49 protein-coding genes and 1 tRNA gene (1 of these 50 only partly in view) are annotated in these 57,671 nt (G+C 71.0%); 29 read left to right on the forward strand and 21 right to left on the reverse strand.

From position 1 onward, the window contains the following. A protein-coding gene (locus ACFVTC_RS22200; RefSeq protein WP_390129544.1) for a M6 family metalloprotease domain-containing protein crosses the window boundary here: on the reverse strand, positions 1-628 show its 5' end (the start). 647 nt of this gene lie to the left of the window's left edge; the window shows 628 of its 1,275 coding nt (coding positions 1-628); it begins with the start codon at positions 626-628; the stop codon falls past the left edge of the window. 266 nt (positions 629-894) lie between these two features. Between ACFVTC_RS22200 and ACFVTC_RS22205 the strand changes: the two genes are divergently transcribed. Together ACFVTC_RS22205 and ACFVTC_RS22210 are read left to right on the forward strand one after the other, a co-directional pair. Continuing rightward, entirely contained in the window at positions 895-1,539 is a 645-nt protein-coding gene (locus ACFVTC_RS22205) for a TetR/AcrR family transcriptional regulator (protein WP_390129546.1), read from the forward strand. Between the two features lie 267 nt (positions 1,540-1,806). After that, on the forward strand, positions 1,807-3,348 hold the full coding sequence (locus ACFVTC_RS22210; protein WP_390129549.1) for an MFS transporter: 1,542 nt from the start codon (positions 1,807-1,809) through the stop codon (positions 3,346-3,348). A 168-nt stretch (positions 3,349-3,516) separates the two neighbouring features. On the opposite strand, the gene ACFVTC_RS22215 is transcribed toward ACFVTC_RS22210, so the two are convergent. Further along, positions 3,517-4,026 (reverse strand): MarR family winged helix-turn-helix transcriptional regulator, encoded by a 510-nt coding sequence (locus ACFVTC_RS22215; protein ID WP_390129552.1) that lies wholly within the window; start codon positions 4,024-4,026, stop codon positions 3,517-3,519. Between the two features lie 127 nt (positions 4,027-4,153). Here ACFVTC_RS22215 and ACFVTC_RS22220 point away from each other — a divergent pair, with 127 nt between their 5' ends. Beyond that, positions 4,154-4,966 carry a dioxygenase gene (locus ACFVTC_RS22220; protein ID WP_390129554.1) on the forward strand — a complete coding sequence of 271 codons (813 nt, stop codon included), beginning with the start codon at positions 4,154-4,156 and terminating at the stop codon, positions 4,964-4,966. Positions 4,967-4,973: 7 nt separating this feature from the next. Here the strand turns inward: ACFVTC_RS22220 and ACFVTC_RS22225 are convergent, their stop codons facing one another. Beyond that, entirely contained in the window at positions 4,974-5,528 is a 555-nt protein-coding gene (locus ACFVTC_RS22225; protein ID WP_390129557.1) for a GNAT family N-acetyltransferase, read from the reverse strand. Positions 5,529-5,737: 209 nt separating this feature from the next. On the opposite strand from ACFVTC_RS22225, the gene ACFVTC_RS22230 reads away from it, so the two are divergent. Beyond that, the gene (locus ACFVTC_RS22230) at positions 5,738-6,739 is read left to right on the forward strand and encodes an RNA polymerase sigma factor RpoD/SigA (protein WP_168528598.1); all 1,002 of its coding nucleotides are present in this window, start codon (positions 5,738-5,740) and stop codon (positions 6,737-6,739) included. A 668-nt stretch (positions 6,740-7,407) separates the two neighbouring features. On the opposite strand, the gene ACFVTC_RS22235 is transcribed toward ACFVTC_RS22230, so the two are convergent. Beyond that, a complete protein-coding gene (locus tag ACFVTC_RS22235) occupies positions 7,408-8,400 on the reverse strand; it encodes a helix-turn-helix transcriptional regulator (protein ID WP_390129559.1) in 993 nt (330 codons plus the stop codon). A gap of 62 nt (positions 8,401-8,462) precedes the next feature. On the opposite strand from ACFVTC_RS22235, the gene ACFVTC_RS22240 reads away from it, so the two are divergent. From ACFVTC_RS22240 to ACFVTC_RS22260, 5 genes are all read left to right on the forward strand, one after another. After that, positions 8,463-10,088: an MFS transporter gene (locus ACFVTC_RS22240; protein ID WP_390129561.1), complete on the forward strand. Its 1,626-nt coding sequence runs from the start codon at positions 8,463-8,465 to the stop codon at positions 10,086-10,088. Between the two features lie 296 nt (positions 10,089-10,384). After that, positions 10,385-11,146, forward strand: a complete 762-nt coding sequence (locus tag ACFVTC_RS22245; RefSeq protein ID WP_390129563.1) for a DeoR/GlpR family DNA-binding transcription regulator — start codon at positions 10,385-10,387, stop codon at positions 11,144-11,146. Next, positions 11,143-12,096, forward strand: coding sequence for a 1-phosphofructokinase (pfkB, locus tag ACFVTC_RS22250; RefSeq protein WP_390129565.1), 954 nt, complete (start codon positions 11,143-11,145; stop codon positions 12,094-12,096). The genes ACFVTC_RS22245 and pfkB overlap by 4 nt, the downstream gene beginning before the upstream one ends. A gap of 388 nt (positions 12,097-12,484) precedes the next feature. Further along, positions 12,485-14,581 (forward strand): fructose-specific PTS transporter subunit EIIC, encoded by a 2,097-nt coding sequence (locus tag ACFVTC_RS22255; RefSeq protein ID WP_390129567.1) that lies wholly within the window; start codon positions 12,485-12,487, stop codon positions 14,579-14,581. A gap of 136 nt (positions 14,582-14,717) precedes the next feature. Beyond that, positions 14,718-14,993, forward strand: coding sequence for a hypothetical protein (locus ACFVTC_RS22260; RefSeq protein ID WP_390129569.1), 276 nt, complete (start codon positions 14,718-14,720; stop codon positions 14,991-14,993). A gap of 61 nt (positions 14,994-15,054) precedes the next feature. Here the strand turns inward: ACFVTC_RS22260 and ACFVTC_RS22265 are convergent, their stop codons facing one another. From ACFVTC_RS22265 to ACFVTC_RS22280, 4 genes are all read right to left on the reverse strand, one after another. Continuing rightward, a complete protein-coding gene (locus ACFVTC_RS22265) occupies positions 15,055-15,813 on the reverse strand; it encodes a DUF6227 family protein (protein WP_390129570.1) in 759 nt (252 codons plus the stop codon). Positions 15,814-15,971: 158 nt separating this feature from the next. Further along, positions 15,972-17,198 (reverse strand): Ig-like domain-containing protein, encoded by a 1,227-nt coding sequence (locus tag ACFVTC_RS22270; protein ID WP_390129572.1) that lies wholly within the window; start codon positions 17,196-17,198, stop codon positions 15,972-15,974. Between the two features lie 526 nt (positions 17,199-17,724). Further along, positions 17,725-18,756 carry a P1 family peptidase gene (locus tag ACFVTC_RS22275; protein ID WP_390129575.1) on the reverse strand — a complete coding sequence of 344 codons (1,032 nt, stop codon included), beginning with the start codon at positions 18,754-18,756 and terminating at the stop codon, positions 17,725-17,727. A 100-nt stretch (positions 18,757-18,856) separates the two neighbouring features. Continuing rightward, on the reverse strand, positions 18,857-20,089 hold the full coding sequence (locus tag ACFVTC_RS22280; protein WP_390129577.1) for a low temperature requirement protein A: 1,233 nt from the start codon (positions 20,087-20,089) through the stop codon (positions 18,857-18,859). A gap of 103 nt (positions 20,090-20,192) precedes the next feature. Here ACFVTC_RS22280 and ACFVTC_RS22285 point away from each other — a divergent pair, with 103 nt between their 5' ends. Then, positions 20,193-20,423 carry a hypothetical protein gene (locus tag ACFVTC_RS22285; RefSeq protein WP_390129579.1) on the forward strand — a complete coding sequence of 77 codons (231 nt, stop codon included), beginning with the start codon at positions 20,193-20,195 and terminating at the stop codon, positions 20,421-20,423. 142 nt (positions 20,424-20,565) lie between these two features. On the opposite strand, the gene mscL is transcribed toward ACFVTC_RS22285, so the two are convergent. From mscL to ACFVTC_RS22315, 6 genes are all read right to left on the reverse strand, one after another. Then, positions 20,566-21,036 carry a large conductance mechanosensitive channel protein MscL gene (mscL, locus tag ACFVTC_RS22290; protein ID WP_390129581.1) on the reverse strand — a complete coding sequence of 157 codons (471 nt, stop codon included), beginning with the start codon at positions 21,034-21,036 and terminating at the stop codon, positions 20,566-20,568. Between the two features lie 126 nt (positions 21,037-21,162). Then, a complete protein-coding gene (locus ACFVTC_RS22295; protein WP_390129583.1) occupies positions 21,163-21,879 on the reverse strand; it encodes a hypothetical protein in 717 nt (238 codons plus the stop codon). Positions 21,880-22,109: 230 nt separating this feature from the next. Continuing rightward, positions 22,110-22,988 (reverse strand): S-methyl-5'-thioadenosine phosphorylase, encoded by an 879-nt coding sequence (locus ACFVTC_RS22300; RefSeq protein WP_390129585.1) that lies wholly within the window; start codon positions 22,986-22,988, stop codon positions 22,110-22,112. A gap of 90 nt (positions 22,989-23,078) precedes the next feature. Further along, positions 23,079-23,408 (reverse strand): FmdB family zinc ribbon protein, encoded by a 330-nt coding sequence (locus tag ACFVTC_RS22305; protein ID WP_390129586.1) that lies wholly within the window; start codon positions 23,406-23,408, stop codon positions 23,079-23,081. A gap of 68 nt (positions 23,409-23,476) precedes the next feature. After that, positions 23,477-24,739, reverse strand: coding sequence for an MFS transporter (locus ACFVTC_RS22310; protein ID WP_390129588.1), 1,263 nt, complete (start codon positions 24,737-24,739; stop codon positions 23,477-23,479). Positions 24,740-25,004: 265 nt separating this feature from the next. Then, positions 25,005-26,537, reverse strand: a complete 1,533-nt coding sequence (locus ACFVTC_RS22315) for a potassium/proton antiporter (RefSeq protein WP_390129589.1) — start codon at positions 26,535-26,537, stop codon at positions 25,005-25,007. 225 nt (positions 26,538-26,762) lie between these two features. Here ACFVTC_RS22315 and ACFVTC_RS22320 point away from each other — a divergent pair, with 225 nt between their 5' ends. After that, complete coding sequence (locus ACFVTC_RS22320; RefSeq protein ID WP_390129591.1) at positions 26,763-29,537, forward strand: penicillin acylase family protein; 2,775 nt, start codon at positions 26,763-26,765, stop codon at positions 29,535-29,537. 118 nt (positions 29,538-29,655) lie between these two features. On the opposite strand, the gene ACFVTC_RS22325 is transcribed toward ACFVTC_RS22320, so the two are convergent. Next, positions 29,656-30,231 carry a 5-formyltetrahydrofolate cyclo-ligase gene (locus tag ACFVTC_RS22325; protein ID WP_390129593.1) on the reverse strand — a complete coding sequence of 192 codons (576 nt, stop codon included), beginning with the start codon at positions 30,229-30,231 and terminating at the stop codon, positions 29,656-29,658. Between the two features lie 132 nt (positions 30,232-30,363). Here ACFVTC_RS22325 and galU point away from each other — a divergent pair, with 132 nt between their 5' ends. The 7 genes from galU to ACFVTC_RS22360 all read left to right on the forward strand — a co-directional run bounded on the left by galU (position 30,364) and on the right by ACFVTC_RS22360 (position 35,973). After that, complete coding sequence (gene galU, locus ACFVTC_RS22330; protein ID WP_168528581.1) at positions 30,364-31,275, forward strand: UTP--glucose-1-phosphate uridylyltransferase GalU; 912 nt, start codon at positions 30,364-30,366, stop codon at positions 31,273-31,275. Then, positions 31,272-32,597 (forward strand): gephyrin-like molybdotransferase Glp, encoded by a 1,326-nt coding sequence (gene glp, locus ACFVTC_RS22335; RefSeq protein ID WP_390129596.1) that lies wholly within the window; start codon positions 31,272-31,274, stop codon positions 32,595-32,597. The genes galU and glp overlap by 4 nt, the downstream gene beginning before the upstream one ends. Before the next feature lie 95 nt (positions 32,598-32,692). After that, the gene (gene moaC / locus ACFVTC_RS22340) at positions 32,693-33,172 is read left to right on the forward strand and encodes a cyclic pyranopterin monophosphate synthase MoaC (RefSeq protein ID WP_390129598.1); all 480 of its coding nucleotides are present in this window, start codon (positions 32,693-32,695) and stop codon (positions 33,170-33,172) included. Further along, complete coding sequence (locus ACFVTC_RS22345; RefSeq protein ID WP_390129600.1) at positions 33,169-33,681, forward strand: molybdenum cofactor biosynthesis protein B; 513 nt, start codon at positions 33,169-33,171, stop codon at positions 33,679-33,681. The genes moaC and ACFVTC_RS22345 overlap by 4 nt, the downstream gene beginning before the upstream one ends. 26 nt (positions 33,682-33,707) lie before the next feature. Beyond that, a complete protein-coding gene (locus tag ACFVTC_RS22350) occupies positions 33,708-34,316 on the forward strand; it encodes a GNAT family protein (protein WP_356274261.1) in 609 nt (202 codons plus the stop codon). Between the two features lie 231 nt (positions 34,317-34,547). Next, positions 34,548-35,795, forward strand: a complete 1,248-nt coding sequence (gene glpR, locus ACFVTC_RS22355; RefSeq protein ID WP_390129602.1) for a gephyrin-like molybdotransferase receptor GlpR — start codon at positions 34,548-34,550, stop codon at positions 35,793-35,795. Between the two features lie 104 nt (positions 35,796-35,899). Then, positions 35,900-35,973, forward strand: a tRNA-Ala gene (locus ACFVTC_RS22360). A 94-nt stretch (positions 35,974-36,067) separates the two neighbouring features. Here the strand turns inward: ACFVTC_RS22360 and ACFVTC_RS22365 are convergent. Next, positions 36,068-36,553: a GNAT family N-acetyltransferase gene (locus ACFVTC_RS22365; protein ID WP_390129603.1), complete on the reverse strand. Its 486-nt coding sequence runs from the start codon at positions 36,551-36,553 to the stop codon at positions 36,068-36,070. 58 nt (positions 36,554-36,611) lie between these two features. Here ACFVTC_RS22365 and ACFVTC_RS22370 point away from each other — a divergent pair, with 58 nt between their 5' ends. After that, positions 36,612-37,415 (forward strand): exodeoxyribonuclease III, encoded by an 804-nt coding sequence (locus ACFVTC_RS22370; protein ID WP_390129605.1) that lies wholly within the window; start codon positions 36,612-36,614, stop codon positions 37,413-37,415. A gap of 165 nt (positions 37,416-37,580) precedes the next feature. On the opposite strand, the gene ACFVTC_RS22375 is transcribed toward ACFVTC_RS22370, so the two are convergent. Further along, a complete protein-coding gene (locus ACFVTC_RS22375) occupies positions 37,581-38,210 on the reverse strand; it encodes a MerR family transcriptional regulator (RefSeq protein WP_390129801.1) in 630 nt (209 codons plus the stop codon). Between the two features lie 154 nt (positions 38,211-38,364). Here ACFVTC_RS22375 and ACFVTC_RS22380 point away from each other — a divergent pair, with 154 nt between their 5' ends. The 4 genes from ACFVTC_RS22380 (at position 38,365) to ACFVTC_RS22395 (ending at position 42,134) form a co-directional block, all read left to right on the forward strand. Next, a complete protein-coding gene (locus ACFVTC_RS22380; protein WP_390129607.1) occupies positions 38,365-39,891 on the forward strand; it encodes a flavin-containing monooxygenase in 1,527 nt (508 codons plus the stop codon). Then, positions 39,888-40,811, forward strand: a complete 924-nt coding sequence (locus ACFVTC_RS22385; RefSeq protein ID WP_390129610.1) for an alpha/beta fold hydrolase — start codon at positions 39,888-39,890, stop codon at positions 40,809-40,811. The genes ACFVTC_RS22380 and ACFVTC_RS22385 overlap by 4 nt, the downstream gene beginning before the upstream one ends. Then, positions 40,808-41,686 (forward strand): SDR family oxidoreductase, encoded by an 879-nt coding sequence (locus tag ACFVTC_RS22390; RefSeq protein ID WP_390129612.1) that lies wholly within the window; start codon positions 40,808-40,810, stop codon positions 41,684-41,686. The genes ACFVTC_RS22385 and ACFVTC_RS22390 overlap by 4 nt, the downstream gene beginning before the upstream one ends. Before the next feature lie 115 nt (positions 41,687-41,801). Then, on the forward strand, positions 41,802-42,134 hold the full coding sequence (locus tag ACFVTC_RS22395; RefSeq protein WP_329526620.1) for a hypothetical protein: 333 nt from the start codon (positions 41,802-41,804) through the stop codon (positions 42,132-42,134). Positions 42,135-42,201: 67 nt separating this feature from the next. Here the strand turns inward: ACFVTC_RS22395 and ACFVTC_RS22400 are convergent, their stop codons facing one another. Further along, positions 42,202-45,753, reverse strand: coding sequence for a S41 family peptidase (locus tag ACFVTC_RS22400; RefSeq protein WP_390129614.1), 3,552 nt, complete (start codon positions 45,751-45,753; stop codon positions 42,202-42,204). A 206-nt stretch (positions 45,754-45,959) separates the two neighbouring features. On the opposite strand from ACFVTC_RS22400, the gene ACFVTC_RS22405 reads away from it, so the two are divergent. Both ACFVTC_RS22405 and ACFVTC_RS22410 read left to right on the forward strand, forming a co-directional pair. Further along, entirely contained in the window at positions 45,960-46,547 is a 588-nt protein-coding gene (locus ACFVTC_RS22405) for a TetR/AcrR family transcriptional regulator (RefSeq protein WP_153290098.1), read from the forward strand. Between the two features lie 137 nt (positions 46,548-46,684). Further along, on the forward strand, positions 46,685-48,904 hold the full coding sequence (locus tag ACFVTC_RS22410; RefSeq protein ID WP_390129616.1) for an MMPL family transporter: 2,220 nt from the start codon (positions 46,685-46,687) through the stop codon (positions 48,902-48,904). Positions 48,905-48,938: 34 nt separating this feature from the next. Here the strand turns inward: ACFVTC_RS22410 and ACFVTC_RS22415 are convergent, their stop codons facing one another. Next, positions 48,939-49,295 (reverse strand): SsgA family sporulation/cell division regulator, encoded by a 357-nt coding sequence (locus ACFVTC_RS22415; RefSeq protein WP_390129618.1) that lies wholly within the window; start codon positions 49,293-49,295, stop codon positions 48,939-48,941. A gap of 315 nt (positions 49,296-49,610) precedes the next feature. Between ACFVTC_RS22415 and ACFVTC_RS22420 the strand changes: the two genes are divergently transcribed. The 4 genes from ACFVTC_RS22420 to ACFVTC_RS22435 all read left to right on the forward strand — a co-directional run bounded on the left by ACFVTC_RS22420 (position 49,611) and on the right by ACFVTC_RS22435 (position 53,748). After that, positions 49,611-50,660, forward strand: a complete 1,050-nt coding sequence (locus ACFVTC_RS22420; protein WP_390129620.1) for an energy-coupling factor ABC transporter permease — start codon at positions 49,611-49,613, stop codon at positions 50,658-50,660. A 1-nt stretch (position 50,661) separates the two neighbouring features. Continuing rightward, on the forward strand, positions 50,662-51,423 hold the full coding sequence (gene cbiQ, locus ACFVTC_RS22425; protein ID WP_390129622.1) for a cobalt ECF transporter T component CbiQ: 762 nt from the start codon (positions 50,662-50,664) through the stop codon (positions 51,421-51,423). After that, positions 51,411-52,190, forward strand: a complete 780-nt coding sequence (locus tag ACFVTC_RS22430) for an energy-coupling factor ABC transporter ATP-binding protein (RefSeq protein WP_390129624.1) — start codon at positions 51,411-51,413, stop codon at positions 52,188-52,190. Before cbiQ ends, ACFVTC_RS22430 begins: the two co-directional genes overlap by 13 nt. A 352-nt stretch (positions 52,191-52,542) precedes the next feature. Beyond that, a complete protein-coding gene (locus ACFVTC_RS22435; protein ID WP_390129626.1) occupies positions 52,543-53,748 on the forward strand; it encodes a serine hydrolase domain-containing protein in 1,206 nt (401 codons plus the stop codon). Between the two features lie 354 nt (positions 53,749-54,102). On the opposite strand, the gene ACFVTC_RS22440 is transcribed toward ACFVTC_RS22435, so the two are convergent. Both ACFVTC_RS22440 and ACFVTC_RS22445 read right to left on the reverse strand, forming a co-directional pair. After that, a complete protein-coding gene (locus ACFVTC_RS22440) occupies positions 54,103-55,773 on the reverse strand; it encodes a penicillin-binding transpeptidase domain-containing protein (RefSeq protein ID WP_390129628.1) in 1,671 nt (556 codons plus the stop codon). Between the two features lie 96 nt (positions 55,774-55,869). Continuing rightward, entirely contained in the window at positions 55,870-57,498 is a 1,629-nt protein-coding gene (locus ACFVTC_RS22445; RefSeq protein ID WP_390129630.1) for a penicillin-binding transpeptidase domain-containing protein, read from the reverse strand. Positions 57,499-57,671 lie beyond the last annotated feature (173 nt).

Raw genomic sequence — 57,671 nt, forward strand, 5'->3', positions numbered from 1 at the left:
CGACCGGGGCCTCGGCGTTGCCGGCGAAGGTGACGGACAGGACGGTGTCCAGGGCGGAGGGCCCGGCGTTCGGCGTCACCAGCACGTTCAGGAGGTCGTACGAGTGGAAGTCCACCTCGGGGTCGGCCGCGGCCACGATGTCCTGGACCAGGCCGCGGTACCCGGGGTCGAAGGGGGCGCCGCGTTCTATGCCGTACGCGCTGAAGGGCTTGGGCATGCGCAGCCAGTGGCGTATGGGGGTCTCGGGGCGGTAGTCGAGGCGGCCGTAGGAACTGGTGCGGAACCAGTTCTGGGTCTGCGGGAAGAACTCGCCCAGCCGGTCGAGTGCGCTGCCCTGACCGGGCGCGTCGGAGAAGTCGACCATCACCGTGAGGGCCCGGACCGTGCCGGTGGAGCGGGCGTATCCGGGCACGGTGGGTATCCCTTCCCCCATCTGCACGCCCTTCGGACCGCTGATCAAGCAGGGACCCAGCGCCGTCGAGCGGCCCAGTGCGATGGAGCCCGCCGCCGTGGAGCCCGCCGTGAGGTGCCCGGTGCCGGCGGAGGTGCTGACCGCCAGCGTGAGGAGGGTCACCGAGGCCAGGGCTGCCACGCGGCGCCGGCGTATCCGGTGGCTGGTCGGCTGCATGCAGGGGTCCTTCGCTCGCGGCAGCCGCCCGGTCACCGACTGCACCCTGTGCGATCACCCTGTGTCGATGGATGCGCGGGCGCTCGCTGGAGGAGCCCGATCGTGGGTTTCTCGCCGAGGAAGGTGTGACGCGGGTCACAGGAAATGGGCGGGATCGGGGAAATAACCGGGGATGGTTTCCCCGTTTGGCATAGGTGTCCGAGTGAAAACGGGGAGTGAATCCCCGGATCACACCAGAGCCTTCACCTACTTCCGAGGAGCACGCCGTGGAGACCGCCACCCCCGTGAAGCGTCGGATGCCCCGGCCCCGAGCCGATGCGCTGCGCAACCGGGAGCGGATCGTCGCCGCCGCGCGCGAGATGTTCGTCGAGTTCGGCCCCGAGGTGCCGTTCGACGAGATCGCCCGCCGCGCCGGTGTCGGCAACGCCACGGTGTACCGCAACTTCCCCGACCGCGACGCGCTCGCGCGGGAGGTCGTCTGCTCGGTCATGGACCGCACGTCGGAGTGGATCGAGGCGGCACTCGTCGAGGGCGGCGACGCCTTCGACGCGCTGAGCCGCTTCGTGCACTTCGCGGCGGACGAGCGGATCGGCGCCCTGTGTCCCATGCTCTCCGCGGCCTTCGGCCAGAACCATCCGGACCTGTACGCGGCACGCGAACGGACCGTGGACCTGATCGAAGCGCTGATGAGGCGTGCCCGCGAGGCGGGCCAGTTGCGCTCCGACGTGGAGTCCGGTGACCTGATGGTCGCCGTCAGCCAGCTCACCCGGCCGCTGCCCGGCACCGCGTGTCAGGGCATCGACCGGTTCGTACACCGTCATCTGCAGCTGTTCCTGGACGGTCTGCGGGCACCGGCCCGCTCCGTACTGCCCGGAGTGGCGGCCACCGTGGAGGGCCTGCGAACAGCCTGACCGATCAGTCCAGAGCGATGAGTCCGGCGCGCGGCGCCGGTCCATGGCCCGACAGCAAGCCCGTAGCCGTAGTCCCGACCCGTAACCCGTAGTCCATCACCCGTAATCCGCAGTCCGTACCTTGTGATCCGTGCACGGCTTCCGGACCGCGGGCGCCGGACGTCGGACTCCGGACCCCGGACTCCCCAAAGCCTTCGGCCGTCGACGAGGACGAGCCGTCTCTTTCCCTCACCTTTTTCACTGCGAAGTACCGGAGTGGGTATCCCCATGTCTTCATCAGCAACACCGACAGCGGCGGCGGAAGCGGCCGACGCGCATTCCAACCGCTGGAAGGCACTCGCCTTCATCGCGCTCGCCCAGCTGATGGTCGTCCTCGACGCGACCATCGTGAACATCGCGCTGCCCTCCGCCCAGCGCGACCTGGGGATATCGGACGGCAACCGGCAGTGGGTCATCACGGCCTACGCCCTCGCCTTCGGCGGTCTGCTCCTCTTCGGCGGCCGCATCGCCGACCTGTGGGGCCGCAAGCGCACCTTCGTCACCGGCCTGATCGGCTTCGCCGGCGCCTCCGCGCTCGGCGGCGCCGCACAGGGCGAGGCCCTGCTGCTCGGGGCCCGCGCCCTGCAGGGCGCGTTCGGCGCGCTGCTCGCGCCCGCCGCGCTCTCCCTGCTCGCCGTGATGTTCACGGACGCCAAGGAGCGCGCCAAGGCCTTCGGCATCTACGGCGCGATCGCCGGTGGCGGCGGCGCCGTGGGTCTGATCCTGGGCGGTTTCCTCACCGAGTACCTGAACTGGCGCTGGACGTTCTTCGTGAACATCCCGTTCGCGATCATCGCCGCCCTCGGCGCGTACTTCGTCATCCGTGAGCCGGCCGGTGGCCGCAACCGCTCGCCGCTCGACATCCCGGGCGTCGTCCTGTCCACCCTCGGTCTGGTCTCCCTCGTCTACGGCTTCACCCGCGCCGAGTCGGCCGGCTGGAGCGACTCCAGCACGATCGGCCTGTTCGTCGCCTCGGCGGTGCTGCTCGCCTCCTTCGTCCTCGTCGAGTCCCGGGTCAAGGCTCCGCTGCTGCCCCTGCGCGTGATCACCGAGCGCAACCGTGGCGGTGTCTACCTCTCCCTCGGCCTCGCGATCATCGCGATGTTCGGCCTGTTCCTCTTCCTGACCTACTACCTGCAGATCGTGAAGGGCTACTCGCCGGTCAAGACCGGCTTCGCCTTCCTGCCGATGATCGCGGGCATGATCACGGGCTCCACGCAGATCGGCGCCCGCCTGATGACGCGGGTTCCGCCGCGGCTGCTGATGGCCCCCGGCTTCCTGACCGCCGCGATCGGCATGCTGCTGCTGACCCAGATGGAGATCGGTTCCTCGTACGCCGGTCTGCTGCTCCCGGCCCAGCTGCTGCTCGGCCTCGGCATGGGTACGGCGTTCATGCCGGCCATGTCCCTGGCCACGTACGGTGTCCAGCCGCAGGACGCCGGTGTCGCCTCCGCGATGGTCAACACCTCGCAGCAGGTCGGCGGCGCGATCGGTACGGCGCTGCTGAACACGATCGCCGCCTCGGCGACCACCTCGTACATCGCTGACCACATCGGTGGTGCCGCCTCCAAGCCGCAGCAGCAGCTGGTCCAGCTGCAGGGCCTGGTGAACGGTTACACCAACGCGATCTGGTTCGCCGTCGGCATCCTGGTGCTCGCCTCCGCGATCGCCGTGACCCTCATCAACACCGGCCGTCCGGACATGTCGTCGACCGTCGGCGCCGGCGAGGGCAGCGAGGACGAGATCAAGGTGCCGGTGATCGCCCACTGATCACCCGTGGCGCCGGTACTTCGCGTACGGGCGCGGGGTGGGGACGCCTCGCCCGTACGAATCCCAGGGTCCGCCCCGGTTCCGAACTCGTCGGAGCCGGGGCGGACCCGCGTCCGCGCACCCGCGTCCGCGCACCCGCGCCCACACACCCGCGCCCACGGCGGAGCGCTACCGCAACCAGGGCAGATCCGCGCCCGCGTCCTTGGGCTGGAGCCCCTCGGCGATGACACGCATGGCGTCGCCGAGGGCCTGGTGCTGCTCGGGGGTGAGCCGGTCGAAGAATGCCTGGCGGACGGCGCTGACATGGCCCGGCGCGGCCTGCCGCAGCATCTCGTGGCCCTCGTCGGTGAGCACCGCGAACTGGCCGCGCCTGTCGGACGGGCAGTCCTCCCGGCGCACCCACCCGTTCTTCTCCAGGCGGGCGATCGCGTGCGAGAGACGGGAGCGGGTGATCTTGGCGTTCATGGCCAGCTCGGTCATCCGCAGTCGCCTGCGGGGCGCCTCGACGAGTTGGACGAGCAGCCCGTAGTAGACGTGAGGCATGCCCGCGTCGCGCTGAAGCTGCCGGTCGAGGTGGTCCTCGAGGAGGGTGGCCGCGTGCATGTACGCACGCCAGGTGCGCTGTTCCTCGTCGGTGAGCCAGCGCGGCTCTTCAGCGGGTGCGGATGCCGTGTTCATGTACTCCACTGTACGAGCCTCTTCTTGAAGGTTAAACAAGTCGGGGGTAGAGTCGTGCCTGAAGCTTGAGACTTCAAATAACTGGCTGATCGGTTCCACGATGAATCCCTCGGAGGGAGTAGCCGCCATGTCCGTCGCCATGTCCGACGTCACCGAGGGGCGTGCCCCGCAGGAGCGCATGCCCGCCCTCTACCTCAGCCATGGCGCCCCGCCGCTGGCCGACGACCCGCTCTGGCCCGGCCAACTGGCCGCCTGGTCCGCCGGACTGCCCCGCCCCGAGGCGATCCTGATGGTCTCCGCCCACTGGGAGGAGGCCCCGCTGGCCCTCGGCGCGGTGGAGACCGTACCGCTCGTGTACGACTTCTGGGGCTTCCCCGAGCACTACTACCAGGTGCGATACGCGGCCCCCGGCGCTCCCCGGCTCGCCGAGTCCGTGCGGAAGCTGCTGCGCGCGCCCGGCATTCCCGTCCAGGACATCCCGGACCGCGGCCTCGACCACGGTGCCTACGTGCCCCTGGTCGAGATGTTCCCCGAGGCCGACATCCCCGTCCTGCAGATCTCGATGCCGACCCTCGATCCGGTGAAGCTGATGGACATCGGCCGCAAGCTGGCCCCCCTGCGTGATGAGGGTGTCCTGATCGTCGGCTCCGGTTTCTTCACGCACAATCTGGCGGCGCTGCGGCAGGGCGGTGTCCCGTCCTGGTCGGCGGAGTTCGACGACTGGGGGCACCGGGCCCTGGACGCCCACGACTGGGACGCCCTGCTCGACTTCACCCACAAGTCGCCGGCCGGTCGGCTGGCCCACCCCCGCACCGAGCACTTCGCCCCGCTGTTCGTGACGATGGGCGCGGCGGACGCCACCGGTGAACTCGACGGCCAGAAGTCCGTGATCGACGGCTTCTGGATGGGGCTGGCGAAGCGGTCGGTGCAGTTCGGCTGAAGTCCGCTCAGCCGGTGCGGTCGGAGCCGGGTCGGAGCTCCTTCTCGTACCAGGCGACATCCCAGTAACGGCCGAACTTCCGGCCCACCTCGCGGTACGTGCCGACGTGCCGGAACCCGAAGCGTTCGTGCAGCCGCACGGACGCTTCGTTGGGTTGTGCGATGCCCGCGTAGGCGCGGTGCAGGTCCTCCCCGGCCAGCGCCTCGAAGAGTGCCTCGTACAGGAGTGTGCCGATGCCGCGGCCGCCCGCGCCGGGGGCGAGGTAGACGGACACCTCGACCGAGGTGACGTAGGCGGGCTTGGGACGAAAGCCGCTGGACGTGGCGTACCCCAGAATCCGTCCACCCCCCGGTTCCCGGTCCGTGTCCGTGGCAACCATCAGGCGGTGAGGGCCGTCTTGCAGGTGGGAGAGCAGCCACGGACGGCGCTCCTCCGGTGTGAGAACCGCTGTGTCGAAGGTGATCGGCGTCTCGCGCACATAGTGGTTGTAGATCTTGGTGAGGACGCCGAGATCGCTCTCCACTCCGGCCCTGACCTGCACATCTGTACGTTCTGACGTCATCTGACCCCCTGCTGTGGCGGCACAGGGTACTGCATGATCAGAAAAATAGGGGAACGGGTTGGGAATTCTGTCCGGATTCCAGTCGTTGTTTCCTTCGGATGCCGGGCACTCGGATGAGTGGCCGAGCCGCCACCAGGACTCGCAAGCCCTCCTCCCGCTCCCGGCTCCGGCTCGAGCGGGGGACACACCCGATACGCAAGGGAGCACGCATGGCAACCCGTGCCGTCGCCCGTCGTCAGTCCGCCACCGGCGAGACCCGCGACGCGGCACGCAGTGTTCGCGCCGTAGGCGGCGAAATCGCCGACCGCGACCTGGTCGGCATGTACCTCGACGAGATCGCGCGCACGCCCCTGCTCGACGCCGCCAAGGAAGTCGAGCTGTCCCAGACCATCGAGGCGGGTGTGTTCGCGCGGCAGATCATCGACGGCGAGGTGGATGCCCCCAAGGCGGACGCGACCCGTGAGGAACTGGACGCGCTCATCGCCGAGGGCGAGCGGGCGAAGGACGTCTTCATCCGCTCGAACCTGCGGCTGGTCGTCGCGGTGGCCCGCCGCTACCCCCGCAGCGGCCTCCCGCTGCTGGACCTGATCCAGGAGGGCAACGCGGGCCTGGTGCGCGCGGTCGAGAAGTTCGACTACCGCAAGGGCTTCAAGTTCTCGACGTACGCGACGTGGTGGATCCGTCAGGCCATCACCCGCTCCATAGCCGACCAGTCACGGACGATCCGCCTCCCCGTGCACCTCGTCGAGGAGCTCGGCAGGATCCGCCGCGTGCAGCGCGAGTTCAACCGCAAGAACGGCCGCGAGCCCGAGCACGCGGAGATCGCCGCCGAGCTCGACTCGACCCCGGCGCGCGTCGGCGACGTGCTGGACTGGGCCCGCGACCCGGTCTCGCTGAACATGGCGGTGGACGACAACGGCGACACGCAGTTCGGTGACCTCCTGGAGGACACCTCCGCCGTCTCCCCCGAGCAGTCGGTGCTGACGCTGCTGCGCAGTGAGGAGCTGGACGACCTGATCGGCCGCCTCGACCAGCGCACGGCCTCGATCATCAAGATGCGGTACGGCATCGACGACGGCCGCGAGCGCACGCTCACAGAGGTCGGCAAGGAGCACGGCCTCACCCGTGAGCGCATCCGTCAGATCGAGAAGCACGCGCTGCTCGAGCTGAAGAAGCTGGCTCGCGACACGGGCTTCGACGCGGCGGCGTGACCGAGGTCCGCGTGACGAGGGCGATGTGACGAGGACGACGTGACGAGGACGACGTGACGAGGACGACGTGACGAGAGCGACGTAATGAGTACGCGCGGTTCGCGCGGTTCGTGCGGTTCATACCGTTCCGCTCCGCGTATGGTTCGTAGGGATCCGAAGCACCCGTCCGGCAGGTCCGGACGGTGCGGCAGATCCGTATCCGCTTGAGGTCGGCCATAACTCGACCGGACATGGCCATGTAACGCCGCTTCAAAACGCTGAGCTCTGGGCACAAGACTTCAGGGCCCAGGGTTCAGGGTCCCGGGGCGTACGCTCCAGACCCCCCAGAACCGAGTCCCGACGCACTCCCCCCCCGCGCCGGGACTCTTCCAGAGCCGAGCTTCGGCGCCTCCCCCCCCTGGCGCCGGGGCTCGGCTCCATTTTGTCTCCGCTTGTGTCCGCGCCCGGGATCCTCGGGCTCGGGGCCTTCGTCCGGGGAGGGGGACGGGGCGGGCCGGATTTCGGGCAGGCCGACGGGCCACCCCGTACCTGAACCCCGGGGTGACCCGGAGGGCAGAGTCTGCCACAAGGGCAAATCCTGCCGACCGTGACCGGTGCCGTGCGCCGGGCCGCCCGGTAGCGCTACGTGATCTTCCCCCGGGCCGTCGGCGCACCCCGTCCGGCGTACGTCACCCGCCGACGGTGCCGAAGTCCTCCGCGCCGCCCGTCGCCCGCGTCAGACGCTCGCCCAACTCCCTTATGTAGCCGACCAGTTCCGGTGGCTGACGGACCGTGAACTCGCAGTCGACCAGGGCGATCCGCACGGCCAGCCGCTCCACCGAGTCACCGACGGAGGACCGCAGCCGGCAGCTGTGCTCGTCGATCGGTTCGGGCGCGCCGAGCCAGTGAGGCAGCCGGGCCGCGACGAACGCGGCGGGTGCGGCGAAGGTGACCTCGAAGTCGTACGTCTCCTGGCGCCGGTACATCGACTGCCGCAGATACTCCGCGGCGTTCCCCGCGGGCAGCTCGCGCGGGGTGAAGCGGACACCCGTCGCGGAGGGTTCGGTGACGCGGTCGACGCGGAACGTGCGCCAGTCGGCGCGGTCGAGGTCGTACGCCACGAGGTACCAGCGACGGCCGGTGGAGACGAGCCGGTAGGGCTCGGCCTGCCGCCGCGAGGGTGTTCCGTCCCCGGAGCGGTAGGCGAACCGCAGCCGCTCGCGGCCGGCCACCGACGAGGCGATCACGGTCAGTGTCTCGGGTGCGATGGTCGCCCCGTCCCCACTGGTCAGCGGGGTGGTCGCGGCCTGCAGAGTGGACACGCGGTGCCGCAGCCGGGACGGCAGCACCTGCTCCAGTTTGGCGAGGGCCCGTACGGAGGCCTCGTCCACGCCCTCGACCGCGTGCCCGGCGCCCGCCCGCAGACCCACCGCGATGGCCACCGCCTCCTCGTCGTCGAGCACCAGCGGGGGCATCGCCTTGCCGGCCACCAGCCGGTAACCGCCGTCGGCGCCCTTCGTCGCCTGCACCGGATACCCCAGCTCGCGGAGCCGGTCGATGTCGCGGCGGACGGTGCGCCGCGACACCCCTAGCCGCTCGGACAGCTCACCGCCGGGCCACTCGCGGGGCGTCTGGAGGAGGGAGAGCAGCTGGAGAAGCCGGGCCGGCGTGTCCGTCGTCATGTTTCCCAGAGTGCCGCACATCTAGGACATGATCTGACCTAATGGGGGCTTACCTTCTTCTCATGACCTCCACCGACATCCCTCCCAGCGGCGTGGCCGTGCGGGCGCCGGGCCCGGCCGACCGGCGGCGCTGGTTCGCCCTGGCCATCGTGATGACCGCGGCCTTCATGGACCTGGTCGACGTGACGATCGTCAACATCGCCATCCCGTCCATCCAGCGGGACGAGGGCGCCTCGTTCGGCCAGATCCAGTGGATCACGGCCGGCTACGCGCTGGCCTTCGCCGCCGGCCTCATCACGGGTGGGCGTCTCGGTGACATCCACGGCCGCAAGCGGGTGTTCCTCCTCGGCATAGGCGGATTCACCCTCGCTTCGGCGCTGTGCGGCTTCGCCGCGAACCCGGAGATGCTCGTCGCCTCGCGGATCCTGCAGGGCGGCATGGCCGCGATGATGGTGCCGCAGGTGCTGTCGATCGTGCACGCCACCTTCCCGGCGCACGAGCGGGGGAAGGTCTTCGGTCTCTTCGGCGCGATCATCGGTCTGGGCGCCGTGTCCGGCCCCCTCCTCGGCGCGCTGCTCACCGAGTGGAACCTGTTCGGCCTGGAGTGGCGGCCGATCTTCCTCATCAACCTGCCGGTGGGTGTCGTCGCGCTGATCCTGGGACGACGCTTCATCAGCGAGTCCAAGGCACCGAAGGCCCTCAAGCTCGACCTCGTCGGCGTGGCTCTCGTGACGCTGGCCCTGCTGATGCTGCTCTACCCGCTGACCCGCGGGCGTGAGCTGGGCTGGCCGCTGTGGGGGTACGGGTCGATGGCCGGCTCCCTCGTCGTCTTCGCGGGACTGGTGGCGTACGAGAAGCGGAAGGCCGCGCGGGACGGTTCGCCGCTGGTCGAGCTGTCGCTGTTCAAGGTGAAGAGCTTCGCGGCGGGCATCGCCGTACAGACCGTCTTCGGGGTCGGCCTCGGCATCTTCTTCCTGGTGTGGACGCTGTACATGCAGGTCGGTCTGGGCTGGACCCCGCTGCGGGCGGGGCTGACCGGGGTGCCGTTCTCGATCGCGGTCTCGGCCGCCGCCGGTATGTCCGTGCAGCTGCTCGTCCCGCGTTTCGGGCGCAAGGTGCTCCAGGCGGGCGCGCTGATCATGGCGGTCGGCGTGGTGCTCTACATCTGGGAGGCCGACCGGTACGGCATGTCCATCGCCTCCTGGCAGATGGCCCTTCCGCTGGTGGTCATGGGCGCGGGCATGGGCTTCATCGTGGCGCCGCTGACCGACGCGGTGCTGTCGGAGGTACCGCGTGAGCACTCAGGTTCGGCGTCCGGTCTCATCAACACCGTGCAGCAGATGGGCAACGCGCTCGGCCTGGGACTGGTCTCGGTGCTGTTCTTCGGCCGGATCGCCGACCGGCTCACCCGGGTCCAGGTGGGCCCGGCCTTCGTGAACGCCTTCCAGTACGCGCTGGGCTGGGTCGCGGCGATCATGGCGGTCATCTTCCTGCTGATGTTCGCGCTGCCGAAGCGTCCGGCGCAGCATGTGGAGGGGGCGGGGGAGGAGCCCGTCGGAGAGGGGTCCGTCGGCGAGGACCCCGCCGGGGAGGAGCCCCCGTCCGCCGGGCGGGGCGGTGTCCGGGACGAGGTGCGCTCGTCGGGCGACACCACGGTGTCCGACGGTGGGCCGGTGCTGACCGGCTGATCCCCCGAGGTCCGACAGCGAGCGGCCCGAGGGGCCGGCGCCCAGGTCATGTGCCCGCTCTCCGTCCGCGGAGGGCGGGCACCGGCCGTTCGCGCGGGCGGGCCCGGTGGGCCCGGTGGCGAGGACGGTCCGCAGGCGGGTGCGGGGATCGGTCAGGTCTGCTCTCGGGCCGCCTCCGAGGAGCGTCGATGCCTGTTTGTGTCCGTCCAGCGTCCGAACCTGTTTACTTTCCGGAAATCCGGGCGTAGCCTCCGACTGAAACCACAGATTCGGGCATCAGTCGGAGGCGAACGGACATGTACGCACCGGAGCGGCAGCAGGAGATCCTCCGGCTGGCTCGTGACGGCGGCCGGGTGGACGTGCTGTCGCTGGCCGAGGAGTTCCAGGTGACCGCGGAGACCATCCGGCGTGACCTGAAGACCCTCGACCGCGCGGGTCTCGTGCGGCGGGTGCACGGCGGTGCCATACCCGCCGGGCGCCTGGACTTCGAGCCCGATCTCGCCGAGCGCGAGTCCACCGCGGCCGACGAGAAGGACCGCATCGCCCTGGCCGCCGTCGCGGAACTGCCCGGTGACGGCACGGTGATCCTCGACGCGGGCAGCACGGTCGCCCGCCTCGCCGGCGACCTCCCGCTGGAGGCGACGCTCACCGTCGTCACCCACAGCCTGCCGATCGCGGCCCGCCTCGCGGACCACCCCGGCATCCAGCTCCACCTGGTCGGCGGACGTGTCCGGCACCGTACGCGCGCCGCCGTGGACGCCTGGGCGCTGCGGGCGTACGGCGAGATCCGCGCCGACGTCCTGTTCATCGCCGCCAACGGCTTCTCCGCCGAGCACGGACTGACCACCCCCGACCTCGCCGAGGCCGCCGTGAAGCGCGCGGCCGTCCAGGCGGCACGCAGGGTGGTGCTGCTCGCCGACTCCTCCAAACACGGCCAGGAGCACTTCGCCCGCTTCGGCGATCTGAGCGACGTGGACCTGCTGATCACCGACACAGGTCTGAGCCCGGAAGACGCCACCGACATCGAGCGCGGTGGCACGGAAGTAGTACGCGCATGATCCTCACCGTCACCCCGAACCCCTCCCTCGACCGCACGTACGAAGTCCCCTCGCTGGACCGCGGCGAGGTCAACCGGGCCACCGGCGAACGTGTGGATCCCGGTGGCAAGGGCGTGAACGTCTCGCGCGCGGTCGCCGCGGCCGGGCGGCGCACGATCGCCGTACTGCCCCTGGGCGGCGCGCCCGGCGCACTCGTCGCCGAGCTGCTCGACGCGCAGGGCATCGAGGTCGCCCCGGTACCGGTCGCGGGAGCCACCCGGTCGAACATCTCGGTCGCCGAACCCGACGGCACCCTGACGAAGATCAACGCGCCCGGCCCCGAACTCTCCGCCGCCGAGGCCGAGTCGCTGCTGGAGACGGTGCGTCGGCAGTACCGTTCCGGCGACACCGACTGGATCACCTGCTGCGGCAGCCTGCCGCGCGGACTGGGACCCTCCTGGTACGCCGACCTCGTCGCCCGTGCCCACGCGGCAGGTGCCCGGATCGCCCTGGACACCTCGGGACCGGCGCTGCTCGCGGCGTTGCGCGAGCGGCCGGACGTGGTGAAGCCCAACGCGGAGGAACTCGCGGAAGCCGTCGGGCGCCCCCTGACCACCGTGGGCGACGCGGTCAAGGCCGCCGAGGAACTGCGCGAGATGGGCGCGGGCGCCGTGCTCGCGAGCCTCGGTGCGGACGGGCAGTTGCTGGTGGACGACTCGGGAGCCTGGTTCGGCAGCGCCCAGGTGGACGCCGTACGCAGCAACGTGGGCGCCGGTGACTCCTCGCTCGCCGGTTTCCTGATCGCCGGGGGCCGCGGCCCGGAAGCGCTCGCCTCCGCCGTCGCCCACGGTGCCGCCGCCGTGCAGTTGCCCGGCAGCGTCATGCCGAAACCGGCCGATCTCGACCCCGCCGGCGTGACCGTCACGACGGAGATCCCCGTGGACCGCGTCCTCACGGAGCCGGTGTCATGACGGACCCCGCCGCCGCGAGCGCGGCCACGGGTCGACGCACGCTTCCCGGACCGGCCTCGCGGGCGTCGGGCCGCGGTCCCGGCCGGAAGGTACCTCCTGGCCGGGCGCGGAAGGTGCGGCGTACCTGCGCGGTGGCGGATGCGTCTCCCGGCCCGGTTTTGAAGAAACCTCCCGAACGGGGGCTGAGGTGGGGGGACTTCCCGGTTCCCGCCCACAGCATCCTCCACGGCGCCGTCCCCGCAGATCCCGCAGATCCCGTCATCCCCTCGGACCTCACCGTCCCCGCACCTCCGGAGTCCTCCGCGTGCGGCACCCCCGTCGTCACCCCCGTCCCCGTCCTCACCCCCGCCCACTCCCCACGGGCGATACGCGTGCGAAGGAGCCCGCGATGAGCGAGATGATCACCGCGGACCTGGTCGATCTCGACCTGTCCGCCGAGACCAAAGAGGCGGCGGCACGTGCCCTCGCCGAGCGCATGGTTGCCCAGGGCCGGGTCACCGACCTCGACGGCTTCCTCGCCGACGTGGCCGCCCGCGAGGCGCAGATGCCGACCGGTCTCGACGGCGGCATCGGCATCCCGCACTGCCGGAGCGAACACGTCACCGAGCCGACGCTCGCCTTCGGGCGCAGCGCCGCCGGGATCGACTTCGGGGCGCCGGACGGCCCCGCCGACCTGATCTTCCTGATCGCCGCTCCTGCGGGCGCCGACGACGCGCATCTGACGATCCTGTCGGCGCTGGCCCGCCAGCTCATGAACGCCGGGTTCACCTCCGCGCTGCGGGCCGTGGACGACGCGACGGCGGCGGCCGCGCTCATCCGCGGGGACGAGTCCCCGGCGGCCGCGGCGGCCGGTGCGGCCGCGTCCCCGGTGACGACCGGGGCCGGGGCCTCGAAGGCGGCCGAGGTGGCCGAGGATGCCCAGGACTCCGTGGCGGTGTCGGCGGCGGCCTCCGCCGACACCGCCACGGACACCGCCGCCGAGCGTCCGTTCCGTATCGTCGCCGTCACCTCCTGCCCCACCGGTATCGCGCACACCTACATGGCGGCCGAGTCGCTGGAGAACGCGAGCCGCGCGGCGGGAGTCGAACTCACCGTCGAGACACAGGGTTCGGCCGGGTTCACCCGGCTCGATCCTGCGGTCATCGCGGACGCGGACGGCGTGATCTTCGCGCACGACGTGCCCGTACGGGACAAGGACCGGTTCGCCGGGAAGCCGACCGTGGACGTCGGTGTGAAGGCGGGCATCAACCGGCCCACCGAGCTGATCTCCGAGGTCCGTGGCAAGGCGGAGCGCGGCGAGGTCACCGCGGGCTCCGCCCCCGGCACGCCGGTGGAGCGCGCCGGTGCCGCCGGTGAGGGCTACGGGACCATGCTCCGCAAGTGGCTGATGTCCGGCGTGAGTTACATGGTCCCGTTCGTCGCGGCCGGCGGTCTGCTGATCGCCCTCGGGTTCGCGATCGGCGGCTACCAGATCAACAAGGCGCCGTCGGTGATGGACCACTTCGTGTGGACCCAGGGGGACAGCTGGGGCGCGCTGCTCTTCCAGATCGGCGGCGTCGCCTTCGGGTTCCTCGTCCCGGTGCTGGCCGGCTACATCGCCTACGGCATGGCGGACCGGCCCGGTATCGTGCCCGGCTTCGTCGGCGGGGCGATCTCCCTCACCATCAACGCCGGTTTCCTCGGCGGCCTGGCCGCCGGTCTCATCGCCGGTGGTGTGGTGATCGGGATCCAGAAGGTGCGGATCCCGGCGGCCCTGCGCGGCATCATGCCGGTGGTGGTGATCCCGCTGATCTCCGCGGCGATCGTCGGGTTCCTGATGTTCGTGGTCATCGGCAAGCCCATCGCCTCCGCGCAGAAGGGCATGACCGACTGGCTCAACGGCCTCACCGGCTCCAACGCCGTCCTGCTCGGCGCACTGCTGGGGCTGATGATGTGCTTCGACCTCGGTGGCCCGGTCAACAAGGTCGCGTACACCTTCGCCACCGCCGGTATCGCGGTCGCCAGCCCCAGCGACTCGGCCATGAAGATCATGGCGGCCGTGATGGCGGCCGGTATGGTGCCTCCGCTCGCCATGGCCCTCGCCACGACGGTGCGCGGCAGGCTCTTCACCCAGACCGAGCGCGAGAACGGCAAGGCGGCCTGGGTCCTGGGCGCCTCCTTCATCTCGGAGGGCGCGATCCCGTTCGCGGCAGCCGACCCGCTGCGTGTCATTCCCTCCGCCATGGCGGGCGGCGCGGTCACCGGAGCCCTGTCGATGATCTTCGGCGCGACGCTGCGGGCCCCGCACGGTGGCATCTTCGTGGTCCCGCTGATCGGCAACCCGTTCCTCTACCTGATCGCCATCGCGGCCGGCGTCTGTGTCACCACCGCCCTGGTGGTCGTCCTGAAGGGCATGCGGAAGCAGGCTTCCGCCGGTGCGGGCGCGGGTGTGGCGGAAGTTCCGATAGCGACGAAGGCCGACACCACGGAGCCGGTCGCCGCCTGAGGCGCGCCCCCGTCCGCCCGATTGGGGCGGTGGTGAGCCGTTCACCGCACCTGCGGGAGATCGACACCTTCGCGGCATCTGCGATATACGTCACGGTCCGGGGCCAAGCCCCGGACCGTGGTGTCTACTGGTGCGTATGCCTGAGCATGTATCGATCTCCCAGTTGATAGGCGTGGCCGTCCTCGCCCTCTTGACCGTCGTCTGGGCCATCGGTCTGATCCGTCTGACGCGCCGGGCCCGCGCCGCGGGACTGCTGGGGCCCACGCGGCCCGCGCGGTCCCACGGCGCCGTGCTGCGGGCGATGCCCCACCAGCGGCGCTCCGGCCCTGTCGCCGAGTCCGTCGAGCTCACCCCCGAGGAGCGCGCCGCGTTCGCGGGCCTGGTGCGCCAGTTCAGCGACAGCCGCCCGTAGAACACGTGCCCCGTGGCGCCGCACCCGTGTGCCCTGCGACACCGGGCAGCGTGCAGTCGGGTCAGCCGAGCCGCGCTGCCCGGCGTTCCATCGCGGCGCGGGCCGCGTCCTCCGTCGGGTAGACCTCGCACATGTGCCGACCGTCCGGCGTCGCCGTGTGCTCGACCTCCCACAGGGAGATCTCCCTGCCGTCGCGGAGCAGGAACGCGTGCTCGTAGAGCGAGAAGCACAGGCCGGCCTGGCCCACCTGGCCCGCCCGGCAGGGGCGGCCGAATGCCTGGGTGATCTGGTGCGCGAACGCGGTCCGCAGCAGCAGCGTCGCGAGGTCGGGACCCGGCCGGTCCGCGTTCTCCGCGCGCCGCAGCAGACGCCGCGCGTGATCCGCCGAATCGTCGGGCACGTACGCGTGTCGCGGCTCCGGGATCGGCGACAGCCCGACCGTCACCGGCAGCTCGAAGTCCGGCGCGTCCGACGGCAGCGGCAGCCGCGCCGTGGCGGCACGCAGCTCCTCCTCGTCGACGTACACCTCGTGCTGCGGCTCGCTTCCGGGCGCCGTGTTGTGCACGAGCTCCCACAGCGTGACCGCGGAGCCGTCGGCGAGCAGCCAGGTGTGCCGGTACGTCTCGCGGTGCAGCCCCGCGCTGTGGTGCGCGGAGTGCAGGGAACTGTCGTGCGCCAGCGCGCAGTCGAGCCGGCGTATCGCCTCGTCGGGCAGTTCGAAGGAGTTCAGGGCACGGCCGAGGAGCCGCGCGAGGTGCTCCTCCGGAGACTCGGGCGACTCGGGTGGTTCGTACGCTGCTGTCTCGTACGGAACGCTCAAGGTTTCTCCCGGCGTTGCTGCATGTCACCTTGTGGGTGCATACCGTAGCCCCTCGGTCCGACATCATTCCTGGGAACCGAGAAAACGTACGGACACAAAAACGAGCGGGCCGCGCGGCAAGTTCCCACACGGCCCGCTTCGGCGTCAACGCCCCTCCGTCAGGCGGTATTTCCCGCGGTCCACGCGCTCCACGACATGTTCCAGCCGTTCAGCCCGTTGTCGGGCGCGACCGTCCTGTCGGGCGAGTTCTTCACCGTCACGACATCCCCGACCAGGGAGTTGTCGTAGAACCACTTGGCGGTCGTGTCCCCCTGCGCGCCCTGCACATCGGCCATTCCCACGCAGCCGTGGCTGGTGCCCTGCCGGCCGAAGGGCGGATTCCCGCGGCTGTACCAGTAGTTGCCGTGGACGAACGTCCCCGACGACGTCAGGCGCATCGCGTGCGGCACGTCCGGGATGTCGTACTCGCCGCCGTAGCCCACCGTCGAGCCGTTCATCCGCGTCTGCGCGAACTTCTCGGAGATCACCATCTGCCCGTTGTACGTGGTGTGCTCAGGGCTGCCGGCCGAGATCGGCACCGACTTGAGGGTCTTGCCGTCCCGGACCACCGTCATGGTCTGTGTGTTGACGTCGACCGTGGAGACCTGGGAGCGGCCGATGGTGAAGGTGACTGTCTTCTTCTGCACTCCGAAGACGCCGTTCGCCCCCTCGACGCCGTCCAGGTCGATCTTCATCGTCACCTTGGAGCCGGCCTTCCAGTACTGCTCGGGCCGGAAGTCGAGCCGCTGCCCGCCGAACCAGTGCCCGACCACCTGCTGACCGCTGCTGGAAGTGACGGTGATGTGCGACTGCACGGCCTTCGGCTTGCTGATCGCCTTGTCGAAGGTGAAGGAGACCGGCATCCCGACGCCGACCGTGCTGCCGTCGTCGGGCGTGTACGTACCGATGAAGCTGTTGCTCGAAGAGACCGTCGTGAAAATGGCGTTGGCGGCGGCCGTGCGCCCGCTCGCGTCCTTCGCGGTGGCCGAGATCTGGTACTTCGTCCCACGCTCCAGCCGCGCCTTGGGCTGCCAGCTGCCGCCATCCGCGGATATCGCCCCCGGTACGGCGGCACCGCTCCCCGACACCGTCATCTTCACGTCCGTCAGCTTGCCGTCGCTGACCTTCACTCCGGTCGCGTTGATGGACGCGCTCGTCGAACCGTCCTTGGCCGAGATGGCGATCTTCGCCGTGGACGTCCTGGCCGAGCCGCTGCCGTTCTTGCCGCCCTTGCCTTCGGTGTCGGCACTGGCGTTGCCGCCGCAGGCGGTGAGGGCGAGGGCGCCGACCATCAGGGCGGCACAGGCCCCCAGTGCGCGCCGCGCTGCTGAGTTCGGCGTATTCACGGGCTTCTCCAGTTCCTTGTGGTGTGGGTGATCCGCTCCGGTGCGTGGGGAAAGAGCGAGCGGTGGAGAGAAGGGTTCCCACGATCTCCGCCTGACGCCGTCCGGTGACAGAACCGGGACAATCGCCCCCTTCACGACCGCCCCGGAGCCACCGCCCACCGGCTGCCGACCTCCGGCCACCGCCCACCGGATGTGGACGTCCGGCCACCGCTCACCGGATGTGGACCTCCGGCCACCGGCGGCCAACCTCCGGCCACCGGCGGCCAACCTCCGGGCTCCGGCCACCGACCTCCGGGCTCCGGCCACCAACCTCCGGCCACCAACATCCGGGCTCCGGCCTCCGACCTCCGGCCACCAACCTCCGGGCTTTGGGCTCCGACCTCCGGCCACCAACCTCCGGGCTTTGGGCTCCGACCTCCGGCCACCAACCTCCGGGCTTTGGGCTCCGACATCCGGCCTCCGGCCACCGGTCACCGACCTCCGGATGTCGGCTCCCGGCCACCCGATGCCGGCCACTGGTTATCGACTACCGGCTCCCGTACAACTCCTCGTACGACGGCCACATCCCGCCCGGACCGTCCACCGGGCCGGCCGCCCGTACCGCCCGTACGATCGCCCGTGTCACCAGGTCCGCGCCGGCCGCCAGAATCTCGTTGAGCGCGAGCGGGTCCCCGGCGGCGAGCGGCCGGACGCCGGTGGCCAGCGCGAACACCGTGTCCCCGTCGTTGAGCAGATGCACCGGCCGCACCGCGCGGGCGATGCCGTCGTGCGCCGTCCCGGCGAGTTTGTGCGCCTGCGCCCGGGTGAGGACGGCGTCGGTCGCGACGACGGCGAGTGTGGTGTTCAGCGGCGGCGGCGTGTTCCTCGCGGCGGCCTCGGCTAGCCGCTTCCGAGCCGCCTCGTGGACCCCGGACGCGGGGTACTCCGCCCGCCCGCCCCCCAGCAACTCCCCGTACAGCGCGCCCGTCTCCGGATCCATCGCCGATCCCGCAGCGTTGGCCACCACCAGCGCGGCCACCGTGATCCCCGAATCGAGTACGGCGCTCGCCGACCCGACCCCGCCCTTGACCGCCCCGACCGTCGCCCCGGTGCCGGCGCCCACGCAGCCCTCCGCCACCGGGGTGCCCGGTCCACTCGTGGCCGCCGCCTCGACCGCGGCCCGGCCCGTGGCGGCGTCCGGCCGTGCCCGGAAGTCGCCGCCGCGGCCCAGGTCGAAGACACAGGCGGCGGGCACCACCGGTACGACGTGCGCTGGATCGACGCCCACCCGCACGCCGCGGCCCCGCTCCTCCAGCCAGGCCATCACCCCGGACGCGGAGTCCAGCCCGTACGCGCTGCCGCCGGTCAGGACGACCGCCTCGACCTTCTGCACCAGATTGCGCGGGTCGAGCGCGTCGGTCTCCTTGGTGCCGGGTCCACCGCCGCGCACGTCGACGGCCGCGACGGCGCCGCCCGGGGGAGCGAGCACCACGGTGGTGCCGGTGAGCCAACCGCCGCCGGTGCGTGTCGCGTGCCCCACGCGCAGCCCCGCGACATCTGTCAGAGCGTCAACTGTCATGGGCCCAGTGTTTCCCCCGCCCCGCCCTCGGCGCTCCCCCTCCGTCCCGCGCCTCCTCCGCGTCCGCCCGTCCGCTTGTGCCCGCGCCGATCGAGCGGCTCTACGCGGCCCCCGCCGTCTCCCGTCTCTCGGGTGCGGTCATCCGCGCGGTCAGCATCATTCCCACCGCCACCGCCAGGGTCGCCACGATTCCGGCCACGAGCACCGCCCAGTCGCCGAGGAACGTGCACAGGATCACCAGCAACGCGGCCGTGGGCAGGACCAGTTGCTGAGCGGTGCCCACCTTGAAGTGGCGTGCGTGCAGGAGCCACACCATGAGGAAGTACAGAGCGGTCGGCAGTGTCACCGCGGCGGACGCGGCGAGCGTCGAGATGTGGGCCTTGCCGACCGCCTGCTCGACCGCGACCTCCAGACCCGCGCCGATCGCGGCCGCCGACGAGAAGATCAGATAGTGGCCGTACCCCCACAGGAACGACTGTCTGTTGGACCGCAGGAAGCCGTGGATGGGCACCGCGAAGTAGATCCACCAGGCGGCGAACACGATCAGCAGGCCGCCCACGGCGATGGGCAGCAGACGGCCCAGCGCGTCGTGCTCGTCGACGCCCGTCTTCACGGCGACCGTGGCCGCGGAGACCGACTCGCCGAGCACGATGATCGTGAACAGGCCGAACCGCTCGGAGATGTGGTGCGCGTGCCACGAGGTGACGTAGTCCTTCTCCGCGTACAGCGGGACGCACATCTCCAAGGGGGCCATCACCAGGAACACCCAGCCGCGGCCCGACTCCGGCAGGACCAGCAGTCCCAGCCAGCCGACCTGGCACAGCAGCACGCCGACCGCGTACCGCAGCGCCATCGTTCTCTCGGCGCCCTCGGCGGAGCGCGCCGCTCGGAGCCACTGGGTGATCAGCGCGAACCGCATGATCACGTAGCCGAGCCAGACGGCCAGGAAGACGTGGTTCTCGAACGCCCGCGACACACCGGCGGCGAGCACCAGCACACCGGCGATCTGCACCAGTGTGACCACCCGGAAGAGCGCGTCGTCGTTGTCGTACGCCGAGGCGAACCACGTGAAGTTCATCCACGCCCACCAGATGGCGAAGAAGATCATCACGTAGTTGAGGATGCCCTCGCCCGCGTGACCCCCGGCCATGGAGTGCATCAGCTCCGCGCCGGCCTGGGCGATCGCCACGACGAAACACAGGTCGAAGAAGAGCTCCAGCGGCGTCGCGACGCGGTGCGCCTCGTCCCGCCCCCGGGCGGTCATCCTGCGCAGGGGCCCGAGCCGGGACGTGCCGGGCGTCGGTGCGGACTCGGAAGCGGAACTGGACGTCATGCGGCCAAGCACAGCAGAAAAGAACCCGGAGCGCCCACGCGGGGGGCCTGATCCGCCGGTCGTGGCGCGGGGGGCCGGCACGCCCTCGGCGTACCCTGGACGCATGAGCAGCACCCCCGCGCCCGAACCGCGCGATGCCCCGCAACCGCGCACCGAGTCTTCCGGGGAGGTACGCCCCGCTCCCCGGAAGCCGACACTCGTCTTCGACGACCCGCTGAGCCAGCAGTCCTCCGACGACACGGACCGGGGATGGGGCGAGCGGCCGGGCGGCGACGCCGACGGCGCCGCCGACCTGAAGCGTTTCCTCGACGAGAAGCCGCCCCACCACATCTGAGCCCGGCAACGGGGCCGCCGAACGCGGCCCCGGCGCCTTCGGGACCGGCCCCCGCCCGGTCCCCACCGCGACAACACACGCAGCCGCGGCAACACGCTCGGCCGGGACGGTCCCGGCCGGCACAGCCCCGGCCGGGTCAGCCCTAGTGGGGCCTCTGCCCCGAACCGCGCTGAGCCAGCAGAGCGTCGCGGATCTCCTTGAGCACTTCCAGCTCGGACACCTCGATGATCTCCTGCGTGCCTTCCTTCGCCTTCTGGCGGGCGGCCTGCCGGGCCAGGAACTTCGACATCGGCAGGACCATCAGGAAGTAGACGACGGCCGCGGTGATCACGAAGCTGAGCGTGGCGCCCAGCACCGAGCCCCAGAGGATCCGGACGCCCGTGGCGGTGTCCCCGCTGCCCTGGCACGGCCCCTTCAGACAGGAGCTGTAACTGTCGAGGTTCTTCGTGCCGACCGCACCGACCATCGGGTTGATGATGCCCTTCACCACCGAGTTGACGATGTTGGTGAAGGCCGCTCCGATGACCACCGCGACGGCCAGATCGATGACATTGCCCCGCATGAGGAAGGTCTTGAAGCCCTCCCAGACGCCGGGTTGCTGCTTCTCGCTCACCAAGAGGCCCCTCTGTACAAGTTGTGGAACAAACAGCTCCGCAACCTACGGCAGGGCATGTGGGCGCTGTCCAATCCGGTAGCTCCCGTGCGGGACTTGACACCGATTCGATATCCGGCGGAGTCCTCAGCACAGTGTCACCGCCAACCGTGCGGTGATGCCCGCACCCGCCAGCCGTGCCGCGGTGGGCCGGGGCACGGACAGCACGACCAGCGCACCGGGCTCGGTACCGCCGGAGTCCGGTACCGCGCTCACCCGGGCCCCGGCCGCGACGACGCGGCCCTGGCCGCGGCCGTCCGACGCGATCACGTCGACACGATCCCCGGACCTGAGCAGCCGCACCGTCGCCGCGTCGGCGATCCGCACCGGCGCCGCCACCATCTCGACCCCGCCCGACCCCCGTACGGAACCGGAAGGGGAACCGGACGAGGAAGAGGAAGCGGAACCGGAAGGGGAGACGGCGGCGGACGTGGGCGGGGACAAGGCCGAGGTCGAGGACGCCGGCCGGCCACGTGCCCGCTCCGCGGCTCGGGGGCCGGCCGCCACGAGGGCCGCCGCCGTGACCGCGAGCCCCGCGGCCACGGCCCGCCGCCGGTAGCGGGCGAGGCGCCGCAGCCGGTTCCGGCCGCCGTGCACACGAACGGGCGAGAACTGCGGCACCTCGCGGGTCGGGGGCGCGTCCACGCCCGGCGGACGCAGGTCGCCCACGTCGTACGGGTCGTAAGGGTCCGAGGTCGGCCCCGTGTACGGGTGCGAGGTCCGTCCCGCGGGGACCTCCGCTTCCCAGGGGAGGACGGGGGCCGCGGGGAGCGGGCGGGGGGAGAAGGGGGAGAGCTGGGCCATGGAGAACCACCACCTGCGACGAGGGACCGGGCTTGCGATCCCACGATGAGGCCTCGCGGCGAATCCCGTCGGAGCCGGTGGATCACCGACGATTTGTGGACAACTCCCTCACCCGAACGAGAAGTTCCGCACGCCCCGACCGGTCTCCCCGCAGGTCGCCGTCCCCCCTCGCCCCTTCACCGTCCCCTCCCGCCCCTTCCCCCTTCCCGCCCCTTCCCGCCCGCCGACGGTCACGGCAGGCGGAACCCCGGGTCCATGCCCCCCATCGCCGTCGTGCACAGGCAGTCCCGCGTCCCGTTCTCCGGCAGCCCCGCCACCACGTCGAACAACACGCCCCGCAGCCGGTCCACGTTGGCCGCGAACACCTTGAGGACATCGTCGTGCGAGACGCCCTCGCCGGCCTCCGCGCCCGCGTCCAGGTCGGTGACCAGGGTCAACGACGTGTAGCAGAGCTCGAGTTCACGGGCGAGCGCCGCCTCGGGATGGCCGGTCATGCCCACCACGGACCAGCCCTGCGCCTGATGCCACAGCGACTCGGCGCGGGTGGAGAACCGCGGCCCCTCGACCACCACGAGCGTGCCGCCGTCCACCGGCTCCCAGTCCCGACCGCGCGCCGCCTCCAGAGCGGCCTTGCGGCCGACGGGGCAGTAGGGGTCGGCCAGCGACACGTGCACCACGTTCGGCACGGTGCCGTCCGGCAGCGGCAGTCCGTCGAAGTACGTCTGTGCCCGCGCCTTCGTCCGGTCGACCATCTGGTCCGGCACGAGCAGCGTGCCCGGCCCGTACTCGGGGCGCAGGCCGCCCACCGCGCAGGGTCCGAGGATCTGCCGGGCACCGACGGACCGCAGTGCCCACAGGTTGGCCCGGTAGTTGATGCGGTGCGGCGGCAGATGGTGGCCGCGGCCGTGGCGTGGCAGGAAGGCGACCCGTCGCCCGGCGATCTCGCCGAGGAACAGGGAGTCGCTGGGCGGCCCGTAGGGGGTGTCCACCTGTATCTCGGTCACGTCGTCGAGGAAGGAGTAGAAGCCCGAGCCGCCGATGACACCGATCTCGGCCACGCCGGACGCCTGCTGCCCGGCCGGGTTCACTGGGTTCTCCGTGTTCGCCATGGACCGCACCCTAGCCGGGCCCGAGGCACACCGAAGACCCTGCCGTCGGTGACGGCAGGGTCCGGTAGGAATCGCGTCCCGCTGGGCGGACTACGCGGCGGAGCTGCTGGACGACCCGCTGCCCGACGACTTCGACTCCGACGACGACGAGGTCGTCCCTGACGAAGACGAAGATGACGAAGAAGACGACGACGCCGGTGAGGGCGTCGACGGCTTGGACGCCGGCGAGCTGGTCGACGAGGAGCCGCGGCTGTCATTGCGGTAGAAGCCGGAGCCCTTGAAGACAATGCCGACGGCCGAGAACACCTTCTTCAGGCGGCCACCGCAGTTGGGGCACTCGGTCAGGGCATCGTCGGTGAACTTCTGCACCGCCTCGAGGCCCTCGCCGCACTCGGTGCACTGGTACTGGTAGGTCGGCACTTGTCTTCCTCCTGGCACTCTCACTCAGTGAGTGCTAACGACGGTCCATAGTGACGTATTCCGAGAGATCAGTCCACTGTCACCGGCACTCGGTGACCGACGCCACGTGCGACGGTACGGCCGGCGGGTCGTGTCCCGAGCCGTGAACGCAGGGCCACCAGGGTGACCAGCGCCAGGGCCGTACCGCCCATCGGCACCAGGAATCCGGCGCCGTCCCACAGGCGGTCCTCCATCTGCCCGGCCACCGTGACGGCGGCGGCCTGCCCGAGGGCGACGGCGCCGGTCAGCCAGGTGAAGGCCTCGGTGCGGGCACCGGCCGGCACCAGTCCCTCGACCAGTGTGTAGCCGGTGATCAGGGCGGGGGCGATGCACATCCCGACCAGGAGTCCGATGCCGATGAGCACGGCCACCGAGTGGGCGGCCCACAGCCCGGAGGTGGTGAGCGTCAGGGCGGCGTACCCGATGACGAGACGGCGCCGCGGGGCCACCTTCCAGGCGATGGCGCCGCAGACGACGCCCGACAGCATGTTGCCGGCGGCGAAGACGCCGTACAGCACACCGTTCATGCCGGGCTCGCCGATGGACTCGCTGAACGCGGCGAGCGAGACCTGCATGCCGCCGAAGACGGAGCCGATGCCCAGGAAGGTCACGATCAGTACGCGCACCCCGGGGATCCGCAGCGCGGAACCGTGCTCCACGCGCGCGTGGCCCTCGCGGGCGGTGGCGGGCTGGGTGCTCTTCTGCGCGGCGAAGAGAAGGCCGCCGACCAGGGTCAGCGCGGCCTCGGTCAGCAGGCCCGCGGCCGGGTGCACGGTGGTGCACAAGGCGGTCGCGACCAGCGGGCCGAGGACGAAGGTCAGCTCGTCCGTGACGGACTCGAAGGCCGCCGCGGTGCTCATCAGGGGCGAGTCCTGGAGTTTCACGCCCCAGCGGGCGCGGACCATGGGCCCGATCTGAGGCACCGAGGCGCCGGTCGGCACGGCGGCGAGGAAAAGGGCCCACAGAGGGGCGTCCGACAGGGCCAGGGCGGTCAGGCAGAGGGCGGCCAGGACGTGCACCAGGACGCCGGGCAGCAGGACGGCCCGCTGCCCGTGACGGTCGGCGAGACGGCCGGTGAAGGGCGCGAACACCGCCATGGAGACGCCGGTGGCCGCGGCGACGGCGCCGGCGGCCCCGTACGAGCCGGTGGTGTGCTGGACGAGGAGGACGAGGGAGATGGTCAGCATCGCGAACGGCTGGCGCGCCGCGAAACCGGGAAGCAGGAACGTCCAGGCGCCGCGGGTGCGCAGCAGCTGTCCGTACCCGGGGCGGGAGGTGACCGTGGATGCCACGGCCCGTGCCTTTCTGCCGCCTGGTAGCGCGCCCGTGCGGGGGCGCCGAGAGCTGTCCTCTTGCGCGGAACTGCGGTAGATGCCGCGCCGCCCCCTGCAAGGGCACCGCGACCGCCATACGGTCGCGCCAGCTCTGCGTCAGGCAGAGTTGGTTCGATCAAAGTATGCCTTCATGGTACAGGGGGAGAGGTGTGCGATGCCTGTGAAAACGAGCACCACCGCACCGCTGGCCTGTGATTGCGCAAGAGGGTGGATTTCCGCCGTCTCAGCGTCCGCCGCCGCCCAGGGGGCCCAGCCAGTCCGCCAGCTTGCCGCCCTGGCCCACCGCGCGCAGCCGTCGCTCGGCCGCGTCGCGGACCGGGTCGGTGGCCACCACCAGCAGTTCGTCGCCGCGCCGCAGCACCGTCGTGGGCATCGGTACGAAGGAGGTCCCTTCGCGTACCACGAGGGTGACGGCGGCGCCCGCGGGCAGGCGCAGCTCGGCCACCTCGACGCCGTGCATGCGTGACCCCTTGGGGATCGCCACGGACAGCAGATGTCCCCGCAGCCGCTCCAGGGGTGCCGATTCGATGCCGAGGTCGGCGGGGCCCGTGGACTCGCCCAGCCGCAGCGTGCGGGCCAGCCAGGGCAGCGTGGGCCCCTGGACGAGGGTGTAGACGACGACCAGGACGAAGACGATGTTGAAGATCCGGCGGCTCTCCTCGATGCCGCTCACCATCGGAATGGTCGCCAGGATGATGGGCACGGCGCCGCGCAGCCCCGCCCAGGACATCAGCGTCTGTTCCTGCCAGGGGATGCGGAAGGGCAGCAGGGCGGCGAAGACGCTCAGGGGCCGGGCCACCACGGTCAGCGCCAGGCCGATGACGAGCGCGGGCCAGATGTCGTCGCCCATCTCGTGCGGTGTGACGAGCAGGCCGAGCAGGACGAACATGCCGATCTGGGCGATCCAGCCGAGTCCTTCGGCGAAGCCCCGGGTGGCGGGCCAGTGCGGCAGTCTGGCGTTGCCGAGCAGCATCGCGGCGAGATAGACGGCGAGGAAGCCGCTGCCGTGCGCGAGGGCGCCGGCCGCGTAGGCGGTGACGGCGATCGCCATCACGGCGATCGGGTAGAGGCCGGAGGCGGGCAGCGCGACGTGCCGCAGCCCCCAGGAGCCGAGCCAGCCGACCGCGAGCCCCATGGCCGCGCCGATCGCCAGCTCCAGGGCTATCTCTCCCACCAGCACGTACCAGTGCTCCACGGGGCCCGCCGTGCTGAACGCGACGACGAGGATGACCACCGGGGCGTCGTTGAAGCCCGACTCGGCCTCCAGGACGGCCGTCACGCGGGAGGGGAGGGGGACCTTGCGCAGCACCGAGAAGACCGCCGCGGCGTCCGTCGATGACACCACCGCGCCGATGATGAGCGCCTGCCGCCACTCCAGGTCGATCAGGAAGTGGGCGGCGGCGGCCGTGACCCCCACGCTCGCGGCCACACCGGCCACCGCCAGCGAGGCGGCGGCCGGAAGGACCGGCTTGATCTCCTTCCACTTCGTGCCGAGGCCGCCCTCGGCCAGGATCACGACGAGGGCCGCGTATCCGATGACCTGGGTCATCTCGGCGTTGCTGAAGTGGATGTCGCCGACGCCGTCCTGGCCCATGGCCATGCCGATGCCGAGGTAGACGAGCAGGCTGGGGAGCCCGCTGCGGGAGGAGATCCGAACCGCCGCCACCGCGACGAGCAGGACGAGCGAGCAGACGAGCAGGAGCTGGTTGAGGTGGTGGACAGTCAGCGGCCGTTCCCTTCTCGCCGATCCGGGCACGGGGTCCGAGCAGGTCGATCCGAACGCCGGAAGTCGGTACAGCGGTCCAAGTACTTCGTTACCTTACCTAACTCTTGACGCTTTCTTGACGCTCCTGGGGCCGAGATCAAACGCTCGGCCGTCCGGGTACCCGACTCCGCGTCAAGGCGCGGTGGGCCCTGCGCCTATGGTTGCTCCAGCACTCCAGGACCGCCTGCCGCTCGCGTTAGGACAGCAAGGACAGCGATGCCCCCGAACACCACCGCCTCTTCCGGCCAAAAGCCCGGCAAGTCCGGCAGGAAGAAGGGGCGCCGCGCCCGTCTGATCCTGATCGTCCTGGTTCTGGCCCTGATCGGGGGCGTGGCCTACGGGGGGTACTGGGGAGTCAGCACCGTCCGTGCCTCCTTCCCGCAGACCAGGGGCTCCCTCACGCTCGAAGGGCTCTCCGGGCCCGTCGACGTGAAGCGGGACGGCTACGGGATTCCCCAGATCTACGCGTCCTCGGACGCGGACCTGTTCATGGCCCAGGGCTACGTCCAGGCGCAGGACCGGTTCTACGAGATGGACGTGCGCCGGCACATGACCTCGGGCCGGCTGTCCGAGATGTTCGGCAAGGGCCAGGTCAAGAACGACGAGTTCCTGCGCACGCTGGGCTGGGACCGGGTCGCCAAGAAGGAGTACGACACCAAACTGTCGGCCTCCACGAAGAAGTACCTGCAGGCGTACGCCAAGGGAGTCAACGCCTACCTGAAGGGCAAGGACGGCAAGGACATCTCCCTGGAGTACGCGGCCCTCGGTTTCACCAACGACTACAAGCCCCAGGAGTGGACCCCGGTCGACTCGGTGGCCTGGCTCAAGGCGATGGCCTGGGACCTGCGCGGCAACATGCAGGAGGAGATCGACCGCTCCTTGATGACCAGCCGCCTTGGCCCGAAGCAGATCGCCGACCTGTACCCGGAGTACCCGTACGGCCGGAACAAGACGATCACGCAGGAGGGCGCGTACGACAGTGCCACGCAGTCGTACGCCCAGACCGGCTCGACGAGCGCCGGCACCACCGGGCAGTCGGGGACGGGCACCGGGCTGGCGGGCGACGCGACGGCGCCGGGCGGTCTGCAGAGCCAGCTCTCCAAGCTCTACGACGTCCTCGACGACGTGCCCACGGCCGTCGGGGTCAACGGCAACGGCATCGGCTCCAACTCGTGGGTCGTGTCGGGCGACCGCACCATCACCGGCAAGCCCCTGCTGGCCAACGACCCGCACCTGTCGGCCTCGCTGCCCTCGGTCTGGTACCAGATGGGCCTGCACTGCACCGCGGTCTCCAGCAAGTGCCCGTACGACGTCTCCGGCTACACCTTCGCGGGCATGCCCGGCGTGATAATCGGCCACAACCAGAACATCGCGTGGGGCATGACCAACTCCGGGGTCGACGTCACCGACCTGTACCTGGAGAAGATCACCGGCAACGGCTACCAGTACGACGGCAAGGTGCTGCCCTTCACCACCCGCAAGGAAACGATCAAGATCGCGGGCGGCGGCAGCAGGACGATCGTCGTACGCACCACCAACAACGGACCTCTGCTGTCCGACCGCGACGACGAGCTGGTCAAGGTCGGCAAGAAGGCCACCGTCGACGCCGCGGCGCCCGACCGCGGCGACGGCTACGCCATCGCGCTGCGCTGGACCGCCCTGGACCCGGGCACGTCCATGGACGCCGTTTTCGGGATGGACAAGGCGTCGGGCTGGGACGAGTTCCGCAAGGCGGCCCGGTCCTTCGAGGTGCCCTCGCAGAACCTGATCTACGCCGACGGCAAGGGCCCCAAGGGCCACATCGGCTACCAGCTGCCCGGCAAGATCCCGATCCGCCCGAAGGGCGACGACGGTTCGCTCCCCTCGCTCGGCTGGGACCCCAAGTACAGCTGGACCGGCAAATACATCAAGCCGTCCGAACTGCCCTACGAGTTCGACCCGAAGCGCGGCTACATCGTCACCGCCAACCAGGCCGTCGTCGACAAGGACAAGTACCCCTACACGCTCACCACGGACTGGGGCTACGGCGCGCGCAGCCAGCGGATCACCGATCTGATCAAGACGAAGACCGACGGCGGCGGCAAGATCTCGACCGACGACATGCGGCAGATGCAGCTGGACAACAGCAGTGAGATCGCGAGCAAGATCGTGCCCAAGCTGCTCAAGCTGGACATCGCCGACAAGAACGTCCGCGAGGCGCAGAAGCTCCTGGAGGGCTGGGACTACACCCAGGACGCCGATTCCGCGGCGGCCGCGTACTTCAACGCGGTCTGGCGCAACATCCTCAAGCTGGCCTTCGGCAACAAGCTGCCCAAGGAGCTGCGGGTCAAGGGGCAGTGCCTGTACGTCGATCCGGTCGACACCACCGGTCCCGCGGACGACGACCGCAAGGTCCTCGAGTGCGGTCAGCGCGACGCCGACCAGGCGCAGCCGGACGGCGGCGACCGCTGGTTCGAGGTGGTCCGCAAGATCATCGACGACGAGCACAACGACTGGTGGAAGGCGCCCAAGACGCGCCTCGACAAGGCGATCGACACCCGTGACGAGCTGTTCGTACGGGCCATGAAGGACGCCCGCTGGGAGCTGACCGCCAAGCTCGGCAAGGACCTCGACACCTGGAGCTGGGGCCGGCTGCACCGCCTGTTCCTGAAGAACCAGACCCTGGGCACCGAGGGCCCCGCCTTCCTGAAGTACATGCTCAACCGCGGCCCCTGGAAGCTCAGTGGCGGCGAGGCGACGGTCAACGCGACCGGCTGGAACGCCGCGGGCGGCTACGGAGTGGTCTGGGTGCCGTCGATGCGGATGGTGGTCAACCTCGACGACCTCGACAAGTCGAAGTGGATCAACCTCTCCGGAGCGTCCGGGCACGCGTACAGCGCGCACTACACCGACCAGACGGACAAGTGGGCCAAGGGTGAACTGCTGCCGTGGGCCTTCTCGCCGGAGGCGGTCGAGAAGAACACGAGCGACACCCTGGTGCTCAAGCCGTGAGGCGCTGACGCCATCCATGGAAGGGGCCCTCCACGCACGCGTGGAGGGCCCCTTCCATGTCGCACGGGGACTCCGAGCCGGGGTCGCCACGAGCCCGGCAGGGCCGCGACGGGGAACGTCACCGGAAACGCCGAACCCCCGAAGGCGTCACCACCGCGTGCACCGGGCGGTCGTGCGGCTCCCGCGGGACGTCCTCGACGACCTCGGTGTCGTACAGGAGCACCACCAGGGCCGGATCCGTCCCCGCGCGCTCCAGGCGGGCCAGTACGCGGTCGTACGAGCCGCCGCCGCGCCCCAGCCGCTGTCCGCGCCGGTCCACCGCCAGGCCGGGCAGCAGGACGGCGTCGGCCTCCTGGACGGACTCGGGGCCCAGGCGCTCGCCCGCGGGCTCCAAGAGGGTCATCCGCCCGCCGTGTTGGACGCGGGTGAGGGAGCCCTCGCCCGCGTACGCGCCCCAGTCCAGGTCGTTGTCGGCCATGAGGACCGGCAGCAGGACGCGCACACCCCGGGCGTGCAGCGCGTCCAGGAGCGCGAGGGTGCCCGGCTCGCTCCCCACGGAGACGTACGCGGCCACCGTGTGCGCGTGCGCCAGTTCCGGCAGCTCCAGCGCGCGCAGGGCCAGGGCCTCGGCGGTCTCCCGCAGGTCACCGGCTGTCAACCTGCTTCTCACCGCCAGGAATCCTCGGCGCAACATTCGCTTGTCAGGCTCGGCCTCACGTCCGGCGTGATGCACAGATCGCTCCCCGTAGTTCCTTATGTGCTCATATGAGAGCCAACTGACCGGAGCCACAGATTCTGCTCATAGGCACCGGATATGGTTACGGGCATGACTGAGTCGCACCCCAGGATCAGCAAGGCTGTCATCCCTGCAGCAGGCCTCGGCACCCGGTTCCTTCCGGCCACGAAGGCCACTCCCAAAGAGATGCTGCCGGTCGTCGACAAGCCGGCGATCCAGTACGTGGTCGAAGAGGCCGCGTCGGCGGGTCTCGACGACGTCCTGATGATCACGGGACGCAACAAGCGCCCCCTCGAGGACCACTTCGACCGCAACTACGAGCTGGAGTCGGCCCTCCAGAAGAAGGGCGACGCCGGGCGGCTCGCCAAGGTCCAGGAGTCCAGCGACCTCGCGACCATGCACTACGTGCGCCAGGGCGACCCCAAGGGTCTCGGCCACGCGGTCCTGTGCGCGGCCCCGCACGTCGGCCACGAGCCCTTCGCGGTGCTCCTCGGCGACGACCTGATCGACCCCCGCGATCCCCTGCTCGCCCGCATGGTCGAGGTCCAGGAGCAGCACGGCGGCAGCGTCATCGCGCTCATGGAGGTCGAGCCCGAGCAGATCCACCTGTACGGCTCCGCCGCCGTGGAGACCACCGGTGAGAGCGACCTGGTCAAGGTGACCGGCCTGGTCGAGAAGCCGGACCCGGCGGACGCGCCCAGCAACTACGCGATCATCGGCCGCTACGTCCTCGACCCCCACATCTTCGACATACTGCGCAAGACCGAGCCGGGCCGCGGCGGCGAGATCCAGCTCACCGACGCCCTCCAGCAGCTCGCCGCCGACGAGAAGGTCGGCGGCCCGGTGCACGGCGTCGTCTTCAAGGGCCGCCGCTATGACACCGGGGACCGCGGCGACTACCTGCGTGCCATTGTCAGACTCGCGTGCGAACGTGAAGACCTGGGCCCGGACTTCCGGACCTGGCTCCGCAGTTACGTAGCCGAGGAGATGCAGGGATCTTGAGCAGCGCCGCCGCCGCCCGCACCACCGGCCAGGACCGTCTCTGGTCGGTGGACGACCACCTGGAGGACATCCTCGCGACCGTCCGCCCCCTCGAACCCATCGAGCTGCAACTCCTCGACGCCCAGGGCTGCGTCCTGGTCGAGGACGTCACGGTGCCGGTCTCCCTGCCGCCGTTCGACAACAGCTCGATGGACGGGTACGCGGTGCGGGTCGCGGATGTCTCGGGCGCCGGCGAGGAGTATCCGGCGGTCCTCGCCGTCGTCGGCGACGTCGCGGCGGGCCGGTCCGAGCCGCCGCACGTGGGTCCGGGGCAGGCCGCGCGCATCATGACCGGCGCCCCGCTGCCACCCGGTGCCGAAGCCGTCGTCCCGGTGGAGTGGACCGACGGAGGACTCGGCGAGGGCCCGGTCTCCGGGATGCGCGCCCACAGCGCCGCCCCCGAGGGCGCCTCCGGGCAGGTGCGGGTGCACCGCCCGGCCGAAGCGCGCGCCCATGTGCGCGCGAAGGGCAGCGACGTGCGGGCGGGCGACCTCGCCCTCGCGGCGGGTACGGTCCTCGGTCCCCCGCAGATCGGCCTGCTGGCCGCGATCGGCCGCGGCACCGTCCGCGTGCGCCCCCGCCCGCGGGTGGTCGTCCTGTCCACCGGCAGCGAACTGGTCCAGCCGGGCGAGCCGTTGGACACCGGCCAGATCTACGACTCGAACAGCTTCGCCCTGTGCGCCGCCGCCCGCGACGCCGGGGCCATCGCCTACCGCGTGGGCGCGGTCGCCGACGACGCCGAGACACTCCGCTCCACCATCGAGGACCAGCTCATTCGCGCCGACCTGCTGGTCACCACCGGTGGCGTGAGCGTCGGCGCGTACGACGTCGTCAAGGAGGCCCTGTCCTCGGTGGGCGACGAGGACGAGGCCGGTGCCGGTGTCGACTTCCGCAAACTCGCCATGCAACCCGGCAAGCCCCAGGGCTTCGGCTCCATCGGCCCCGACCACACCCCGCTGCTCGCCCTGCCGGGCAACCCCGTGTCGTCGTACGTCTCCTTCGAACTGTTCGTCCGCCCCGCGATCCGCACGCTCATGGGTGTGGACGACGTCCACCGCCCCACCGCCAGAGCGACCCTGGAGACGGAGAAGGCGCTGACCTCGCCCCCGGGGCGCCGTCAGTTCCTGCGCGGAACCTACGAGGACGGCAGGGTGACACCCGTCGGCGGCGCCGGATCCCACCTGGTCGCGGCCCTCGCGCACGCCGACGCCCTGATCGTCGTGCCCGAGGACACCACCTCGGTCGAGCCGGGCACCGAGGTCGAAGTGGTCCTGCTGGGCTGACCGGCCGCGGCCCGGGAGGGTCCTGCCCGGCTGCCCGCCCCGAGTTGGCGGTACCGTGTCGCGCACAACAGGCCCGACCGGGAGCGCTGCCGCACATGAGTACGCAGGACCGACTGACCCACATCGACGCGGCGGGTGCCGCCCGCATGGTCGACGTCTCCGGGAAGGACGTGACCGCGCGCACCGCCCGCGCCAGCGGCCGTGTCCTGGTCTCCCCCCGTGTGGTCGAACTGCTGCGCGGCGGGGGAGTGCCCAAGGGCGACGCCCTGGCCACCGCGCGCATCGCCGGCATCATGGGCGCCAAGCGCACCCCGGACCTCATCCCGCTGTGCCACCCGTTGTCGGTGTCGGGCGTCAAGGTCGACCTGTCGGTCGCGGACGACGCCGTGGAGATCCTCGCCACCGTGAAGACCACCGACCGCACGGGCGTCGAGATGGAGGCCCTCACCGCGGTCAGCGTGGCGGCCCTGACCGTGATCGACATGGTCAAGGCGGTCGACAAGGGGGCGGTCATCACGGACGTACGGGTCGAGGAGAAGACAGGCGGCAAGTCGGGCGACTGGAGCCGGTCATGACGTCACCGTCGTACCGCGCCCTCGTGGTCACCGCCTCCAACCGGGCCGCCGCGGGTGTCTACGCGGACCGGGGCGGGCCCCTGATCGCCGAGGGGCTCTCGTCGTACGGCTTCACCGTCGACGGCCCCCGGGTCGTGCCCGACGGCGACCCCGTGGAGGCGGCGCTGCGGGCCGGCGTCGAGGCCGGTTACGACGTCATCGTGACCACCGGTGGCACGGGGATCTCGCCCACCGACCGGACGCCCGAGGCGACCCGGCGCGTAGTGGATCACGAGGTGCCGGGCATTCCTGAGGCGATCAGGGCGTTCGGCAGAGAGAAGGTCGCGACGGCGGCGCTGTCCCGTGGGCTCGCCGGAGTCGCGGGACGGACGCTGATCGTCAACCTGCCGGGTTCCACCGGCGGGGTGAAGGACGGTCTGGCCGTCCTCGAGCCCTTGTTGGTCCACGCCGTGGAGCAGATCCGCGGCGGCGACCACCCCAGACCCAGCGGCAGTGGGGGTGTGAGCTGAACAGCCCGTCCTGGCCCGTCGAGCTGGTGGACGGCGATGTCGTCCTCCGGCCGATAAAGGTGCGCGACCAGCGGGCCTGGCGTGAGGTGAACCGGCGCAACCGCGACTGGCTGCGGCCCTGGGAGGCGACCATTCCGCCCCCCACGCCCAGCGGGCCGATAGCGCACCGGCCGACCTACCGGCAGATGGTCCGCCATCTGCGCGCCGAGGCGAACGCGGGCCGGATGCTGCCCTTCGTGATCGAGTACCAGGGCCGTCTGGTGGGGCAGCTGACCGTCGCCGGGATCACCTGGGGCTCGATGTGCTCGGGGCACGTCGGCTACTGGGTGGACCAGTCGGTGGCGGGGCGCGGTGTGATGCCGACGGCCGTGGCGCTGGTGACCGACCACTGCTTCCGCACGGTCGGGCTGCACCGTATCGAGGTCTGCATTCGCCCGGAGAACGGTCCCAGCCGCCGCGTCGTGGAGAAACTCGGATTCCGTGAGGAAGGGCTCCGGCCGCGTTATCTCCACATCGACGGGGCCTGGCGGGACCATCTCGTCTTCGCGCTCACCGCGGAAGAGGTGCCCGAAGGGCTTCTCGGCCGCTGGCAGCGGGCACGCTCTCAGAACCGGAGCAGGCCGAGCACTCAGTAAATGAAATGCGTGTTCGAAATTGATCGGTCGGCGATCACCTCGGGGCCATCTCGGGGTGATCTCGGTGTCTCTCAGTGTCACTCGGAGTCGTCCCACGGCGATAAATTCACGGGTCTCGGCGGCCTGCTGATCGCATCGGTCACAAAAAAAGCTCGAAATATCAGCCAGATCGTGCGACACACCGGCTCAATTGGCAGATGGCCTCACGCAAACCCCTCTACCGTGTGAGGCGTGAGCAGCAGCGGCCTCATCTACGCAGTCATCGTCGGGGCCTGGGCCGCCTACTTGGTGCCGATGTGGCTCCGTAGGCAGGACGAGCTGAACGAAGCCCGTCCGACGGAACGCTTCAGCACCGCCATCCGGCTGCTGTCCGGACGGGCGGGGATGGAGCGCCGGTACGCCAAGGACCTGCGGGCGCGCTCCACCGAAGAGGGGGAGCCCAGCGCCGACCCGGGCGACGTCACCGATTCGGTGGACGTCCGGGCCTTCGCCATGCCTCCGGCCCGGGAACACACCAAGGCCCAACTCCCGCAGCCCGCCGAGCCTGAGCCCCAGCAGGCACCGCAGCCGGCCGCCCGGCACGGTGCCCCGCAGGGCTCCGCGGCGACCGCCAGAGCGGTACCGCAGCAGCCGGCGCACACCGAACCCCTGCCCTCGGCGTCGTCGGCATCGGGCGCGTCCGCGGCCTCGCGGATCTCCGCCGAACGGCGGGTCTCCGCGGCGGAGGCCGCAGCGCGCGCCCGGCGCTCGAAGGTGCTCGCGCGCCGACGGCGTACGACCGTCATGCTCTTCCTCGCCTTCACCTGCGGCGCGATCGTGGCGGCCGTCGGGGGACTCGCGTTCCTTTGGGCCCCTGGTGTACCCGCCGTGATGCTGAGCGCCTACATCGTCTATCTGCGGGCCCAGGAGCGGCGGCGCTTCACCTACGTCATGGACCGCCGCCGGGCCGAGGTCGCGGCGCAGCGGCTGCGCGAGCGGCAGCCGCGCCGCCGCGCCGGCCTCGACGCGGGTGTCGAGGACCAGGACGAGGTCCCCGAGCCGGAGACCGACCCCGGTCTTTCCGCGCTCGCGGCCGACCGCCGTGCCCTCGTCGAGCAGACCGACCACGCCGAGTGGGTCGACCAGCAGCGGGAGCGCCGGCGGGGCCCCGGCCGGGGTGACAGCTGGGACCCGGTGCCGGTACCGCTGCCGACGTACGTGACCGCGCCCGTGGCGCCGCGGGCCACCTCCAGCGTCGACCTGGGCGCGCCGGACACGTGGAGCTCCGCGCGCTCCAGTGCGGTCGAACCGGCCGAGCCGGAGGCGGAGCCGGCGGAGGAGGGCGGCCCGGCCGAGGCCGCCGAAGGGACCGAGGCCGACTGCGACGGTCGCAGCGACGCCCGGCGCGCCGCGTCCGCCCGGCGGGCCCGCGAGCGCGGCCGCACCCCGCTGTTCGATCAGTACGAGGACGGCGAACGGCCGCGCGCGGCCAACGAGTGACCCCGCGCGGGCCGCACGACCGCCTGTTCGGGAGCCCCGGCTGACCAGCCAGGAACGGATTTCCAAGCACCCGGATCGGGATGCTAGAGTTTCACTCGTTGCAAGGGCCTGTGGCGCAGTCTGGTAGCGCACCTCGTTCGCATCGAGGGGGTCTGGGGTTCAAATCCCCACAGGTCCACCGCAATTCAGAAGCCCCGCCGGATTCGTCCGGCGGGGCTTCTGCATGTTCCGGATGTTCCGGATGGTCTGGCGTGAGAATCGGTGCGCCCGGCTCAGGACGCGGACAGCGGCTTGGCGAAGCACATGCTCAAGTCGTGGAATCGGTAGTGGCCGAACTTGACGCAGGGCGCGAATCCGCTGGAGGTGTAGAGGGCGACCGCCTCGGGCTGCTTGGCGCCGGTCTCCAGGACCATACGGGTGCGGCCGGCCGCACGGGCGTCGTCCTCCAGGGCGGCCAGGATGCGGCGGGCGAGGCCGAGACCGCGGGCCTCCGGGACGACGTACATGCGCTTGAGCTCGGCGTCGCCGTCCGTGTACCCCTCGTCGTTCTCGTCCTGGGTGCGCCAGCCGCCCGTCGCGACCGGGCGGTCCCGCTCGTCGTACGCGAGGAGGTACAGGCCGAGCGGCGGCCGGAACATCGCCGCGTCCAGCGGTGTGACATCGCCCTCGTCCCCGTAGCGCTCGGCGTATTCGGCCTGCACCTGGTCGTTGAGCTTGACGGCGTCGGGGTGGTCGAAGGAGACCGGGCGGATATGCATGCCGAATATCGTACATGTATGCATGCGTGGAGTGGACCGGATTAAGTATCGTGCCCGGGTGCTGACTGTCACCTCTGTGAATGTGAACGGGCTCCGGGCCGCCGCGAAGAAGGGTTTCGTGGAGTGGCTCGCGGAGACCTCCGCCGACGTCCTGTGCCTCCAAGAGGTACGTGCCGAGCCCGGACAGCTGCCCGAGGAGGTGCGGGCGCCCGAAGGCTGGCACGTCGTGCACGCTCCGGCCGCCGCCAAGGGCCGCGCCGGCGTCTCCCTGTACACCCGCCGCGAGCCCGACCGCGTCCAGGTCGGATTCGGCTCCGAGGAGTTCGACACCGCCGGACGGTATGTCGAGGTGGACCTCCCGGGCGTCACCGTCGCCAGCCTCTACCTGCCCTCCGGGGAGGTCGGCACCGAGCGGCAGGACGAGAAGATGCGGTTCATGGGTGAGTTCCTCGCCCATCTGAAGGCCCTGCGCGAGCGGGCGGCCGCCGATGGGCGCGAGGTCGTGGTGTGCGGCGACTGGAACATCGCGCACCAGGAGGCCGACCTCAAGAACTGGCGGGCGAACAAGAAGAACTCCGGCTTCCTGCCCGAGGAGCGCGAGTGGCTGGGCCGGGTCCTCGACGCGGCCGACGGCGGATACGTCGACGTCGTACGCGCCCTGCACCCGGACACGGAGGGACCGTACTCGTGGTGGTCCTACCGGGGGCGGGCCTTCGACAACGATTCGGGCTGGCGGATCGACCTGGTCGTCGCGACTCCTGGGCTCGCGCGGCGCGCGGTCAAGGGGTTCGTGGAGCGTGCCGCCACTCATGGGGAGCGGTGGTCGGACCACGCGCCCGTCACGGTTGTCTTCGACAAGTGATCCGACCCGAGATCCGACCCGAGATCTGCCCCGAGATATCGCCCGACCTGATCCGGCCCGACCCGACCCGCGTGGGTCGGGTCAGGCCGGATGGCGAGGTCGGATGGCAGGGTCGGAGGGTCCGACGGCCCGGCGTGCGGTCGAGCGGCTCGGCGCGGCGGGCGGTCAGGGTTTCGGGCGGCGGCTGAGCCGGCGGTCCAGCGCCATCGACAGTTCCGCCTCCACCACGCTCTTCGCCAGGGGACGCAGGCGGGTCAGGTCGTCCGCCGTGCGGTTCTCGGTGAGGACGAGGGTGGTGAACAGGTCGGCGAGCGCCTCGGCGTGGTCGCGGACGCCGCGGGCCGCGGTGAGGACGTCGGCGAGCGGGATGCCCTCGCGGACCAGGGCCGCCGACACGTCGAGCAGGCGGCGGCTGATGTGCACGATCTCGCCGCCGTCCGTGCCGAGGTAGCCGAGGTCGAGGGCGGCGGCGAGGTTCTCCGGGGTCGCCTGGCCCGCGAAGACGTCGGCCAGTGCCTCGGGGGAGAGGCGGACCGGGGTCTCCTCGGTGGGCTCGCCGAGCCCGAGCAGTTCGCCCACGTCGCGGCCGTGGTCGAAGGCCTCGGCCAGTTCCGCGATGCCGCTGAGCGTGTGGCCGCGTTCCAGCAGCGCCGAGATCGTGCGCAGACGGGCCAGGTGCGTGTCGTCGTACCAGGCGATCCGGCCCTCGCGGCGGGGCGGCGGTATCAGCTTGCGCTCCCGGTAGAAGCGCAGGGTGCGCACCGTGATGCCGGCTGCCTCGGCCAGCTCCTCCATCCGGTACTCACGCTTCTCCGCCACAGGCGCACCTTACGTCGTACCCCCGGTAACTTTCCCGGTCGCGACCCCTACCCATCAGTACGGAGCTGCTCTACGCTCCCCATTGCGCCAGTGTTCACTGGCGGGGTCGTGCGGCTAGGGAGGCGTCGGGATGACCGAGCACGAACATGTACGCGTGGCGGTGGTCGGGTCCGGGTTCGGAGGCCTGGGGGCGGCGGTGCGGCTGCGCCGCGAAGGGGTCACCGACTTCGTCGTCCTGGAACGGGCCGGCGGCGTGGGCGGCACCTGGCGGGACAACAGCTACCCCGGGTGCGCCTGCGACGTACCGTCCCACCTGTACTCGTTCTCGTTCGCGCCGAACCCCGACTGGCCCCGCACCTTCTCCGGGCAGGAGCACATCCGCGCCTACCTGGAGCACGTCACCGACGTCTTCGGGCTGCGCCCCCACCTCCGCTTCGACTCCGAGGTGAAGCGGATGACGTGGGACGGAGAGAAGCTGCGGTGGGACATCGAGACCAGCAGCGGCTCGCTCAGCGCCGACTTCGTCGTGTCCGCCACCGGACCGCTGTCCGATCCCAAGATCCCGGACATCCGGGGCATCGACACCTTCCCCGGCAAGGTCTTCCACTCGGCCCGCTGGGACCACGACTACGACCTGCGCGGCAAGCGCGTGGCGATGATCGGGACCGGCGCCTCGGCCATCCAGATCGTGCCGGCCGTCCAGCCCGAGGTCGCGCGCCTCACTCTCTTCCAGCGCACCCCGCCCTGGGTGATGCCCCGCGTCGACCGCGCCATCAGCGGCCTCGAACGCGGACTGCACCGCGTGCTCCCGTTCACCGCCCAGGCCCGTCGTGGACTCCTGTGGGGCATCCGGGAGCTGCAGGTCCAGGCGTTCACCAAACGGCCCGACGAACTGGGCCTGATCGAGCGGCTGGCCAAGCGCAACATGGCGCGGGCCGTCAAGGACCCGGCACTGCGCGCGAAGCTGACGCCGGACTACCGGATCGGCTGCAAGCGGATCCTGCTCTCCAACGCCTACTACCCCGCGCTCACCCGGCCCAACGTGGACGTGGTGGCCTCCGGGCTCGACCGGATCGAGGGGTCCACCCTCGTCGCCGCCGACGGCAGCACGGCCGAGGCGGACGCGATCATCTTCGGTACGGGCTTCCACGTCACGGACATGCCGATCGCCGACCGGGTGGTGGGCGCGGAGGGCAGGACACTCGCCGAGGCGTGGAAGGGCGGGATGAGCGCCCTGCGCGGCGCCTCCGCGGCCGGGTTCCCCAACTGGATGACGGTCATCGGGCCCAACACGGGTCTCGGGAACTCCAGCATGATCCTGATGATCGAGTCCCAGCTGAACTACATGGCGGACTACGTACGGCAGTTGGGCGTGCTCGGCGGCCGGGTGGCCCTCGACGCACGGCCCGGCGCGGTGGCGGACTGGAACCAGAAGGTCCAGGAGCGGATGAAGCGCACGGTGTGGAACACCGGCGGCTGCACCAGTTGGTACCTCGACGCGCAGGGCCGCAACACGACGGTGTGGCCGGGCACGACGACCGAATTCCGCACGGCCACCCGCCGACTGGACCTGGGGGAGTACGAGGTGCTGCGGGCTCCGGGGGCACTGCGGGGCGGGCAGCCGGGGAGCCCGGCGAAGGCGGAGGCCGGGGCGTGAGCCGACTGACGCACGTGACGAGCGGCCCCTACGCGCCGCCCGCCCCCGCGCGCGAACTGACCGCGGTCTCCGCCGACGGCGCCCGGCTGCACGTCGAGGTGCACGGACCCGTGGACGTCGCCGTGCCCATCGTCGTCCTCGCGCACGGGTGGACCTGCTCGACCGCCTTCTGGGCGGCGCAGATACGGGACCTCGCCGCCGACCACCGGGTGATCGCGTACGACCAGCGCGGACACGGGCGCAGCCCCGCGAGCGACGCGTGCGGCACGGACGCGCTCGCCGACGATCTGGAGGCCGTGCTCGCGGCCACCCTCGGGCCGGGTGAGAAGGCCGTGCTGGTGGGGCATTCCATGGGTGGGATGACGCTGATGGCGGCCTCGTCGAGGCCGCGCTTCCGGGAGCACGCGGCGGCGGTTCTGCTGTGCAGCACGGGCAGTTCGCGGCTGGTGGCCGAGGCGCGCGTGCTGCCGCTGCCCGCCGGGCGGCTGCGCACCGGTGTCACCAAACGGGTCCTCGGGTCGCGGGCGCCGCTCGGGCCCGTCACGCCGGCCGCCCGCAGGATCCTCAAGTACGCGACCATGGGCCCCGGTTCGTCGCCGGGGATGGTCGAGGCGTGTGCGCGGATCGTGCACGCCTGTCCACGCGCGGTGCGGCACGCCTGGTCGCAGGTGCTCGACCTGCTCGACCTCGACCACGGGGTGCGGGAGTTGGCCGTGCCGACGGCGGTGGTGGCGGGGACGGCGGACCGGCTGACGCCCCTGGTGCACGCGCGCGCCCTGGTCGCGGCGCTGCCGAACTGCGTCGGCCTCACCGAGCTGACCGGACTGGGACACATGACACCCGTGGAGGCGCCGGACGTGGTGACCGCACGGATACGCGAACTCGTCGGCGACTACGCACAGATCAAGGAGGGCGCATGAGCAGGGTGAGCCTGGAGGGACAGGTCGCGGTCGTCACGGGGGCCGCGCGGGGCGTCGGTGAACTTCTCGCCCGCAAGCTGTCCGCGCGGGGCGCCAAGGTCGCGCTCGTGGGTCTGGAGCCGGACGCGCTCAAGCAGGTCTCGGAGCGGCTGCTCGGCGAGAGCGACCACTGGTACGCCGACGTCACCGACCACGAGGCGATGGCCCGGGTCGCGGGCGAGGTGAAGGAACGGTTCGGGAAGGTGGACATCGTCGTCGCCAACGCCGGTGTGGCCAACGGCGGTCCGTTCGTGGACTCCGATCCCCTCGCCTGGCGCCGGGTCATCGAGGTCAACCTCATCGGTTCGGCGGTCACCGCCCGCGCGTTCCTGCCCGTACTCATGGAGAGCCGGGGGTACTTGCTGCAGATCGCGTCGCTCGCGGCGATCACGCCGGCGCCCATGATGACCGCGTACTGCGCCTCCAAGTCGGGTGTGGAGGCGTACGCGCACAGCCTGCGTGCCGAGGTCGGTCACAAGGGCGTGCGCGTCGGCGTCGGGTACCTGTCCTGGACCGACACCGACATGGTGCGCGGGGCCGACCAGGACGACGTGATGCGCGAGCTGCGGCAGCGGCTGCCCTGGCCGTCCAACAAGACCTATCCCCTCGGACCGGCCGTCGACCGCGTCGTCGCCGGGATCGAGCGGCGGTCGAGCCATGTGTACGCGCAGTGGTGGCTGCGCGGGATGCAGGGCGTCCGCGGCTACCTGCCCGGAGTCATCGCGGCGGTGGGGCAACGGGAGATGCGGCGGTTCGAACCGCGGCTCGGGAATGTCGGCAAGGGGCTCGTGGGGGCCGGAGGGGCGGCCGACGACAGGCGAGGAGAGGGCGTCTGACCATGGGTTATTCCGCCTCTCTCACTGTGAGTTACTGATCGAAATGCGTGCGTAGTGTCCCCGTGTAAGTCTGGTCGAGCCCGATCCCCTCACCCACACATGGGAGTGAAACAGCATGGGCAAGAAGGACCAGATGCAGAACAAGGCGGAGAACATGAAGCAGCAGGGCAAGAAGAAGATGGACCAGGAGATCAGCGAGCCGGGACGGCGTTCTCCGCAGCAGCCCGGTCAGCACTCCCCGCAGGGGACGGGTCACCGGGCCTCGCAGGAGGGCTCGGCCCAGCGTTCGCCGCAGGCGGCGGGCCAGCGTTCCGCGCAGGGCTCGGCGCAGGGCTCGGCCCAGCGTTCGGCGCAGGGCTCGGCGCAGGAGCGCGACCGCTCCATCCCGGAGAACGAGCGTGTGCGTCGTGAGGCGCAGGACCGCTTCGACGAGGACCACGACGCCTGACGTCGGACGTCCGCTTGAAGTCTGAGTGGGGCGCCCCGACTTCGGGGCGCCCCACTCGGCTGCGTGCTCAGCGGGTGCGTGGCGGCAGCTTCGGACGAGTCCGGTCCGGTACGTCCGAGAGATCGGGCGGGGCGGCCGCCGAGTGGGTGCTGAGCAGATCCAGGGCCAGTTGGATCGCGGTGTCCATCTCGGCGTGACGGCCCTCCGCCCAGTCCAGCGGGGTGCGCAGGACCTCCAGGTCGGGGGCGACACCCCGGTTCTCGACGGACCACCCGTACGCGTCGAACCAGGCCGCGTTCATCGGGACCGTGATCACCGTGCCGTCGCCGAGCTGGTGCCGGCCGGTCATGCCGACGACTCCGCCCCAGGTGCGCTGGCCGACCACCGGACCGAGCCCGAGCAGCTTGAAGGCGGCCGTGATCATGTCGCCGTCGGAGGAGGTCGCCTCGTCGGCGAGGGCGACCACCGGGCCGCGCGGAGCGCTCGAGGCGTACGACACCGGCTGGGCGTTGCGCGTCAGGTCCCAGCCCAGGATCGTGCGCGTCAACTTCTCGACGACGAGCTCGCTGATGTGGCCGCCCGCGTTGCCGCGCACGTCGACGAGGAGCGCCGGGCGCGAGACCTCCAGACGCAGATCCCGGTTGAACTGGGCCCAGCCCGAGCCGCCCATGTCCGGGATGTGGAGGTAGCCGCAGCGGCCACCGCTCAACTCCCTGACCACCTCCCGGCGTTTGGCCACCCAGTCCTGGTAGCGCAGCGGCCGCTCGTCGATCAGCGGCACCACCGCCACCCGGCGCGAGGGTCTCTCGCCCGTCGGGGGGACGAACGTGAGCTCCACCGTCGTACCGCCCGCACCCGCGAGCAGCGGGTACGGGCCTGTCACCGGGTCCACCGGGCGGCCGTCGATATGGGTGAGCACCGCACCCTCGCGGATGCCGGTGCCCGCCAGCGGTGAACGGGCCTTGGAGTCGGAGGAGTCGCCGGGCAGGATCCGCTTCAGGGTCCAGCAGCCGTCGCGCCGGACGAAGTTGGCGCCCAGCAGGCCCTGCCAGCGCTGGTAGTGCCCGGGTCCCTCGTTGCGGCGGGCGGCGGCGACGTAGGCGTGCGAGGTGCCCAGTTCACCGAGGACCTCACGCAGCAGGTCCGCGAACTCGTCCGGGGACGCGACCCGTTCGACCAGCGGGCGGTACTGGGCGAGCACGGCGTCCCAGTCGATGCCGCACATGTGGGGTTCCCAGAAGTAGGCGCGGATGATGCGGCCCGCCTCGTCGTAGGCCTGGCGCCACTCGGCGGGCGGGTCCACCTCGTGGAGGATGCGGCGCAGGTCGATCCAGACCGTCGAGTCGCTGTCGCCGGGCTCGGTGGAGGGGACGGCGCGCAGCTCGCCCTCGTCGACCACGACCAGCCGGGAGCCGTCGCCGCTCACCGCGAACCAGTCGAGGTGGCCGACGAGTTCCGACTTCTTCGCCTTGCTGATGTTGAAGTACTCCAGGGTCGGGCGCCCCGAGGTGTCGTCGGGGTTGGCGAAGGTCTCGCCGAGCGCGCCCGAGATCGGCCAGCGCAGCCACACCAGCCCGCCGCCCGCGACCGGGTAGAGCGCCGAGTACTTGGAGGCGGTGACCGGGAACGGGGTGACCCGGCTCTCCAGTCCCTCCAGTTCGACACTGACCGCGCCGTCGGCGCCCTCGTCCTCGACCGGGTCCAGGCCCCCGGCGACCGGCCGCCCGTCGGGGTTCAGGGCGAAGGGGGATGGGGTGGCGGAGGAAAGGGGGACGAGGTACGGGCGACAGCCCAGCGGGAAGGAGAGATCCCCGGTGTGGACGTCGTAGACCGGGTCGAAGCCGCGCCAGGAGAGGAAGGCCAGATAGCGGCCGTCCCTGGTGAAGACCGGGTTCTCGTCCTCGAAGCGCCCGTTGGTGACGTCGACGACGAGCCGGTCCTTTATCCGCGCCATCTTGATCTGGCGCAGGGAGCGGCCGACCCCCGGGTGCGACCAGGTCAGCCAGGCCCCGTCCGGGGAGAAGGCGAGATCCCGGACCGGTCCGTTGAGGGACTGGATCAGCTCGGTGACCTCGCCTCCCCCGCTGTTCACCCGGCCGGTCCCGCGGGATTCCTCCGTCGCCTCCACGCCCCCGCCCTCGGTGGCCCCCGCCGTCTCCGTCCCCGTCTCCGTCCCCGTTTCCGTCCCCGTCTCTGCGGCCTCTCTCGCATCTCCTGCCGCCTGTACCTCCTCTGCCGCCTGTACCTCCTGTGCCTCCCGTGCCTCCTCCGCCGCTTCTGCCTCCCCTGCCTCCCCTGCCTCCTCCGTTTTCTCCGTCTTCTCTGTCTCTGCTGTCTCTGCTGGTTCTCCCGCATCCTCCGTCGCGTCGAGAAGCAGCAGCCGTCCGTCGTTCGAGGCGATCGCGAGCCGGTCCCCCTGGGGGTCCGCCACCAGCTCCAGTACGCGGCCCAGCTCGCCGGAGGCCAGCCGGCGCGGCTCGCGCGAGCCGGAGGCGCGCGGCAGATAGGCGATCTCGACGGCGTCCTCGCCGTCCGCGTCGGTCACATAGGCGACCTGGCCGCCCGGACCGAGCATCTCGGGGAGCCGGACCCGTACCCCCGGGGTGTCGGCGATGGTGCGGGCGGGCCCGTCGCGGTGGGTGAGCCAGTACAGGCTGCCGCGCACGACGACCGCGCCTGCCCGCCCCGTCTCGTCCACGGAGATGGCGTCCACGTGCTGGGCCGCGGGCACCTGGTAGGGGCGTCGGCCCGCGCGCTGCCCGCCGAGGCGGACGTCGAGACGGCGCGGGAGCGAGTCGGGGGACAGGTCGTCGACGATCCAGAGGTCCCCGGCGCACTGGTACACGACCCGGTCGCCGTCGCTGGAGGCGTTGCGTGCGTAGAACGCGTCGTGGTCCGTGTGCCGGCGCAGGTCGGAACCGTCGTACGCGCACGAGTACAGGTTGCCGATGCCCTCGTGGTCGGAGAGGAACGCGATCCGGCCGCCGACGAACATGGGGGAGTCGAGGTGGCCGTCGATACCGGCGAGCAGGCGCTGCCCGTGCAGCCAGAGCCGGCCCATGGCGCCGCCCCGGTAGCGCTTCCAGGAGGCGGGATCGTGCGGTGGGGTGCCGGTGAGCAGCAGGGTCCTTCGTTCGCCGGCGATGTCGGCTACCGCGATGTCCGCCACCGGCCCCCAGGGCAGGTTGCCGCCGGGGTCGCCGTCGGTCGGGACGCTGTGGGCCCAGGTGAAATAGGAGAAGGGCTGCCCGTGCGAGGCGACGGCGAGGATGTCGCCGTCGGGGGACCAGCCGCAGACCCGGGTGTCCGCGCTGCCCCAGTAGGTGAGGCGGCTGCCCGGTCCGCCGTCCACCGGTACCAGATGGATCTCCGGCACATAGCTGCGCCAGCTCGTGTACGCGATGTCTCTTCCGTCGGGGGAGAAGCGTGGGTGTCCGACCTTGGTCCGGTCCACGGTGAGCCGCCAGGCCCGCCCCGGGCCGTCCAGCGGTGCCACCCACAGATCGTCCTCGGTCACGAAGCACAGCCGGTCGCCGCTCAGGTGCGGGAAGCGCAGGTAACCGGATGCGCGGTCGGTGGTGTCCTTGTCCGCGGTCGCCTTCTCGTACTCGTCGCTCACCTCCCCATGCTTTTCCCCTCGGAGGGCCCCGGCAACTTGTGCGGGGAACGCGCCCGGCGCGGGGCGCGCGTGACCCAGCACACGTACGAAACGGTTTCGTTTCGCTCGCGCCCGGGGTATCTTGAAACACGTACGACGACGAAGAAGATGCCGTACAACGATGACGTACAGAACCGAGTCGTTCTGAGCGGGAGATGGTGAGTGGGATGACTGAAGCCGCAACGGTGCGTCGCAGTCGGATCACGCCCGAGCGCGAGGCCGAGCTGTACCGGGCCGTGCTCGACCTGCTCAGGGAGGTCGGCTACGACGCCCTGACCATGGACGCCGTCGCCGCCCGCACCAAGTCCAGCAAGGCCACGCTCTACCGTCAGTGGGGCGGCAAGGCCGAGCTGGTGGTGAAGGCGCTGCGGCACGAGAAGCCGAGCGCCGGCGACGTCGACACGGGATCCCTGGCGGGCGACTTCCACGCGTTGGTGATGCGTGAGGACGACTGCCGGATGGAGCAGAACTCCGCGCTGATGCGGGGTCTGGCCATGGCACTGCACGGGAACCCCGATCTTCTGAAGGCCTTCCGGGAACTGATCATCGAACCGGAGACCGTCGAGCTGCGCCGCGTACTGGAGCGTGCCGTCGCCCGGGGTGAGATCCGACCGGACAACCCCGCGCAGGAGTACGTGCTGCACATGCTGATCGGTGCCTTCGCGGTGCGCGGCGTCATCGACCAGCGGCCACCGACCCGTGCCTTCCTCACCTCGTACGTGGATGCCGTGATCCTCCCCGCACTCGGCGCCTGATCCCGCACAACCCCGGGACGAACCCCCGTATCCGTACCTGACGCGACCGCTCACGTCGTCGGGCTGATCTCCCCTGCCCCCACCGGGTGACCTCACCAGCCCCTGCCACCCCACGACCTGACCGGGAGTACGCCCTCGTGGCCACGTTCCTCTACAAACTCGGCCGACTCGCCTTCCGGCGACGGCATTTCGTCGCCCTGATCTGGGTGGCGCTGTTGACGCTGGCGGGAGTCGGAGCGGCCAACGCCCCCGTCGCCGGCGCCAGCTCCTTCTCCATACCCGGCACCGAGGCGCAGAAGGCCTTCGACCTGCTGGAGCAGCGCTTCCCCGGCATGAGTGCCGACGGGGCGACCGCGCGCGTCGTCTTCAAGGCGCCCACCGGCGAGAAGATGGCGGACAAGGCCAACAAGGCGACCGTCGAGAAGACCGTCAAGGCGCTCGAGGACGGCTCGGAGGTCACTTCCGTCACCGACCCGTTCAAGGCCAAGGCCGTCAGCAAGAACGGTTCGATCGCCTACGCGTCGGTGAAGTACAAGGTCTCCGGCATGGAGCTGAAGGACTCCTCGAAGAGCGCCCTGGAAGCGGCCGCGCAGCAGGCGCGGGACGCCGGGCTGACCGTCGAGGTGGGTGGTGACGCGCTCCAGGCCACGCCGGAGACCGGTTCCACCGAGGTCATCGGTATCGCGATCGCCGCCGTCGTCCTCGTCATCACCTTCGGTTCGCTGATCGCCGCCGGGCTGCCGCTGCTGACCGCGCTGATCGGCGTCGGGATCGGCGTCTCGACCATCACCGCCCTCGCCAGCGCACTCGACCTGGGCACCACCACCTCCACGCTCGCGATGATGATCGGCCTCGCGGTCGGTATCGACTACGCGCTGTTCATCGTCTCCCGCTACCGCGCCGAACTCGCCGAGGGCCGCGAGCGCGAGGAGGCGGCCGGGCGGGCCGTCGGCACGGCGGGCTCCGCGGTGGTCTTCGCGGGCCTGACGGTCGTGATCGCGCTCGTCGGCCTGTCGGTCGTGAACATCCCGATGCTGACGAAGATGGGCGTCGCGGCGGCCGGCACGGTCGCCATCGCCGTCCTGATCGCGCTCACCATGATCCCGGCCCTGCTGGGCTACGCGGGCCGCAAGGTCCAGCCGGCCGGCCAGAAGAGCAGGCTGCTGGGCGGCGGCCGTGCCGCGAAGAACGCGGGCCGGCCCAACATGGGCACCCGCTGGGCGAGCTTCGTCGTCCGTCGTCCGCTCGCCGTCCTGCTGCTCGGTGTGGTCGGCCTGGGCGCCGCCGCGGTGCCGGCGGCCTCGCTGGAACTGGGTCTGCCCGACGACGGTTCGCAGCCCGCCTCGACCACCCAGCGCAGGGCCTACGACCTGCTGTCGGACGGGTTCGGCCCCGGTTTCAACGGCCCCCTGATGCTGGTCGTGGACGCCAAGGCGAGCGACGACCCCAAGGGCGCGGTCACCCGGGTGGCCGACACGGTCAAGGACCTCAAGGGCGTCGTCTCGGTGACTCCGGCGACGTACAACAAGCCCGGGGACACCGCGATGATCACGGTGATCGCGGACTCCAAGCCGTCCTCGGTGACGACCGAGAACCTGGTGCACACCATCCGTGACGCGGGCGGCGACATCAAGGCGGACACCGACGCCCAGGTGCTGGTCACCGGCAGCACGGCGATGAACATCGACTTCTCGCAGAAGCTCAACGACGCGCTGGTCCCGTATCTGGCGCTGGTGGTCGGTCTCGCCTTCCTGCTCCTGATCGTGGTCTTCCGCTCGATCCTGGTCCCGCTGAAGGCGGCGCTCGGCTTCCTGCTGAGCGTGATGGCGGCGCTCGGCGCGGTCGTCGCGGTCTTCCAGTGGGGCTGGCTGGCGAACCTCATCGGCGTGGAGCAGACCGGCCCGATCATGTCGATGATGCCGATCTTCATGGTGGGTGTCGTCTTCGGTCTCGCGATGGACTACGAGGTCTTCCTCGTGACCCGGATGCGCGAGGCGTACGTGCACGGGGAGAAGCCCGGCCAGGCCATCGTGACCGGCTTCAAGCACGGCGCGCGGGTGGTGACGGCCGCGGCCGTCATCATGATCGCCGTCTTCTCCGGCTTCATCGGTTCCAGTGAGTCGATGATCAAGATGATCGGCTTCGGTCTCGCGATCGCCGTCTTCTTCGACGCGTTCGTCGTCCGCATGGCGCTCGTCCCGGCGGTCCTGGCACTGCTCGGCAAGAAGGCATGGTGGCTGCCGAGGTGGCTGGACCGGGCGCTGCCGAACGTGGACGTCGAGGGTGAGGGGCTGCGCGGGCTGGGCGACGGACGCCCGAAGAACGAGGACGACGACCGCGAGCTGGCGCGGGTCTGACCGGCGCGGGTCCGACCGGCGCGGGTCCGACCGTTCAGTGAGCCACCGGGGTGGCGGCAGTGTAGGTACGGCGCAGGAAGCGCATCAGGGCTTTCGAGTCGACCTGCACGACCGCCACCCCTTTGGGCGAGTGGAACTCCATGACCGCCTGCACCCGGCCGCAGGGCCAGACACGTACGTCGCCGTTGCTGACGGGGACTCGGAGGCCCTGCTCCAGCAGCTCACGGGGGAAGACCCACTCGTGCGGGCCGGGCAGGGTGATGCGCACCTGACGGGAGTCGGTCTCGGGATCGTAGTGGAAGGCCACCGGAACAGCTCTGCCTTCGTCCTCGGGGGAGTCGGCCGTGTCCGTGACGATATGGGCGCGTGCGTACTGTTCGACGGCAGACATGAACCGACTCCTTACGCTGCGTGACCTGTGCGGAATCTATGAATCCGTCACCTTTCCAATGTCCCACATTCCGTGGATTCCGCTCTTGGGCAACCGCGTACCCCAGTGGGGCCCTCGTGACACGGCCCTGTGGGACAGGACACGTGACGGGACGCGCTGCGGAACGTGCGACGGAACACGTGAGAGGGCATGCGACGGGGCACGTGAGGGGACGTGCGGCCGTTGCACGCGGGCGGGGCGTGTGGCGAGCCTCTCGGCTATTCATGAGTGCCTCGCTCTTGCAAGTCGTTCGCAACAAGGCACTATCATCGAACGGTGCATGTGCCTGACGGATTCATCAACGCCCCGGTCTCCGCCGCCACCGGACTGGTCGCCGCCGGCGCCGTCGCGGTGAGCCTGCGAGGCGCCCGCCGCGAACTCGACGAGAGGACCGCGCCGCTGGCCGGTCTGGTCGCCGCCTTCATCTTCGCCGTACAGATGCTGAACTTCCCGGTCGCGGCCGGGACCAGCGGACATCTGCTCGGCGGCGCACTGGCGGCGATACTCGTCGGCCCCTTCACCGGGGTCCTGTGTGTCTCCGTGGTCCTGCTCATGCAGGGCATCCTCTTCGCCGACGGCGGCCTCACCGCGCTCGGCGTCAACATCACCGACATGGCGATCGTCACCACCGTCGTCTCCTACGCCGTCTTCCGCGGCCTGCTGAAGGTGCTCCCCAGGAGACGGCGCTCGGTCACCGCGGCCGCCTTCGTGTCCGCGCTGCTCTCCGTCCCGGCCGCCGCCGTCGCCTTCACCCTCATCTACGCGCTCGGCGGCACCACCGACGTCGCGATCGGCAAGGTCGCCACCGCGATGATCGGCGTCCACGTCCTCATCGGCATCGGCGAGGCCGCGATCACCGCGCTCACGGTCGGCGCGGTCATCGCCGTACGGCCGGACCTCGTGTATGGCGCGCGCGGTCTGCAACAGCGGCTCAAACTGCGGGTGGGCGGCGAACTGGTCGACGCGGCCGCCCCCGCCCTTCCCGCCGCCGCTCCGGTCTCCCGCCGCAAGGTGTGGATCGCCGGTCTCGTCACCTCCCTCGTCCTCGCGGGCTTCGTCAGCTTCTACGCCTCCGCCAGCCCCGACGGCCTGGAGAAGGTCGCCAAGGACCAGGGCATCGACCAGCGCGCCAAGAAGCACCACACCGAGGACTCCCCGCTCGCCGGGTACGGCGTCAAGGACATCTCCGACGCCCGCATCTCCGGCGGCCTCGCGGGCGTGATCGGCGTGGGCGTCACGATCGTCGCGGGCACCGGCGTCTTCTGGACACTGCGCAGGCGCCGAACGGCCGACGCGTCACCCGCCTCCCTCCCCGAAGGCGTCTGAGGTGGGCGCGGGCCACGCCCACCGGCTCTACCGGCACGGGCACTCACCGGTGCACGCCCTGCCCCCGCACACCAAACTCGCCGCGGCCTTCGCCTTCGTGGTCGTGGTCGTCTCGACCCCGCGCGAGGCGATGTGGGCGTTCGCGCTGTACGCCGTGCTGCTCGCGGCGGTCGCGTGGCGGGCCCGGGTGCCGGCCGGGTTCCTGCTCAAACGGCTGCTGATCGAGGTCCCGTTCGTCGCCTTCGCGGTGTTGATGCCGTTCGTCGCCGAGGGCGAACGGGTGGACGTCCTCGGCCTGTCCCTCAGCGTCAACGGCCTGTGGGGCGCCTGGAACGTGCTCGCCAAGGGGACGCTGGGCGTCGCGGCCTCCGTGCTGCTGGCCTCGACCACCGAACTGCGCGAACTGCTCCTGGGGCTCCAGCGGTTGCGCCTGCCTCCCCTCCTCGTGCAGATCGCGTCCTTCATGATCCGTTACGGCGACGTCATCACGGACGAGATGCGGCGGATGCGCATCGCCCGGGAGTCGCGCGGCTTCGAGGCGAGCGGAGTACGGCACTGGGGCGTCCTCGCCAAGTCGGCGGGCGCCCTCTTCATCCGCTCCTACGAGCGTGGGGAGCGCGTGCACCTCGCCATGGTGAGCCGGGGATACGCCGGTTCGATGCCGGTCATCGACGAGGTGACCGCGTCACGGGCGCAGTGGTCGTCCGCCCTCGCCCTGCCCGCCGCCGCCCTGCTCGTCTGCCTGTTGGGATGGACCCTGTGACCACTTCACCCCCGCTCCCGCCCTCGCTGGAAGTGGCCGGACTGGCCTTCGCCTACCCCGACGGCCACCAGGCGCTCTTCGGCGTGGACTTCACCGTCGGCCGCGGCGAACGCGTCGCGCTGCTCGGCCCGAACGGCGCCGGCAAGACCACCCTCGTGCTGCACCTCAACGGCATCCTGACCGGCGGCGCCGGGACCGTGACGGTGGCCGGACTCCCGGTGGACAAGCGGCACATGGCCGAGATCCGGCGCAAGGTCGGCATCGTCTTCCAGGACCCGGACGACCAGCTCTTCATGCCGACCGTGCGTGAGGACGTCGCCTTCGGTCCCGCCGCGGCCGGGATGAAGGGCGCCGCGCTGGAGGAACGTGTCCGCACGGCCCTGGAACAAGTCGGCATGGACGCCTTCGCCGACCGGCCCCCGCACCATCTCTCGTTCGGCCAGCGGCGCCGGGTGGCGGTGGCGACCGTGCTCGCGATGGAGCCGGAGATCCTGGTCCTGGACGAACCCTCGTCCAACCTGGACCCCGCCTCGCGCCGTGAACTCGCCGACATCCTGCGGTCCTTGGACGTCACCGTCCTCATGGTCACGCACGACCTGCCGTACGCGCTCGAACTGTGCCCCCGGGCAATGATCCTGAGCGACGGGGTGATCGCGGCCGACGGCAGGACCGGCGAACTCCTCTCCGACGACGGGCTGATGCGTACCCACCGGCTGGAACTGCCCTTCGGGTTCGACCCGCGTTCCGTGGCCATCGCCACCCCGTGACACCCGGCGCTCTCCGGACAGCGGGCGCTCTCCGGACAGCGGGCGCGTGACGAACCGGTGGGTCCGCCGGGCCGGCCTCGCCGACCTGCCCTGTTCCTGGTGCGCGGGGGTTGCCCGCGGTCGCTCCCCCTGGTGATCGCGGCCTCCACACCGGCCAGCACCTTGTGCGCGATGCGGTTGTGCGCTCCGGTGTTTCCGTCCTGGGGAGGTCCGCCATGATCGATAACGAGGTCCGCCCGTACTCGAACGCCACCCGGGACGACATCGAGGTCACGATCCTGCCGGGCCAGGAATCCGTGCCTTCGCACGAGTGTTGCAGCCACTGTCGCAGGCGAGTGGACGGAGTGCGGACGTGGACGTGAACGGCACAGTGGCCGAGGGCTTCGAGCCGGTCAGGGCGGCGTTCCTGCGCAACTTCGAGACACTCGGGGACCGGGGCGCGGCCGTCGCCGTGTACCGGGACGGGCGCAAGGTCGTCGATCTGTGGGGCGGCGCGAAGGACGCGACCGCCGCGGAGGGTGCTGACGGCGCCGGGGCCACCGGTTTCCCGGCGGACGCGGCGCCCTGGGAGCACGGCACCGCGCAGGTCGTGCGCTCGGCGACCAAGGGTGTGGCCGCCGCCGTCCTGCTGCTGCTCGCCCAGCGGGGGGAGCTGGACCTCGATGCCCCGGTGGGTCACCACTGGCCCGAGTTCAAGGCGCGCGGCAAGGAGCACGCCCTGGTCCGGCACGTGCTCGCGCACCGGGCCGGGGTGCCCGTGCTCGACCGTCCGCTCACCCCGGCCGAGGCGGCTGACCCGGACGTGGCCGCCGCCGCCGTGGCCGCGCAGACGCCGGCCTGGGAGCCGGGGAACGATCACGGATATCACGCGCAGACGTACGGCTGGCTGACGGGCGAGCTGGTACGCCGGGTCACCGGTCGCTCGATCGGCGCGTGGATCGCCGAGGAGATCGCCGGGCCGCTGGGACTCGACCTGTGGGTCGGGCTGCCGGACGCGGAGGCGGGCAGGGTGGGCCGGGTCGCCCCGATCGAGGCCCCCGCGGCGGACGGCGGCCTGCGGCTGCGCCCGAAGCGGGCGGTCTCCGAGGCGTACGCGGACCCCTCGTCGCTCACCCGCCGCGCCTTCGCCGCGATCACCCCGCAGCCGGACGAGAACGATCCCGCCTACCTGGCCGCCGTCCTGCCCGCCTCCAACGGCGTGGCGACGGCGGACGGCCTGGCCCGCTTCTACGCCTCGCTGATCGGGGAGGTGGACGGCGTACGGCTGTTCACGCCGGAGAGCGTCGCGCTCGCCCGCGCCGAACAGTCCGCGGGACCCGACCGCGTCCTCGTCGTGCACACCCGTTTCGGCCTCGGGTACATGCTGCACGGCAGCGCGTCCCCGCTGCTCGGCGACGGCTCCTTCGGACACCCCGGACGCGGCGGGTCACTCGGCTTCGCCGACCCCGGGTCGGGAATCGCCTTCGGTTACGTGACGAACGGCTTCCGCCAGAGCGTGACGGCCGACCCGAGGGCGCAGGCGCTGGTCCGGGCGGTCCGGACGGCGCTCGGGGAGTGAGCCGGGGCGCGCGGACCGCGGAGGGGGCGGGGCGCGAGGGATGCTCCGGCACCGCGCGGGCCGGGAATCCGGGCCGGGAGCAGCCTCGCTTCCTGCGCAAGGCGACGGGGCGCGGCGAACAGCACCGCGGCGGTGACCTGTGGGGTCACCGGCGCCGCTCGTTCACGTGCACCGGAGTGCGGTCCGTGGCCTAAGGGCTGTCCCGTAATCCCCGGTGGATCAGCGCGCGGCGTCAGATGCGGTGCATCGCAAGGCGGAGGGTCGTCCTCATACTGGGCGTATTCGGGCGATCCGACAACGCGGCGAGGTGCCGTAGCTGTCGTCGTGCGCCCGCCGGGGATTACGGGACAGCCCTTAGCTTCCCGCCTTGAGGAGCGCCGCCACGATCGGGCCCGCGGTGTCGCCGCCGTGGCCGCCCTGCTGGACCACGCCGGCCGCGGCGAGGTCACCCTTCCACGCGGTGAACCAGCCGTTCGGCTTGTTCTGGTTGTCGACCTCGGCGGAACCCGTCTTGGCGCCGTAGTCGGGGCCGAGCCCTGACATCGCCTCGGCGGCCGTACCGTACGCCGCCGTGTACTGCATGAGTTCGCGAAGCTGGGAGAGCGTACCCGCGGAGAGGGTGCGGGAGGCGGTGGCCAGCTTGCGGTGGTCCACGTCCGGCGACACCAGGTACGGCTGGTGGAACACGCCCGACTTGACCGTCGAGGCGACCGACGCCATGTTCAGCGGGTTCATGCGGACCCCGCCCTGGCCGATCAGCGAGGCCGCCATCTGGGCCTTCGACTGGACGGGCACCGAGCCGTCGAAGCTGGGGACGCCGATGGCCCAGTTGTTCATGCTCAGCCCGAAGACCTGCTGGGCCTGCTGCGTCAGGTCGGCGTTCTCCAGTTTCGGCGCCTGGCTGATGAAGGCCGTGTTGCAGGAGCGCGCGAAGCTCGCCTTGAACGTGCCGCCCTTGATCTCGAACTTGTCGTCGTTCTGGAACTTCCAGCCGCCGTACGTCACGTACTTCGGGCACGGGTGCGGCTTGTCCGCCGAGGCGAGCTTCTTGTCGATCAGCAGCGACGAGGTGATGACCTTCATCGTGGAGCCGGGCGCCAGGGAACCCTGGAAGGCGGTGTTGAAACCGTGGCTCTGGTTGGCGACCGCGAGGATCTCGCCGGTCGAGGGGCGCATCACGACGACCGACGCCCGGGTCTTCTTGGCGACCTGCTGCTCGGCGTCCGCCTGGAGGGCCGGGCTGAGGGTCGTCCGCACCGTGCCCGGGGTGCCCTCGCTGAAGGTCACCAGCGTCTTGTCGGGCGACTTCTGGGTGCCCTTCGTCGCGGCCTTGCGGACCACCCGCAGCTCGATGCCCGCCGTGCCGCCGGCGGTCTTTCCGTACTTCTCGCGCAGGCCGTCCAGGACCGTGCCCAGCGAGGGGTACTTGGCCGTGGTCAGTTCACCGCCGGCGCGGTCGAGCGCCTTGATGGGCGGAGTGCCCGCCGCGCCGGTGACCAGACGGTCGCCGTCCTGGAGGTCCGGGTGTACGACGGACGGCTTCCAGTCGACCAGCGCGACGCCGTCCTCGGCCCGCCGGGCGACGGTCAGTCTCGACTCGTACGCCAGCGGCTTGCTCGTGCCCTTGTAGGTGACCGTGGCCTTGACGGAGAACGGGACGGAGGCTCCCGACGGCCTGCCCGCCGTGACCGTGACGCCGGTGATGTGCGCGTCCTTGGTGTAGCCGGTCAGCACGGTCGTGGCGGCGCCGGCGTCGGTGGTGGCGGCGGCCGCCTTCGCGACCTGGCCGCTCTGCCAGGCGGTGAGGAACCGCGTGGACAGGGCGGTGACCTCGGCCGCCGTCGGCGGACCCGTCTTCACGGCCTTGTGGCCTGCGGTCGTCGACGACCGGTCCTCCGCCGACGCGCCGCCCCCGTACAGGCTGTAGGCGCCGAACGCCCCGCCGACGACGGCCACGGCGATCAGCCCGCCGACCACGGCGGGCTTCGTCTTCCGTCGCTCGGCGACGCGCCTTCTCTTCCCCACGGTTCCCGATCCTTTGCTGCTTCCCCTGGCCCCCGGTGCCCTCACGCTCCACAACGAGGGCTCTCAGCCTAGGGTCCCGTCCTGTGAAGGGTGACTTCAGCCGCCCGTTCGTAGCACAGCTGCGACGATCGGACCGGCCGCGTCCACACCGTGGCCGCCCTGCTGGGTCATCGCGGCGGCCGCGACGTCGTTGCGGTAGCCCGTGAACCAGCTGTTCGACCTGGACTGCGCGTCGACCTCGGCGGAGCCTGTCTTGGCGCCGATCCTGCCGGTGAGGCCGGCCATCACCTGGGCGGCGGTACCGCTGACCGCGGTGCGGTTCATCATCGTGCGCAGCTGGGCGACCGTGCTCGGCGGCAGTCCCTTGGCGGTGGCGATCTCACGGCCGTCGAGGCCGGGCGACACGATGACCGGCTGCCGGAAGACGCCGGTCATCGCGGTCGCGGTCACGGACGCCATGTTCAGCGGGCACATCTGGACCTGGCCCTGGCCGATCAGGTTGGCGGCGGTGTCGGGGCCGCCGGAGGCCGGAACGGAGCCGTCGAAGGACTCGATGCCGGTCTTCCAGTTGTTGCGGCCGAGGCCGAAGCGCTGCTCGGCCTCGTTGGTGAGCGAGTCGACCTTCACCGTGTCCGCGTACTTCACGAACGCCGTGTTGCAGGAGCGCGAGAAGCTGTCGGAGAGCGTCGCGTTCAGCTGGGGTGCCATGTTCGCCAGGTTGTGGAAGGTCTGGCTCTCCGAGACCGCGCTGTCGGGGCAGGTCGCGGGGCCGTTCGCCGTGGTGATGCCGTTGTCGATGAGCGTGGCCGCGCTGATGATCTTCATGGTGGAGCCGGGGGCGAGCTTGCCGAGGAAGGCCGCGTTGAAGCCGTCCGCGCGGTGGTTGGCGACCGCCAGCACCTCACCGGTGCTGGGCTTGACCGCGACCACGGACGATTCGGCGTACCGCGCGACCGCCTTCTCCGCGGCGGCCTGCGCGCTCGCGCTGAGCGTCGTGCGCAGCTTGCCCGGCTCTCCCTTGGCGAGGGTCACCAACGTGGTGTCGCCCGCGCCCTCGGTCGCGTGATGGATCGCCAGCTCGATCCCCGCCGTACCGCCCGCCTTGTCGCCGTACTTCTCGCGCAGCGCGTCGAGGATCGGGCCCAGCGAGGGGTACTTTTCCTTGGTCAGGACAACGCTGTTCCGGTCCACGGCCTCGATCGGCGGGCTCGCAGACTCGCCGGTGACCAGTGTGTCGCCCTCCTTCAGCTCCGGGTGGACGACCGACGGCTTCCAGTCGACCAGCGCCTTGCCGGTGGTCTCGCCGCGTACGACGGTCAGTTCCGAGTCGTACGCGAGAGGCTTGGACTTCCCCTCGAACGACACCGTGGCCTTCACGGAGAACGGCACGGACGCGCCGGACGGTGCGCCCGGTGTGATCCGCACGCCGGTGAGGTGGGCGTCGGCGCGGTAGCCGGCCAGCAGGCCCTCTGCCTGGCTCGCGTAGTTCGTGTACGTCGCCGCCTCGGCCGCGTCGCCCTTCGCCCAGGCCGCGAAGAACTTCGCCGAGGTCTCCTTGACCTCCGCGCCGCTCGGCGGCCCGCTCTTCACCGGAGCGGGCCCGCCCGCGCTCCCGCTCTCGCTCCCGTCGAGCGCGCTCACCACGTTGAACGCGCCGTATCCGGCGCCCCCCACCATCACGGCGAACACACTGCCGATGATGGCGGCCTTTGCCCCCTTGCGCATCGCGCGAAACCCTCCCCGTGAACCGCCCTCCCGAACTTCTGAACGCGTTCAGAAAAGTCGGTCTGCCTAGCACTGTATGCGTGAGGAGGGACGCGTGGGGTCTACATTCTCCGAATCGTTAGACCGGACCTCGGTCGCATCCTTGAACATCGGTCACGGATGAGGCGCTGCTG

It is taken from the genome of Streptomyces sp. NPDC057950, from assembly GCF_042887295.1.
Lineage (GTDB): Bacteria > Actinomycetota > Actinomycetes > Streptomycetales > Streptomycetaceae > Streptomyces > Streptomyces kaempferi.

Coding starts and splice junctions, on each gene's coding strand:
- pfkB (WP_390129565.1), top strand. CDS start 11,143: ATGATCCTCACCGTCACCCCGAACCCCTCCCTCGACCGCACGTACGAA.
- ACFVTC_RS22245 (WP_390129563.1), top strand. CDS start 10,385: ATGTACGCACCGGAGCGGCAGCAGGAGATCCTCCGGCTGGCTCGTGAC.
- ACFVTC_RS22210 (WP_390129549.1), top strand. CDS start 1,807: ATGTCTTCATCAGCAACACCGACAGCGGCGGCGGAAGCGGCCGACGCG.
- ACFVTC_RS22325 (WP_390129593.1), bottom strand. CDS start 30,231: ATGTTGCGCCGAGGATTCCTGGCGGTGAGAAGCAGGTTGACAGCCGGT.
- ACFVTC_RS22430 (WP_390129624.1), top strand. CDS start 51,411: ATGGACCCTGTGACCACTTCACCCCCGCTCCCGCCCTCGCTGGAAGTG.
- ACFVTC_RS22220 (WP_390129554.1), top strand. CDS start 4,154: ATGTCCGTCGCCATGTCCGACGTCACCGAGGGGCGTGCCCCGCAGGAG.
- ACFVTC_RS22390 (WP_390129612.1), top strand. CDS start 40,808: ATGAGCAGGGTGAGCCTGGAGGGACAGGTCGCGGTCGTCACGGGGGCC.
- ACFVTC_RS22225 (WP_390129557.1), bottom strand. CDS start 5,528: ATGACGTCAGAACGTACAGATGTGCAGGTCAGGGCCGGAGTGGAGAGC.
- ACFVTC_RS22375 (WP_390129801.1), bottom strand. CDS start 38,210: ATGGAGGAGCTGGCCGAGGCAGCCGGCATCACGGTGCGCACCCTGCGC.
- ACFVTC_RS22235 (WP_390129559.1), bottom strand. CDS start 8,400: ATGACGACGGACACGCCGGCCCGGCTTCTCCAGCTGCTCTCCCTCCTC.
- ACFVTC_RS22345 (WP_390129600.1), top strand. CDS start 33,169: ATGACGTCACCGTCGTACCGCGCCCTCGTGGTCACCGCCTCCAACCGG.
- moaC (WP_390129598.1), top strand. CDS start 32,693: ATGAGTACGCAGGACCGACTGACCCACATCGACGCGGCGGGTGCCGCC.
- ACFVTC_RS22280 (WP_390129577.1), bottom strand. CDS start 20,089: ATGACGTCCAGTTCCGCTTCCGAGTCCGCACCGACGCCCGGCACGTCC.
- ACFVTC_RS22230 (WP_168528598.1), top strand. CDS start 5,738: ATGGCAACCCGTGCCGTCGCCCGTCGTCAGTCCGCCACCGGCGAGACC.
- galU (WP_168528581.1), top strand. CDS start 30,364: ATGACTGAGTCGCACCCCAGGATCAGCAAGGCTGTCATCCCTGCAGCA.
- ACFVTC_RS22380 (WP_390129607.1), top strand. CDS start 38,365: ATGACCGAGCACGAACATGTACGCGTGGCGGTGGTCGGGTCCGGGTTC.
- ACFVTC_RS22405 (WP_153290098.1), top strand. CDS start 45,960: ATGACTGAAGCCGCAACGGTGCGTCGCAGTCGGATCACGCCCGAGCGC.
- ACFVTC_RS22295 (WP_390129583.1), bottom strand. CDS start 21,879: ATGGCCCAGCTCTCCCCCTTCTCCCCCCGCCCGCTCCCCGCGGCCCCC.
- ACFVTC_RS22215 (WP_390129552.1), bottom strand. CDS start 4,026: ATGAACACGGCATCCGCACCCGCTGAAGAGCCGCGCTGGCTCACCGAC.
- ACFVTC_RS22395 (WP_329526620.1), top strand. CDS start 41,802: ATGGGCAAGAAGGACCAGATGCAGAACAAGGCGGAGAACATGAAGCAG.
- ACFVTC_RS22275 (WP_390129575.1), bottom strand. CDS start 18,756: ATGACAGTTGACGCTCTGACAGATGTCGCGGGGCTGCGCGTGGGGCAC.
- ACFVTC_RS22365 (WP_390129603.1), bottom strand. CDS start 36,553: ATGCATATCCGCCCGGTCTCCTTCGACCACCCCGACGCCGTCAAGCTC.
- ACFVTC_RS22240 (WP_390129561.1), top strand. CDS start 8,463: ATGACCTCCACCGACATCCCTCCCAGCGGCGTGGCCGTGCGGGCGCCG.
- ACFVTC_RS22445 (WP_390129630.1), bottom strand. CDS start 57,498: ATGCGCAAGGGGGCAAAGGCCGCCATCATCGGCAGTGTGTTCGCCGTG.
- ACFVTC_RS22255 (WP_390129567.1), top strand. CDS start 12,485: ATGAGCGAGATGATCACCGCGGACCTGGTCGATCTCGACCTGTCCGCC.
- ACFVTC_RS22285 (WP_390129579.1), top strand. CDS start 20,193: ATGAGCAGCACCCCCGCGCCCGAACCGCGCGATGCCCCGCAACCGCGC.
- ACFVTC_RS22260 (WP_390129569.1), top strand. CDS start 14,718: ATGCCTGAGCATGTATCGATCTCCCAGTTGATAGGCGTGGCCGTCCTC.
- ACFVTC_RS22415 (WP_390129618.1), bottom strand. CDS start 49,295: ATGTCTGCCGTCGAACAGTACGCACGCGCCCATATCGTCACGGACACG.
- ACFVTC_RS22300 (WP_390129585.1), bottom strand. CDS start 22,988: ATGGCGAACACGGAGAACCCAGTGAACCCGGCCGGGCAGCAGGCGTCC.
- ACFVTC_RS22320 (WP_390129591.1), top strand. CDS start 26,763: ATGCCCCCGAACACCACCGCCTCTTCCGGCCAAAAGCCCGGCAAGTCC.